This window comes from Mycoplana azooxidifex (genome assembly GCF_014196765.1).
Taxonomy (GTDB): Bacteria; Pseudomonadota; Alphaproteobacteria; order Rhizobiales; family Rhizobiaceae; genus Mycoplana; species Mycoplana azooxidifex.
Genome location: NZ_JACIEE010000017.1, coordinates 1 through 42,650, shown reverse-complemented (window position 1 = coordinate 42,650; position 42,650 = coordinate 1). Strand labels below are relative to the sequence as shown.

The window sequence follows — 42,650 nt, the reverse complement described above, 5'->3', positions numbered from 1 at the left end:
GCGTTGCCACCGGTTGCTCACACCGCGCCAACTGGCGTATCAAAAAACGCCGAAACTCTAATCGCCTTTGGATGAAAGTTCAGTGGCAGGTCACTGACCATATTAGGAAATAATTAGCAACACGCGGAACCATCCACTCGGCTCCCGGTTACTGTCCGTGTCTCAAACGCGGGTGTGCGATGTATCTCTCCAGTTCCTTTTCCCCATCAGTTCCTGCGCGAAATGCGCCGCTGATTTGCTTTTCCCACTTACGCTGGGATTTTGTTCTGCAGCGCCCCCAACATCTTATGAAGCGGTTCTCCAGAGATCGCGAGGTGTTCTTTTTTGAAGAATTCATTCCGACTGAACATCATCTCCCCTATCTCGAGATTCACGTTTTCGAGGGAACGACGGTCAAGGCCGTACGGCCGCGAATTCCAAGAGGGTGGGAGACAAACCAGCGAGTTAAAGCGCTTCGATCGCTTCTTGACGAGCTGCTGAAGTTGAGCCACGCCGCAAGCCCCGTGCTGTGGTTTTACACGCCGATGATGTACGAATTTACAGGTCATGTGGAGGCATCTGCCATCATATATGACTGCATGGACGAACTGGCGAACTTCAAGTTCGCAATGCCTAGATTAAAGGAAAACGAGGCGCGCCTCATCGCCCGGGCCGATGCCGTGTTCACAGGTGGGCACAGCCTCTATGAGGCCAAGCGCCATTTGCACCAGAACATTCATTCATTTCCATCTAGCGTAGACGCGGCACATTTCAAGACTGCAAGGTATTGTTGCACGGAGCCGCCTGATCAAAGGTCGATTCCAGGCCCCAAGTTGGGGTACTATGGCGTCATCGACGAGCGTATTGATCTGGATTTAATAGACGCTGTAGCCCGGGCCCGGCCCAACATGTCATTCGTTTTCATCGGGCCGGTAGCAAAGATCAATCCTGAAATCCTGCCTAAAGCACCCAATATTTATTACCTTGGGCAGAAACACTATGACGAACTGCCCGCCTACGTTTCAGGGTGGAACGTCGCCCTTATGCCGTTTGCGCTCAATGAGGCAACGAAGTTTATCAGCCCGACCAAGACGCCGGAATACCTCGCAGCCGGACGCCCCGTCGTCAGCACGGCGATTAGGGATGTGGTGCGTCAATATGGCGATGTGGACGGTGTGTTTCTGGCAGATGCCTGTGACTTCGCCCCTGCATGCGATCGAGCGCTGGCCCTCAAGAACTCTGGAAGCGACTGGCTTGCGTTGGCCGATTTGGCTCTAGCGAAATCCTCATGGGACAAGACATTCCAAGGCATGAACACGCTCTTGGATGAGGTCGTCACCCGGCGGTTCGCTTCCGAGCGATCGCCGAAGCAGTGCCATTGTCCCAGCAAAGGCAAGGGGACTTCTGCGGCATATGATTACCTGATCGTCGGGGCCGGATTCGCTGGGTCGGTGCTCGCGGAACGGCTTGCTTCCGGCCGCAACAAACGCGTGCTTCTTTGCGACCGGCGACCGCATATCGCAGGTAACACCTATGATTTCTACAATAAAGCCGGCATTCTCGTACACCAATACGGGCCGCATATCTTCCATACCAACAGCCAGCGCGTCTTCGAATACTTGTCGCGGTTTACTGTCTGGCGTCCCTACGAACACCGTGTCCTGGCGGATGTAAACGCACGACTCCTACCCATTCCCATTAACAGAACGACGATCAATAACCTCTACGGGCTCAATCTGAGCGACGAAGCGGAAGCCGCAATCTTTCTCGCCAGCCGCGCCGAACCCTGCAGAACGATCGTGACGTCGAAGGATGTGGTGTTGGCCCAGGTCGGCAGTGATCTTTATCGTACTTTTTTCGAGGGTTATACGCGCAAGCAATGGGGTCTCGACCCCTCTGAGCTGGACAGATCCGTAACGGCGCGAGTTCCGACCCGCACCAGCGTCGACGACAGGTATTTTCTCGATACCTATCAGGCGATGCCGCGCGACGGATATACCGCAATGTTCGAGAAAATGCTGGATCACGACAACATCACCGTTATGACCGGCACCGAGTATGCGGATATTCGCAGCGAAAACGTTGCGGCGCACACAATTTTCAGCGGCCCGATAGATGAATACTTCGAGTATTGCTTCGGTCGCTTGCCCTACCGTAGCCTCAATTTTCAGCATGAGACGCATGATATGGAGCGCATGCTCCCGGTCGGGGTTGTCAACTATCCCTCGGAGGCCGTGCCATATACTCGGATAACAGAGTACAAGCACCTGACCGGCCAAATCCATCCGAAAACGAGCATATCCTTTGAATTTGCTTGCGCCGACGGCGATCCCTACTATCCGATCCCGCGCCCCGAAAACCAAGCGCTTTACAAACAATACGAGTCGCTCGCTCGCGATCTCACCGATGTCACGTTTGTTGGACGGCTGGGAACCTACAAATATTACAACATGGATCAGGTTGTAGGCCAGGCATTGGCGACCTACCGGCAACTGACAAGGACTGGTTTGAGAGATGCCATCTCAGCCAGCACGCGATGATCAAACCACATGTCCGGATAGTGCTTGCCACAGACAGCCTGGATCCTTCAGGGATGGGAGAGCATATGCTCATCCTCGGACAGGCGCTCTCGTCGGAATTTGAAGTTACGTTAGCAGCGGTGAGGGGCACATATGACCTCCTCGATCGCGCCACACGCCGGGGGTTAGAGGTAAAACGGATCGACGACGACGTCTCGTTCGAGGCTTGGTTGCGTGCCAGCGCCTGCTCCCTTCTCCACATTCATGCTGGCATCGGCTGGGAGGGACATGGGATAGCCCGTGCCGGCGTAGCGTCCGGCATACCGGTGGTTCGCACGGATCATCTGCCCTATCTTCTTACTGAGAGGAAGCAGAGGGAAACCTACGCGATGGAATGCGCGGCACTCGCTCATCATATCGTCGTATCGGAATCCTCGCGGCGCAGTTTCGAACTCAATGGTGTCGCGGCCGACCGCATTTCGGTTGTTCGCAATGGGATCTTCGGTCTCGAGGGAGGTATACGGCCCTGCAACTTCAAAAAAATGCTCGGGCTCGACGGGCGGCGCACACTGGTGACGGTGGCCCGTTTTACCAAGCAGAAGGACCATGCCTCTCTCATCTTGGCGATGCCGGAGGTCGTCGCCGAGCACCCTTCGGTTATTTTGCTGCTTGTCGGCCAGGGTGAGGAAATGGAGGCAATCCAGCGCCTCGTTAAAACACTGTCGCTGGGTTCGCATGTTCAGTTTTTGGGACAGTGCATCGAAATCTGCGAATTGATCGCGTGTGCCGATTTGTTTGTCCTACCGTCGCGGTTTGAAGGGCTTCCCCTGGCCCTACTCGAGGCCATGTCTCTAGGACTCCCGATAGTTGCGACCCGGATCGGCGGCACCATCGAAGCGCTAGGATTTGACCACCCGTTTCTGGCCGAATGCGGAGATCCCACCTCCTTGGCACGGATGATGATTGCCGCACTCGACGATCCGAAACGAGCAAGAGAGGTTGGCGAGGCGGGCCGCAGACGATTCCAAACCGAGTTTACGGCTGAACGAATGGCTCAGGAGACGGCTTCGGTGTACCGACGCGTTCTTCGCCACCATTCGGGAACTAACAAAGGGGACCGATTGATGGGCAAGACACGGATGGGATTCATCGGAGTTGGTGGCATTGCTGGCCGTCATCTTGATATCTTGGGGGGCTTCCACGACGTGGCACTCGTCGGATTCGCGGACCCAGACATTGGTCAGGCCGAACTTGCCGTTTCGCAGTTCGGCGGAAAGGCTTTCGACAGCCACCGCGAGATGCTGGAGAACGTGGCGTTGGATGCGGTCTATATTTGCATACCGCCGTTCGCCCATGGCGATGCCGAACGGGATCTCATATCCCGCAACATTCCCTTCTTCATCGAGAAGCCCATCACGCTCGAGCTGTCTCTTGCCGAGCAAATAAATGCTGCCGTTGGGGCCGCAAATTTGATCACTGCCGTCGGATATCATTGGCGCTATCTGGACACGGTGGAGGAGGCGCGCTCGCTCCTCGCCGATAACCCAGCCCAGCTGCTCTCGGGCTACTGGCTCGATCAGACGCCGCCGCCGACGTGGTGGTGGAAAACCGAAAACTCAGGCGGGCAGGTTGTTGAGCAAACGACGCACATCATTGATCTGGCGCGATACCTCGTAGGCGAGGTCACAGACGTATATGGCCGCACCAGCTTTAGGGAACGCCCCGAGTTTCCGGGTTTCGATGTACCGGCTGTGACGACCGCGAACCTCACATTCCAGTCCGGTGTCATTGCAAGCATATCATCAACATGTCTCCTCGGCTGGAGCCACAAGGTTGGACTGAACATTTTCGCCGATCGTCTGGCGATCGAAGTCACGGATCATGACATTATGGTCGATGTGGGCTCAGGGCGGCCGGTACGGCAGGCCAAGGGAGATCCTGTTTGGCGGGAAGACCGTGATTTCGTTGACGCCGTTCGCGGCGACGACAACCATATTCGCTGCACTTATTCAGACGCACTGGCGACGCACCGGCTCGCGCTCGCCGTCGTGTCTTCGGCGGAAAGCGGCGTGCCGGTAAAGCTGGATCCGCCTGTGATCGTCCAGAATGCGATCGCGCCATTGCGGCATGAAGAAAATTCAGAGGGCCCTTTCGGCCCGCCACTGAACCATCGCACAATCCGCTCGCTCGGCGTCGAAGGTCCCGGAAAGGCCCTCCTCTATGAGTATGAAGAGGGGCCGCCACCCGACGGGCATGTCAGACTCGAAACCCTCTATACCGGCTTTTCGGCAGGCACGGAACTCACCTTCCTGAAACACACTAACCCCTTTTTCCATTCCCGCTTTGATGATGGCCGTGGCGTCTTTCTCGAAAACGAACCGCAGCTGCAGTATCCCGTGCCGTTTCTTGGCTACATGGAGGTGGCGCAGGTCTCGGAATCGCGGGCCCCCGACATTGCAGTCGGCGATGTCGTCGCGACCACCTATGCGCACAAAAGCGGCCATACAGCCGACCCGTTCCACGACATGCTTGTACCGCTGCCCGCCGGGATCGATCCCATTCTCGGCGTCTTCGTGGCACAGATGGGTCCAATCGCCGCCAATGGAATTCTGCATGCCGATGCGGATGCTCTCGGCAGCTCTGTGCCCTATCTCGGTGCTGGTGTCGCAGGGTGCCACGTGGTTGTCCTTGGTGCCGGTACAGTCGGACTGATCACGGCCCTTTTTGCGCAGAAGCTCGGTGCCGCGAGCGTCGTTGTCTCCGATCCCTCCGCGTACCGGCGCAAGAAAGTGCAGGCTATGGGCCTGACGGCAATGAGCGAGGACGAAGTATGGCAGCATGCGAAAGCGCGGTGGCACAATGGCGGCAGAGACCGCGGAGCCGATATCGTCTTTCAGACGCGGGCACATGCACACAGCCTGCAAATGGCGCTCAAGGCACTGCGACCGCAGGGCACTGTCATCGATCTCGCCTTTTACCAAGGCGGCGCTGAGGCACTAAGGCTCGGGGAGGAATTCCACCATAACGGCCTCACCGTACGGTGCGCGCAGATCGACCGCGTGCCACGCGGATTGACACCCCTTTGGAACAGGCGCCGGCTTGCCGACGAGACGGTCCTTCTCTTAAAGAGCCACGGTGAGGTCATTCGCGAGCACATGATCACCCATGTTGTTCCCTTCAACGACGGGCCAGCCTTCCTCGCTGATCTTTTGCAGAACCGGCCGGAGTTCCTCCAGATCGTCTTTCAGGTTCAGCAATGAGCTCTCGCGGACCGCCCGTGCGTATTCTGTTCGTATTCGCCTGGCTGGTTGTCGGCGGCGAGGAGACGGAGGTCCGTCTCCTGGCAGGCAATCTCGATCGCGCGCGTTATCGCATCGATGTTGTCGCATGCTTCCGTAGTCCCAACATGCCGCTTCTGACGCATGATCAGTTGACCGCACTCGGCGTCGATGTGGATACGACGCCGTACGAGCTGTCATTGGAAGACACCATTGATTACCTGGCATGCAAGATACCAGGCTACGACGTCGTGATCTCATGCCAGAATGTTGCCGACATCTATCCGGCACTGGACCGCATTCACCTGCGTCCGCCTCTGATCGAGCATGGCGGACTTGTCTGTGAGGCGCTGGCCGGACCTAAGCATTTTACCAGTCGCTATATTGGCGTCTGCCGCTCCATCCGAGATGCTGCCGCATCGATAATGTTGGGACGAGAGCAAGACGCGCTTGAAATTCCGTCAATGGTCGATCTGTCGGAGTTCGACGCTAGTCAGCGTCTCGCGATGCGCGCGTCGCTTGGTGTGGCGGAAGACAGCGTTCTCATTGGTTGGGCGGGGCGCCTTGATCCCAAGAAAAATGTTGAAGATTTCATCGAAGCGGCTGCGCTCGTGCATGCACACGAAAAGAGCACGCGTTTTGTGATTGCCGGGGGACCGGACGCGTTTATGCCTGATTACGCTTTGCGATTGCACGCGCTTGCCAAGAAGTTCGGACTGGGCGGCGCCCTGATCTTCCTGGGCGACCGAAAGGACGTACCGGCGCTTTTGTCTGCGTTCGATATCTTCGCGTGGTTGTCGAAGGGCGAAGGCATGCCGCATGTGATCGCAGAGGCAGGAGCAGCCGCCTTGCCTGTGATTGCGACACCCGACAACGGTGCTAGGCAACAGATCGAGGACGAGGTTTCGGGCCTATTCGTGCCCTATAGCGATCCAGTTTCTGTTGCTCGCGCGATGAACAGGCTGACTTCGTCGCCAGATTTGCGCAAGAGACTTGGTCAGACCCTCCGGTCGCAAGTCGAGAGAAGCTTCAGCGTGGCAGCGGTGTTGCCTCAATGGGAACGGGTCATTCGGGAGGTCATCGCCGAGAGAAGGAAGGCGGAGCCCACGGGAATATTCAAGTCCTTCTTTCAGGGCGGTTTCGAATGTTCGACCCACCGTCTACAACCGCGCGAGGGCGAGGTCTCGGGCAAACGTCTTGACATGATCGCCGCGACTCGACACGACATCAATGCCGCGGCCGACTATGCCCAGCTTGCCAGCCATGCCATCCGCACCGTTCGCGACGGTGTGCGGTGGCATTTGATCGAGGCGGTTCCCGAAAAATATGATTGGGCAAGCTTCCTGCCGATGCTCACGGCCGCACGGGAGACTGGAACGCAAGTGATCTGGGATCTGCTCCATTACGGCTGGCCCGACGACATTGATATCTGGTCGCCAGAATTCGTGACCCGTTTCGCCGCGTTTGCAGGAGCGACGGCATCCGTCGTGCGCCAAGCTAGCGATGTGGTACCGTTCTATGTGCCGGTCAACGAAATTTCGTTCTTCGCATGGGCCGGAGGCGACGTGGGCTATCTCAATCCCTTCACTCGCGGACGTGGCTTTGAGTTGAAAGTTCAACTGGCGCGGGCCTCGATCGCAGCAATGAAAGCTGTTCTTGCCGTCGATTCCCGAGCGCGATTTGTTCATTGCGATCCCGTGATAAACGTTGTGGCTGACCCATCCCGTCCATGGGACCGACAGGTCTCGCAAGGTCATTGTCACTCACAATATCAAGGCTGGGACCTGCTTGCAGGGCGCATGTGGCCGCAGATCGGTGGTTCTAAACGATATCTCGATATTGTCGGCGTCAACTACTATCACAACAACCAGTGGGTTCATGGCGCCACTGCGATCGATGTAGATCACCCACTCCATAAACCACTCCGAACAATCCTGTACGAGACCTATGCTCGTTATGGCAGGCCCATGCTTATTGCCGAAACGGGAATTGAGGCGGAAAAACGTGGGCCGTGGATGAGGTATATCTACGATGAAGTAAATGCAGCGGCGGACGCTGGAGTGCCCATCGAGGCGATCTGCCTGTATCCGATCGTAAACCATCCGGGATGGGACGATGATCGACCCTGTGAAAACGGTCTGCTATCAGCGGTTCCATCAGAGGAAGGACGCAGCGTGTACGAGCCCCTGGCGCGGGTGCTAGGCGAGATCTCGCAAGGTGGGCTTACGTACTCGAAATAGACGCGTCGGCTTCTTTCATGGAATGCGCCTGGATGACGCTGTTCTATGAGGCTTCAGGCCACGAAAGCCCACGGTTTCGTGCTGCGCTGGAAAGCTATTTCGAAGACGAGCCGGATGAGCGTACCCTGGAGCTTCTGTCGCGACAAAGGCCGTCTCAAAATAGATAGCGTCCGGTTCCGGCTCCGCCCGGCCTTCGGTCGTTCAAGCGCAGCTGGAACCTTTGAGATTCCCGGGCGGTTTCGTCTCCGGACAATCACCGCTCCCCGAGGCTACTCGTGAAGATCGCCACCTACAACGTCAATGGCATCAATGGTCGCCTTCCCAACCTCCTGCGGTGGCTGGAAGACGATGCCCCCGATGTCGTTTGCCTGCAGGAACTAAAATCGCCCGACGAGCGCTTCCCGCGGCGCGAACTTCAGCGGGTCGGATACGAGGCGGTCTGGCACGGACAGAAGAGCTGGAATGGCGTCGCGATCCTCGCCAGGGACAGGATGCCTGTCCTTACGCGACGCGGCCTGCCGGGCGATCCAGACGACGCGCATAGCCGCTATATCGAGGCCGCCATCGACGGCATGCTGGTCGGCTGCCTCTATCTTCCCAACGGCAACCCGGCCCCCGGCGCGAAGTTCGACTATAAGCTGCGCTGGTTCCAGCGCCTCCAGGCCTACGCCGCCGAGCTGATCGAACTCGGCATACCCGCCCTGCTGGTCGGCGACTACAACGTTATGCCCACGGACCTCGATGTCTATGCACCAGAACGTTGGCGTGACGATGCGCTGTTTCGCCCGGAAGTCAGGAAAGCCTACGCCGATCTCCTCGCCCAAGGCTGGACCGATGCCGTCCGCCACCTCCATCCGAAGGAACGCATCTACACCTTCTGGAAATATTGGCGCAATTCCTTCGAGCGCGATGCGGGCCTGCGCATCGACCATCTTCTGCTCAGCCCCACCGTGGCCCCTTGGCTGAGGTCCGCCAGCGTTCGCCGCGGGCCGCGAAGCTGGGACCACACCAGCGACCACGCGCCTGTGATGATCGAGATCGAGCCGCCCGCGGATTGAGGTCAGACCGGCGCCTGCTGCATCGCCCGACGCTCGCGCGCCCTCGCAGTTCGCCGCGCGGCGCGTAATTCTTCGAGGGTCGGCAGCCACCAGCCGCGCTGGCGCTCGTCGTCGCCGGGTTCAGTTCGCGAGGGCCAGGTCTGCACCAATTCATCCAGCGACGGCATTCGCCATGATCCCCAGACATGATCGTCGGCGATGCCGGGATAGAGGTCGGCAATCTCTTCGTGCTCGACCAGCTCGCCGGTGATGTCGGCTACGACGATAATCCCGTGCGGTGTCGTCGCGATCGGCCGGTCCAACGGGGGCAGATCATCGGCGGGAAGTGGGATGCGACGACGCTTGCGCTCGGCCGTCCGGCGGCGGGACGTCCTTTCCTCCTCGGTCCCCTTGCGCGCCGCAGCGCGCTTGCGCCTTTCTTCGGGTTCGCACCGCTGTGCTTCCATCTCGATGGCCTGCCAGTGGTCGACAAGATCGTCATAGGAGGAGAAAGGCACCCGCCAGGCCTTGTGGTGGCCGTCCCAGCGGGCGAAGGGCACCTGCCGGATTTCCTCGACCAGTTTGCGGGAATAGGGCGTCGTGATGCGGAGCCCGTCCTTATCGACGCCGAGGTAGGGGCTGAGGATCGGCTCGAAGGCAAAAGCATCCCTGCCCTTCGCCTCTGCGTAGGGATCGGCACGGGATTCTTCCTTGGCCAGCCAGCGATCAATACGCCGGCGCGCCGTCTTGCCGGGAACGACCCAGGCCTTTCGCCAGTCGCTCCAGCGGGCGCGCGGAAAGGTCTCGCGAAACCGCTGCACTGTCATGCGGTCAAATGGAAACGAGACAGAGGCACGCTCGCCGCCATCCTCGGCCCCATCGGCACTCTCGACATCCTCCGTCATAACGTCACCACTCGCGAGGCGACCCGCTCCTCGGTGTTTCGTGCGCCGATCACCGCGGTCGCCTTCGCTGGGCTCGGACTCATTATCCGCCTTCTTGCGCTGGTCGGCGGACAAGAGCCGGCTGACATCTACGCTCTTCCTGAACTGGCCTTTCTCGTCGCGCCGAACATTGGCGGTTCCGGTATCGAGTTCACGTTCGGGCATGACATTGCCCCTCTCGGTTGCGGTCCCGGAAGAACGCACCGGCCGCATAAAAGATGCAGCGAATCAAGGGCATATTCGAGACTCGCAAAAAGGGAGACGAGAAGCACCTAAGTTATTGATTTCCGATTCTATTCGACTCGAAACAAATTCCTTTCTGATTCGCTTGACTCGTTTTGGTTGCGTCGAGTCGGGAGTGTTCAAGATGGCCGGTCATCGTGCTCAGTGGAAGGGTTTCATCAAGTTCGGCGAGGTGAGCTGCGGCGTCGGCCTCTATACGGCCGCCAGCACTTCTGAGCGCATTTCGTTTCATACGATCAATAAAAAGACAGGCAACCGCGTCAACCGCGTGTTCGTCGACAGCGACACCGGCAAGGAGGTCGAGCGCGAGGACCAGACCAAGGGCTTCGAGATCGAGAACGGCCAGTACATCATGATCGATCCGGAAGAGGTGGCGGCGACCATTCCTGACAGCAACAAGACGCTGCAAATCGAAGCCTTCATCTCCTGCTCCGACGTTGATGACGTCTATTTCGACAAGCCCTACTATCTCGTGCCGACCGACCGGGTTTCTTCGGACGCCTTTACCGCGCTGCGTGATGCGATGGAGAAGTCGAAGGTCGCCGCAGTCGCCCGCACCGTCCTGTTCCGGCGCATGCGCACCGTGTTGATCCGCACCCATGGCAAGGGCCTGATCGCCACCACGATGCAGTACGACTACGAGGTCCGCTCTTCGGAGAAGGCGTTTGAGGAAGTGCCGAAGCTGCGGATCAAGGGCGAGATGCTGGATCTCGCCAAGCACATCATCGCCACCAAGAAAGGAACCTTCGATCCCGCCGCGTTCGACGATCGCTACGAGACGGCGGTCGCTGAACTGGTGAAGGCGAAGATCGAAGGCAAGGCCCTGCCGAAGCGCAAGGCGGTCAAGGTCTCCAAGCCCGACGATCTGCTTGCCGCGCTGCGCGAAAGCGCCAAGATGCTGAAGGCCAGCGGAGACAAGCCGAAGCGCGCCGCTGTCAACGCCAACAAGGGCGCCGGGCGCAAGCCCGCGGCGCGTGCAACGGCATCGAAGGCGCGCGGCTCGACGGCAGCACAGCGCAAAGCCGGTTGAGGAGAACGATCATGGCGCCGCGTCCCTATTGGAAAGGCTATCTGAAGCTCTCCCTCGTCACCTGCCCGGTCTCCATGTCACCGGCGACCTCGGAGAGCGACAAGGTCCGCTTCCACACCTTGAACAGGGAGACTGGAAATCGTGTCGTCTCGCAATATGTCGATGCCGTCACGCGCAAGCCGGTGAAGGATGAGGACGAGGTCAAGGGTTATGCCCGCGGCGAGAACGACTATGTCCTGCTCACCGACGACGAACTGGACGCCGTCGCGCTCGATACGGTGAAGACTATCGACATCGACAAGTTCGTCCCGCGCGACAGCATAGAATGGATCTATCTCGAAAAGCCGCATTATCTCGTGCCGGACGATCCGGTCGGCCACGAGGCTTTCGCCGTCATTCGTGACGCCATGGCGTCCGACAAGGTATTCGGCGTATCACGGCTCGTCATCGGCCGGCGCGAGCGCGCTGTCGTGCTCGAACCGCGGGGCGAAGGGATCGTCCTCTGGACGCTGCGCTTCGGCGACGAGGTCCGGCCGGAAGAGTCCTACTTCGAGGACATCGACACCAAATCGGACCCCGACCTCATTCCCCTCGTTCAGAAATTCATCAAGCAGTACACCAAAACCTGGTCGGCGGATATGGTTTCAGACCCCGTACAGGACGCGCTGCTCGACATCATCGCGAAAAAGAAGAAGGCTCTGAAACCCTCGAAAAAGGGCAAGGCCAACGATGACGGCGCGGCCACCGAGAGCAATGTCATCGACATCATGGACGCTTTGCGCAAGAGCCTGGCCGCCGGTGGAAAAGGCAAGCGCGCCTGAAATCTTCACGGACGTCACCTATGTTCGAACTCTCCGCATGTGATGGATATCGATGAAACAGAAGCGCCGATCTGCCATACCGTTGTACGATGAGTCCGGCGAGACACTGCAGTCTCGCCCGGTTCGCAAACGCGATCCTGAGCAGCCAAGCCTTCCTTTCGATCCGATGCCCCAGCGCGTCGAGCCCTGTCTCGCCCTTCTTCGTCCGACACCACCGGAAGGGCCGGAATGGCTCTACGAGATCAAATGGGACGGGCATCGCCTGGCAATCCACATCGAGCCCAACGCGGTGCGGATCATCACCGCGGTGGCCATGACTGGACACATAGGTTTCTCAAGATTGCCGAAGCTGCCAGAAGCTCGGCGTCGGGACCGCCATCCTCGACGGTGAGGCGGTGGTTCTCAGCAAGCAGGGCTACGCGGATTTCGGGGCGCTGCAGCGCTCGCTCGGCGGCCGCGGCGGCAAGCGCGCCTCAACGGAGGCCGTCTTTTTCGCTTTCGATCTCCTCTACTTCGATGGCCACGATTTGACGAAGACGGAGCTTTTGGTTCGACGGCATCTGCTTTCGGATTTCCTGGAGGGCGCAGTCGGCGCGGTACAGCTTTCGAAGGAGGCGCGCGGCGTCGGCCGAACTTGCTCGCGAATGCCTGCTCGATGGGCCTTGAAGGCATTATCGCCAAGCACCGCGAGCGGCCAAACCGGTCGGGACGAGCGGGTGATTGGGTCAAGATCAAATGCGTCCAGAGTGAGAGCTTCATGATCGTCGGCTACGAGCAATCTTCTGCAGCGCGTGGCGGGATCGATAGCCTGCTTCTCGCTGCCCGCAAGGGAGACGGTTGGGTCTCGGTCGGGTCGGTCGGGACCGGGTTCAAGACGGCGGATGCCGAATACCTGCGCAAGACGCTCGACAAGCTGAAGACGAAGAAACCGGTCGTGCCGCTCAAGGGTAAGAACTACGTCTTCGCCCTGCCCACCCTGATCGCCGAGATCGAATTCCGCGGCTGGACCGACGATGGCAACCTGCGTCACGCCTCCTACAAGGGCCTGCGCGAAGTGCAGGACAATGCCGCGGTGTTCGATATGGATACTTTGGCCGGCAAGTGATGGTCTTTATCGATCGAGATCTGCGTGCTTGAGACCGAAATGATCCAACACCAGCTTCAGATTGCGGCGGTTGGATTTGAAATAGACGTCGAACACGTCGCCGAGCAAAGACACGCTGCCTGCAGCCGTATCGAAGCCGACATTGACCAGCATCTTCACAAGCTTGTCGTTCGGCACGCCGAGACGCCGAGCCTCATTTGACGATGACAAGGCTGATAGCCGCGGCCGCGAAATCACCGACGCCAGGGACGAGGCTGAGGACCGAGTCCGCACCCCGCGAAATCCGCGTTCCGGGAACCCGAAGCGCCGTGTCCATCAGCCGCGCCAGACCGCGGATCCGCCGCAGGCGCGCCAGGTGCTCGATGGGAATAGAAGCTTTTTTCATTCTTTCCATGTGACCTCTGAACCCTGCCGTTTAATTGTCATGCAGCAGCCCTGTGTTTGGTGAGCCGTTTGATCGCATGCTCCAGCGGGCGCTGGCCATCGCAGTAGTCCTCCCATGCGCTCGTCTTCGCCAGAAGCGCCGGCACGGTGCGGATCGTGAACCGCTTCGGATCGAGATCGGATTTGACCTGTGTCCAAGTGAGCGGCATCGACACGGTGGCGCCGGGCCTCGCCCGCGGTGACAAGGGGGCGACGGCAGTCGCCATTCGGTCGTTGCGCAGATAGTCAAGGAAGATGCGCCCTCCCCGCAGGCTCTTGGTCATCTTGATGAGGTAGGCGTCAGGATTGTCCCGGGCCATCTCCGCGCAGACGTCATGGGCAAAGCCCTTGGCCTCGGACCAGCAGAGCGGCTTGCGGGCATTGACCGCAAGCGGCGTCACGACATGCAGCCCCTTGCCGCCTGTCGTCTTACAAAAACTGATAAGGCCGAGGTCGTCCAGTCGGTCGCGCATCTCGCGCGCGGCCGCCACCACCGACGCGAACGGCACGTCCGGGCCGGGGTCGAGGTCGAACACCAGCCGGCCCGGCACTTCGGGTTTTCCCGGTTCGCAGTTCCACGGATGCAGCTCGATGCCGCCGATCTGCGCGATGGCGATGAGGCCTTCGATCCGTTCAACTTCCAGGTATGGCTTCTTGTCGCCGAAGACCTTGACCAGTTCCAGAAGGTTCGAGGTACCCGGCATGGCGTGGCGCTGGAAGAATTGTTCACCGCCGATCCCATCCGGCGCGCGGATGATCGAGCACGGTCGGCCCTTCACATGCTCGATGAGCCAGGAACCAACCGCCTCATGATACCGGGCCAGATCCTCCTTGGTAACCGGCTTATTGTCACCCGCGTCTGGCCAAAGCGGCTTGTCCGGATTGGAGATGAAAACGCCCATGACCTCCGCTTTGGCTCCCTTGCGGCGCGCGGGTTTTCTGTTGGTTTCCGGCGCGGGCTCGGGCGTCTCCGTCTTCGCTGGCGGGGCCGGCTTCTCGGCTTCGACCTCTGCTGCCGGCTTGTCTTCCCGAAGTCCCTTGAAGGCGGCCTGGCGGACGAGACCATCAGCGGTCCATCCGGCGAATTCGATCTCGGCGACCAACTCGGGCCTCAGCCAGAAGACTTCCTTCTCTTTTTTCGGTGCGCCGATCCCTGTGAAGGGCGATTTTGTGGTTTCGAGCGCCTTCAGCTTGGGCAGAAGCGTTTCGACCTTCTTCGCGCCATAGCCCGTGCCGACCCGGCCGACATAGACGAAGTGGTCGCCACGATTGACGCCGACGAGGAGGGAGCGGAACTTTCCGTTCGTCTTGGCATAGGCGCCGATGACAACCTCATGCCCCGCTCGGCATTTCGATTTCGCCCAGGTTTCGGTCCGCCCGGATCGATAGGGCGCATCCGCCTGTTTCGAGACGATGCCTTCGAGCGAGAGCTTGCAGGCGGAGCGTAGAACCGCATCGCCGCCCGTCTCGAAATGCTCGACGAAACGCAGATGCGGATCCTTGGTCGCAAGCAGCTCCTGCAACCGAGCTTTTCGGTCGACCAGGTGCTTTTCGCGCAAGTCCTGTCCGCCATAGAACAGGAGGTCGAACGGGAAATAGACCAGATTGCCGGTGTTGCGCTCCGATAGCGCTGCCTGCAAAGCGGCGAAGTCCGGGGCGCCGTTGTCGTCGAGGGCGCAAATCTCCCCGTCGATGATGCAATCGGGAAGTGATGCGGCGGCCTCGGCTATCTCCGGATACTTGGCGGTCCAGTCCAGGCCCTTGCGGGTTTTGAGCGTCACCCCGCCGTCGGCGACCCGCATCTGAATTCGATATCCGTCGAACTTGATCTCGTGCAGCCACTTGTCGCCGGCTGGTGGGCGTTCAACCGTCTCGCAGAGCTGCGGGGGAATAAAGTCGGGCAGATCGGCTGCCGTCGATGTCGCTACATCCTTGCGGGCCTTCTTCTTTTGCTCGTCAGCCGCAAGGCCGTGCTTGCTGTCCCACACAGCATCGACCTCGACGTCGCCGCTTGCCGTCATGAACGCTACCGGCTTCCGCCCCTTGCCGGCGGCTATCTGCTCCATCGTCCGGCCGGACGCGACCGACGTCATGTTCTCGTCCAGAATGGCCGCGCCGTTCTCCTCGACGGAATGGTCGTCGTGGTGCTTGATTAGCAACCAGTTTGTCCGCTTGCCGCCGTCGCGATCGTTGCGCATCCTGACGAGCACGAAGCCGCCCTGCAGGCGCTTGCCGTGGAGTACGAACTTGATGTCACCCTTCTTCAAAGCCTCTTCCGGGGACTTGTTGCCCTCAGGCTCCCAATAACCGCGATCCCACAGCATGACAGTGCCGGCGCCATATTTCGCCACCGATTGGTCAATCTTTGGTCATCGACTTGATGACGGCATTGCAAAGCGGCCGTGGCGACACAACATTTGGTGGAGTAGCCTGAATCTTTTGTTGGGGGTTGGAGATGGGCAGCTTTGCTTCCAAGGGCACGTTCGAACCCGCCGAACTTGATGCGTTGAAGGGCATTTTCGACGAGCTGACGACACAGTCTTGGTGCGGAAGCCATATGTGCGCGGGTCGAAATCAGATGCGAGGTTGGCCAGATGCGTGCCAACCGCTCCAAGAGGCACCCAGCCGTCCTCGCTCTCCATCTGCGCGATCACCTTGCGGATAATCGGCACGGCGGCCGACGGCTGTTGCAAGGGCTTCGCGCTCGGAGCGAACACCTCGTTTGCAGGCGCAGAGGTCAGGAGATTCTCCGTGTAGACGAACCGCCGGCAGGCTTGGCGGAAACTCTCAGGGGTCTTTTGTTCGCCGAAGCCGAACACATCCACACCCTGCTCCCGGATACGCGCGGCGAGACGGGTAAAATAGCTGTCGGACGATACCAGGCAGAACCCGTCGAAACGGCCGCTATGAAGCAGGTCCATTGCGTCGACCACCAGGGTAATATCGGACGCATTCTTGCCCGGCGTGTAAGCGAACTGTTGCTGCGGAATGATCGCATGCTTGGACAGGATTTCAGCCCAACCCTTCGATCGCGCGCTAGAAAAGTCGCCGTAGATACGCCGGACACTGGCTTCACCGATCTTGGCGATCTCCTCGACCAGACCGTCGGCGATCTTGGCAGAGGCGTTGTCGGCATCGATCAGCACAGCCAGGCGGGGCGAGCGAGGTTCAGATGGCATGGAGCCTCCTATCAGAGGAACGCAACGTGGAAATATTGGCCTGTAGCGAGAGGTCGATGCAGGACAAGTAAACTTGCGACCCGCGCGGAACATAACTGCGGCGAGAGGGTTTCTACAACGACATTCACAAATAGTTGATTGGAACGAAGATGCCTGCTGAAAAAACTCTGAACGACCTCTTCCTCGATACCCTCAAGGATATCTATTTCGCCGAAAAGCAGATCCTGAAGGCTCTGCCTAAAATGGCGCGAGCGGCCCAGTCGGAAGAAGGCAAGGCCGGCTTCCTGCAGCACCGCGACGAAACGCAGGGCCAGATCGAGCGCCTTGAGCAGGTGTTCGAACTGCTTGGCAAGTCGCCGCGCGGCAAGACCTGCGAAGCCATCCAGGGCATCCTCGCCGAAGGCGAAGAAATCATGGAAGAATACAAGGGCACCGCCGCCCTCGATGCAGGCCTCATTTCGTCGGCGCAGGCCGTCGAGCATTATGAGATCGCCCGCTATGGCACGCTGAAGTCCTGGGCAAAGCAGCTCGGCCTCAAGGACGCCATCCCGCTGCTGGACGCCAATCTCCAGGAGGAGATTGCCACCGACCAGAAGCTGACTGCGCTTGGCGAGGCCTCCGCGAACCCCAAGGGGTTGCAGCAGAAGAAAGCCAGCTAAGCCATCACCGATACCAATCAGGCCGCCCCTTAGAGGCGGCCTTTTTGTTTTCCAGCTGCTTCCCCATTCAATCCGAGCAGTTGCTCGAGGAGCGAACCAATGGCCAAGAAATCACCCGTCAGGTCACCGGCATCCCAGACCGTCACTGCCACGATTCACGACCAGAAAATGCAGCGCGGCGAAGGTGGCGAACTGCATCAGATCGCCGAGGGCGATGCGCCTCTGCTGACGACGGCACAGGGCGGCCCCGTTTCCGACGACCAGAACTCGCTTCGGGTCGGTCCACGCGGCCCTCTTGTCATGGACGACTTTCATTTCCGCGAGAAGATATTCCACTTCGACCACGAGCGCATTCCCGAGCGGGTGGTTCATGCCCGCGGCTATGGTGCGCACGGTTACTTCGAGACCTATGAATCCCTTGCCGCCTACACCAAGGCCGACCTCTTCCAGCGTTCCGGGGAACGGACTGAAGCCTTCGTCCGATTCTCGACCGTCGCCGGCAACAAGGGTTCCGCCGACCTTGCCCGCGACGTCCGCGGTTTCGCGGTCAAGCTTTACACCCAGGAGGGCAACTGGGATCTCGTCGGCAACAACATCCCGGTGTTCTTCATCCAGGACGCCATCAAGTTCCCTGATCTGGTCCACGCCGCCAAGCAGGAGCCCGACCGGGCTTTTCCGCAAGCGCAGACGGCGCATGACAATTTCTGGGACTTCATCAGCCTGACACCGGAAAGCATGAACATGGTCATGTGGATCATGTCGGACCGGACCATCCCCCGTTCCTTCCGTTTCATGGAAGGTTTTGGCGTGCACACCTTCCGCCTCGTGAATGCGAAGGACGAGTCGACCTTCGTAAAGTTTCACTGGAAGCCGAAGCTGGGCCTTCAGTCGGTCGCATGGAACGAGGCGGTTAAGATCAATGGCGCCGATCCGGATTTCCATCGCCGCGATCTCTGGCAATCGATCCAGTCGGGGAATTTTCCGGAATGGGAACTGCAGGTGCAGCTGTTCGACCAGGAATTTGCCGACAGCTTCGACTTCGACGTGCTCGACCCGACAAAGATCATTCCCGAGGAAGTCCTTGCCCCGATGGCCATCGGCCGGCTGGTCCTCGACCGCATGCCCGATAATTTCTTCGCCGAGACCGAGCAGGTGGCATTCATGACGCAGAACGTTCCGCCGGGCATCGATTTCAGCAACGACCCGCTACTGCAGGGCCGAAACTTCTCCTATCTCGACACGCAGCTGAAGCGCCTGGGCGGCCCGAACTTCACCCACCTGCCGATCAACGCGCCAAAGTGTCCTTTCGCGCATTTCCAGCAGGATGGGCATATGGCGATGCGCAATCCGTCTGGCCGGGTGAATTACCAGCCTAATTCCTTCAACGAAGGTCCACGGGAATCGCCGACCCGCGGCCACCGTCCCTTACCCGCCGAAGAACAGGGCACCAAGGCGCGCCTGCGCCCCGAAAGCTTCGCCGACCACTACAGCCAGGCCCGCCAGTTCTACATCAGCCAGACACCGCCGGAACAACGCCATATCGCCGCTGCCCTGACATTCGAGCTGAGCAAGGTGGAAACGGCGGTCATCCGCGAACGCATGGTCTCCCATCTCCTCAACATCGATGAGACGCTGGCAAACACCGTTGCACAGAAGCTCGGCTTTCAATCGATGCCGAAGGCTGCGGATGCCGCCATGCCGACCCGCCAGGATCTGGAACCGTCTCCGGCGCTCAGCATCGTCGAACGCGGCCCCAAACGCTTCGAAGGCCGCAAGCTCGGCATCCTCATCACCGATGGTGTCGATGCCAAGCTGCTGAACGGCCTCACGGCGGCCATTACCAAGGAAAAGGCTGTCTTCGAGCTGATCGCGCCAAAGGTCGGCGGCGTGACGGCCTCGGATGGAAGCTGGGTCGAAGTTCATCATATGATCGACGGCGGGCCTTCTGTCCTCTTCGACGCGGTGGCGCTGCTGACCTCTGCGGAAGGGATAGACGATCTCGTCAAGGAGGCGACGGCGCGCGACTTCGTGGCCGATGCCTTCCAGCATTGCAAGTTCATCGGTTACGACCAGTCTGCCCTGCCGCTTCTGGAAAAGGCTGGCATCGCGGATGCTCTCGATGAGGGCGTGCTTGCGCTGCCCGGCGAAGAGGGCCTTTCCGACTTCGTCTCTGAGCTTGGCAAGCTGCGCGTCTGGGGCCGGGAGCCGTCTGTCAAACTCGGCAAGGCATAAGTGCCTCAATAACCCGGCTGAGCGGTCGCGGCAGCTATGCCGCGACCGCAGCCTCAATCTAATATCTGCCCGTCAGTCGGCTGAACAGCACCGCGAGCCGTATGACGAGGCCCTCTCGCTTCCATTCACGGGAAATCTCGCCGCCAAGTTGGCTTCGCACTGTCGCCCGCCCGAGCAAGGTCCCGAAGCCATCTCCGTCCTCGGTTTGAGCGACGGATGGTCCACCGCTCTCGCTCCAGGTCAGGACGAACATGTCAGCGTCGTGCATGCAGGTAATCTCGACACACCCGTCCACCGTCGAAAGGCTGCCGTATTTGGCTGCGTTGGTGGCGAACTCATGCAACAGAAGAGCAAAACTGGTGACCACGCTTCCAGAAATTGTGACGTCGGGGCCGGACAGATTGACCCGCGTCGGCTGGTGCTCGACACGCCCATCATAGGGCGCGATAATTGTTCGGACCAGGGTATGAAGTGTCGTCTCTTGCTCGGTGCGGGAGCCGGCGTCGGTTGTGGCCGCGATCGTGAGGGCATGCGCTTGTGCCAGCGCCTTGAGCCGCGAGCCGACGTCCGATACCAGCTCCTCGGCTGTTATCGCAGACCGCGCGCTCAGGGACACGACGCTGTTGGCCAGCGTGAACAGGTTCTTTACCCGATGATCCATTTCCCGGATCAGCATGTGCTGCTGCGCCTCGGCACGGCGGCGTTCGGTGATGTCTCGGGCGATCTTGGAGGCGCCGACGACGAGGCCTTGGCGGTTCCGGATCGGAGAGACTGACAAGGAAATCTCGATCAGGCTTCCATCCTTGCGCCGGCGGACGGTCTCATAGTGGTCGATTTGCTCGCCCGCCCGGATGCGCGCCAGGATGTTCGGTTCCTCATCATGCCGGTCCAGAGGAATGAGCGTGGCGATTGGCTTGCCGATGATCTCGGCGGCGGTGTAGCCGAACAGTTTTTCCGCGCCCCTGTTCCAACTGACAATCGTGCCATCGAGATCCTTGGCCAGAATGGCATCGTCCGAGGACTCGACGATGGCGGCGAAACGCTGGGCCTCCTCGAACACCTGCGAACGATGGCCTACATCGACCAGCATGTTGACCGCGCCGATCATCTGGCCATGGATATCAAAGAGCGGCGTTGGAAATGCCAAGGCAAAAACACGGCTGCCGTCGGGCCGTTCGACCACGATCTCATGATCCCGGTTCGGGCGTTTTTCTCTAAGGGCGATCGCCATCGGGCATTCCGCGAAGGCAAGCGGCCGGCCATCTGGCCAGAAAATCTTCCACGAACCACAGAATTCGGTTTCGCCGATCTCCGGTCTCTGGCCCCACAACGTTGCTGCGGCTTCATTGAAAAAGGTGATCCGGCCAGCTTCGTCCGTCATGTAAACCGCTTCGGGCAGCGCTCTCAAGACGTCAGCGGCGGAGACACTCGTTTGCGTGGCTGAGTTGAGAGCGGTGACCGCGTCGGTGATCTCCGGCTGATCGGAAACGGCATTGCTCCGCGATGGTAAGGACGAACTCATGCAACACTCCGGTGTCGGGCGGCACGGCGCAGACACGCCTTAGCCATTTCGTTGCCGCGTTCTCGGAATTCGCATGATCTGGCCACTCCGATAGCGGCCCGTGTATTTGTCTGGGTATGCGGAACAGACATGGTAGCCCGGATTGAGCGAATAATACAGCAAGAAGCGTGCCTTGGAATGCGCTGCGACGTGTTACGATTCGCTCACGTGACGACGTTTCTGGTAACGCCTAGATAACGCTTTCGAGACCTGAAGAAGGCGTCGAGCGCGGAACAAATGCCGCACCTCCGAGTTCAGCAATCACGAACTTGTGAACTTTGAAGGATCCTCCCCATGACCACACCGCTTTCAACCAACCTCCCAGGCGATACCGTCTATGACATCGCGCCGTCACCCGCCCTCAACAAGGTTTCGTGGGGAGCCGTTTTCGCCGGCGTCGCAATCGCCCTCAGCACGCAGTTCTTGCTCAACCTTCTGGGCGTCGGTATTGGCGCTGCGGTACTTGATCCTGCGACCTATGACAATCCGGAAGCGAGCACCTTCTCTATCGCGGGCGGTATCTGGTTCGTTGTTGCGGGCATCATCGCGTCCTTCGTCGGTGGCTATGTGGCCAGCCGTCTCTCCGGTCGCCCAAGTAACTCCACTGGCGGCTATCACGGCGTAACGTCGTGGGCCGTTACGACATTGGTCGTTCTCTATCTGCTTACCACGTCGGTGGGTGCGCTGGTCGGAGGCGCATTCAGCGGTCTTTCCAGCATCGTCAGTGGGGTTGGCGCAACCGCTTCAACCGCAGTGACCGCGGCGGCGCCGGCACTTGCAAATTCGACCAATCCGATGGGCGGTATCGAGGCGCAGATTCGGTCGACAACCGGCAACGATCCCCAGGCTCTGCAAAATGCCGCGGTATCTGCGATGCAGGCCGTGGTGATGGGCGACGAAGCCAGCGCCGATGACGCCCGCAATCGAGCTGCCGACGCCATCTCGAAAGCGCAGGGCATTCCGCTTGGCCAGGCCCGAACCCAGGTTGATCAGTACGAGAAGACCTATCGCGACAACGTGGCAGCTGCCAAACAGAAGACAATTGATGCTGCACAGGCTGCGACGGCGGCGGTCTCGGCGGGTGCCATCCTCGGCTTCCTGGCCTTGGTTCTTGGCGCCGTCGCCGCATGGCTCGGTGGTGTCTACGGTACCAAGCGCGCCCTCCTTGTCGACGTTTCTGATCGTCGTACGATCTAAAATGGACAAAGCCGCCGGGACGCACCCGGCGGCTTTTCACCAATCCGGGAGCAAGTATCATGGAAGTCATCAGCAAGCAGGTTCGCGAAGAGAAATCCTCTCTTACCGTCGAATTCGTCGGCGAAGGCGGCGACGTTGTGTCGGTTCAGTTGAAAAAGGACGAGGACGGCATCCTTACGCCTCTCAATGCCGAGGAGAAGGCAAAGGCGATCATGGTCCAGATCGCGACGTTCGACACCGACGGAGCTGATGTAGCGCATACCAGTGAAGCGTCCCGCAGTACCGAGGAACCAGCCATTGTACAGGCGCAAGCCTCAGAACAAGGCACTCTTGATGGCACGAACGTCGAGCCGGTTTCGCCGGCAGTGATTTCGCTCCAGAGCGCGCGTGCGGCCCAGGATACGGGCACGCTTGAGGAGCAGCTCGATGAAGGTCTGGAATCGTCTTTTCCAGCCAGTGATCCCGTGTCGGCGACAGTCAGCTCCATCCCCGGCGGACGCACCGACCACCCGGATGCGAAAAGCGAATGATCACTCGGGCGCCGCTTCGCACTTCTGCCGCGTCTCGTCTATTTTTCGCAAGGAGGCGTCATGTCGCGGATTGAACCCGCGTCCTGTTTTTGTGGCGCGATCACGGCCGAAGCGGTCGGCGAACCCTTCTGGATCAACTGGGATCACGGCGACGATTGCCGCAAGGCAATCGAAGGCTTGCCGGCAGAGGTCTATCTTTCCATCGGGTTCATGGACGCACCGGAAAGATTCCGACCTGCAGCGCATGGCTATTGGGAACAACGTTTGCCATGTGTCGAGATGAACGACGGCCTTCCGCGGGAAGAACGATATACGCGACCACGGCAGCCTGGCCTTGGATTTCCGCGAGATCGGTAGACCAGTTGCTCAAGATCTGTTCAGGACAGAAAGTGCAACAATGAGTTGGCCAATTCGGTCGGAGCTTCCTCGGCAACATGATGACCGCTCTCGATGCTATGTCCCGCGACCCGCGATAGCCAGGGCCGCCAAACCTGAAGCGGATCGCCGTACAATTCCTCCGTGTCAACCTTTGACGACCAAAGGCACAGGGTTGGGCACTGGACCCGCCTGCCGGCGTTGCGGTCTTCGAGATCATGCTGACGATCGACGGTTAGACCCGCTCGGTAGTCCTCGATCATGACGTGGATTATGGCTGGATCGTGGATCACCTCGACCAGATCGTCGTAGGCTTCCTGCCCCATCTGCCCTGGATCGAGCGTTCCGTACCACGCTAACGGATCGGCTAGGATTGCGCGCTCGGGTTTTCCAGGCACGGCAAAAAAGAACCAGTGCCACCAGAGACGCGCAAATTTCTCGTCGGCGCGCTCAAGGACCTCGTGATAGGAACACCGTCTATTACCACGAGCCTGGAGACGACGTCCGGTCGATCCATCGCCATCCGGAAGGCGACGTAGCTGCCGCGGTTATGGCCGATCACGGCAAACGTCTCATGTCCAAGATGGGCCATCACTTCAACACAGGCATGGGCCTTTTGGCGCTTGGAGGAGGATCGATGATCCGGAGCATCGGCAGGCTGGAATGAGCGACCGATTCCCGGCAGATCGGGGCAGACCACTGTGAAATGCGAAGACAACAGGTCCGCGACGCGACCCCATGTCATGTGCGTCCGGGATGACCGTGAAGGAGGAGCACGGGTGGGCCGGAGCCACAGTGTCGCACCCGCATATCACCCGATGCCACTGGAAGCATCTCCAATTTAAATCCTTCAAACATCGGTCACCGCACGCTCAAGGTCCAAAGTGGCGGGCGGCTGCCTCCCCGCGCAGCTGCCAGCGGATCTGGATGACGAGGGACCGGCGAACTTCCTCGTTTTCGTATTCAAGTCACGACGATCATTTCTTCGCCGTTCCAGGAGCAGCCATCTTGGCGTGTTGCTCGGCCAGCATTCCCGCCGGCGTGACGTTAGCCATCACCGTCTGGAGCTTGTTCTTCCAGCCTGCAACGACGTCGCCCTCGTTCTTCATCAAAGCGTCGAACCCAACCTTGGCAACATCGATGGGATTGTCCTTTTCCGACTGACCCACTTCGGTGTCGAGCATGTCCGCCCGCTCGAAGAACCGGGTTTCCGTTGCGCCCGGCATCAGGCAGGTCACGGTGACGCCGGAATCCTTTAGTTCATGCCGCAAGGCAAACGAGAAAGAGTTCAGGAACTCCTTTGTCCCGTTGTAGACCGCCTGATAGGTGCCGGGAATGAAGCCTGCGATCGATCCCGTGATCAGGATCTTGCCCGCACCACGGGCGCGCATCTCGTTGCCGATGGAGTGGATGAGGGCAACGGTCCCGGTCACGTTGGTATCTATGACATGCAGCGCCTCATCGAGGTTCTGATCAAGGAAACCCTTGCCAAGCCCTCTGCCAGCGTTGGCCAACAGGATGTCGACCGGTCGCCCCTTGTCAGCGATGAACCGCGCGAAGTCCGCAGCGCCTTCCTTGGTGGAAAGATCGACCTGCATCGCATCGACCGATACGCCGATCGAACGCAGGATCTCGGCAGCGACGTCGATATCGCCTTCGTCGGCGGCGATCACGAGGTCGTAGCCCTTTTCAGCTGCGATCTTTGCAAGCTCCAGGCCGATGCCTGACGATGCCCCCGTGACGACGGCGAGCTGATTAAGTGCGTTTCCCATGATCGTTTCCTTCTAGTCTACGGCTTGAGAACGACTTTGACGCAGCCGTCCTTCTTTTCGAGGAATGTCTTGTAGAGGTCCGGACCGTCTTCCAGACTGCCCGTATGAGTGATGATGAACGAAGGGTCGATCTCGCCGTTCTGAATGCGATCCATCAGGATCGGCAGATAGTGTTGAACCGGGGTCTGGGCCATCCTGAATGTCAGGCCCCGGTTGATCGCCGAACCCATAGGGATTTTGTCTAGGAAACCGCCGTAGACGCCTACGATCGAGACCGTGCCGAAATTGCGACAACAGTGGATCGCCTGACGCAAGACATGGGGTCGGTCGGTTCCCATGAAGGTCGCGACCTTGATGCGATCGATGCGGGCATCCCAGCTTGCCGATGGATCGGACTCGGTTCCGACCGCGTCAATGCAGGCATCCGCACCGCGGCCGTTCGTCAGCTCCATGATCCGGTCGTAGATGTCCTTGTCCATGTAGTCGAGGGTGATCGCCCCCGATTGTTCAGCAAGCGCCAGCCGTTCCGGAACGGTGTCGACGGAGATGACCCGTTCGGCTCCGAGAATGAACGCGGACTTGATGGCCATCTGCCCGACGGGACCGCAGCCCCATATGGCGATCGTATCGCCCGGCTGAATGTTGCAGAAATCGGCGGCCATGTAGCCCGTCGGGAAAATGTCAGACAGGAACAGCACTTGCTCGTCGCTCAGACCGTCCGGCACCTTGATCGGTCCGACATCGGCGTAAGGCACGCGGAGATATTCGGCCTGACCGCCGCTGTAGCCGCCGAGAAGATGGGTGTAGCCGAACAGGCCGGCCGGCGAGTTACCCCACATCTGTTTGACTTTTTCCGGCTTGGGGTTGGACCGTTCGCAACCGGAAAAGAAGCCGCGTTTGCAGAAGAAGCATTCGCCACAGGCGATCGTGAAGGGCACGACCACCCTGTCGCCGACCTTCCACTTCTTGTTGTCCTTGCCGACTTCGACGACCTCGCCCATGGTTTCGTGGCCCATGATATCGCCCCTGTGCATGTCCGGCATGATCCCATTGTAGAGATGCAGGTCGGAGCCGCAGATTGCACACGCCGTCACCTTGATGATGGCGTCACGCCCGTCTTCGATCGTTGGGTCGGGAACGCTCTCGCAGCGAATGTCGTGCTTGCCGTGCCAGGTCAGTGCTTTCATGTCGCGTCTCCTATTTCGATGCCAGCTTTCGCTCGAGCGTGCCAACGATCTGGCCCTCGGCGAGCACGTGGCCTTCCATAGCCTTCAGCACAGCATCACGTTTCGCGCCGGGCTCAAGGCCAAGCGTTTCGGCGTCCAGCGCGAACACCTGGAAATGATAATGATGAGCGGGATCGCCGACCGGCGGCTTCGGACCGGTATAGCCAAGCGAACCCATGCTGTTGGCGCCCTGCTTCATGTCCTTCGGCTCCTGCAGGACCGGTGCGCCAGGAATTCCTTCACGCAGCTTTGTGGTTCCCGCCGGGACGTCATAGGCGACCCAGTGCGTGAACGGCTTTGGCTTAGCGGCGTCGGGATCGTCGCAGATGATCACAAACGACTTGGTACCCTCAGGTGCGCCGCTCCACTCGATCGCCGGCGATGCATTGTCGCCATCAGCAACGTATTGCAGCGGGATCGGGCCGTCCTTGTCGAAAGCGGATTTCACGGAGATTGCATCGCGACCTTTGGCATCGACCAGATCGATCGCGATCTTGGATGCCGGCAAGTCGGTGACGACATTGGGAATGGTGCCGGCCTCCGCGGCCTGTGTCGTTGCGCCGGCGCTGTAGGAGACCTTGTAGACCACTCCGTTGCTGTCGTCGGCGAAGAACAGAGACCCATCGTTGCCGACTGCCACGCCCGTCGGGCGTCCTAGATAGCCGTACTTGCCGTTTTCCTGCTGCAGCAGGAAGCCTTCGAGAAATTTCTCGAACGCGACGGGTTTGCCATTTTCAAAATTGATGCGGACGATCTCGTAGCCGCTAGGCGGACGGCGGTTCCACGAGCCGCGCATGGCGATGAAGGCATCGCCATGATAGTCCGCCGGGAAAGCCTCGCCATAGTAGAATGCCATCTGCATCGGCGCGCTGTGGGCGGTGTAGCCGAGGACCGGCTCGGTCGATTGCCTGGCCCAATCCTCCAGCGTGACGCCTTCTGGCGGATCCATACGGGGGTTCAGCCCGCTCATGCCATAGACATAGGGCCAGCCATATTTCCTGCCCTGCTCTATCCGGTTCAGTTCCTCGACCTGGACCTCGTCGCCGAGCCAGTCGATGCCGTGATCCATACCGTAAAGCGCACCGGTGGTCGGTTCCCAGTCGAAACCGATGGTGTTGCGCAGGCCGCTGGCGAAGATCGACCGCGATGCTCCATCCTTGCTTGCCCGCAGGACCGTGGCGTTTTCCGGATTGTCGTCCTGGCATTCGTTGCAGGTGCTACCCGAGCCGATGTAGAGCATGCCGTCGGGGCCAATGCCGAGCGTGCGGTTGGCATGCTGTCCCGCATCCGGCAGATCGTTGATGATGCGTTTCAGCGGGCCGAACGTTCCGTCTTCCTTGACGTCGGCGGTGTAGACATCATGGATCGTCACCAGGAAAACAGTATTCCCGTCGAAGGTAATGCCATGTATGCCGGGGCGGCTCGCAACCGTAACGGTGCCATCCGCCTTGCCGTCGCCGTCATCATCCTTGAGCATGATGACATCACCGACAGACCTGCGCGTGGCGTAGACAATGCCCTTGTCGGAGACCGCTAGCATGCGCGGATTGATTAGGTCGCGAGCGAAGACCTCGACCTTGAAGCCTTCGGGCGCCTTGATCAGCGCCGTGAGCTTGGCGTCGTCCTTCACCTGAAGCTTTTCCGGCTCCAGGATCGAGCCCTGGATGACGACATCGGAGGCTCGGCCCACCTCTCCCTTGACCTGTGCGAACGATATCGACGGCAGCGACAAGGCCAAGGCGGAAGCGGATAATAAAAGCGCGGACAGACGGATGTTCATGGGACCTCCCGGACCACTGGAATAAAAAGGAAAGCCCGGTCGATGACACCGGGCTTCGTCGCGGATCATCGGGTCAGTGGGCGGCCACCAGATGCATCACGTGCATCTTGTGCATTTCCAGCTTGGGCAGCGTATTTGCCGCAAACGCCTTGACGGCCTCGTCGTCACCGCCCTTGGCATAGGTGGCAAAAAGCGTGACCGCCTCCATATGCGCCGTCGTCTGCATCTCGATATAGAGCGGCTGGAAATCCTGTTCGGACGCGCCCTTCAGAAGATCCAGCATGGCGGCGTGTTTGGGCGACAGCTTGGGCGGCGTGTCGTCCAGCTTGGCGGCCTTTTTCAACTCGTCGGCCACCATGGTGTGATTTTGATCATCGCGGCCGCGAATTCTTTGACATCGGCGCCCTTTGCCTTTTCCTCGGCCAATTTGCTGGATTCGATCTCGAACGCGTTCGAACTAGTGACGACCTTGACGAAGGAAGCCTTGTCGACATTCATCGGGGCGTCAGCCTTGTCGGCGGTCGCCGGCATGGCGGCAAGGCTCGGCGTGGTCATCAGGAAGAGCGACAGAAGCGAGGCGGATATCATCTTGTCCATGAGAGCTCTCCTTACTTGGCTTTGGCAAAGGCTGCGGTGAGGTCGGCGACGGCGAGATCAAGTGCCTGCTTGGCCTCTGGGACGACCTTGCCCATGCCGAAGAATTCGTGGGTGACGCCGTTGAAATTCTTCAGGTCGACCCCAACACCGGCATCCTTCAGCTTGCCGGCATAGATTTCGCCGTCGGAGCGCAACGGATCGATCTGCGCCAGGATGACGGTGGCAGGCGCGACACCGGCCAGATCGGAACGACCGTTGAGGTTGATCCGAGGGTCCTTAGTTTCTTCCATGGACGAGACCGAATTCTTCACGAACCATTCCATATCGGCCTTGCCGAGCGGTTTGGCGTTGGCGTTTTCCTTGTAGGACGGCGTGTCCATGTCATTGCCGGCAACGGGATAGACCAGAAGCTGGTGGACAGGCTGCTTGGTCTTCATCTCTTTCGCCATCAGCGCGACATTGGCGGCCAGATTGCCGCCGGCGCTTTCGCCGGCGACCGCGATCTTGTCGGAATTGCCGTTCAGTTCGTGGATGTTCTCGACCACCCATTCGTATGCCGCCCAGGCGTCGTCGTGGGCTGCGGGAAACTTGTGCTCGGGTGCGTGCCGGTATTCGACCGAAACGACGATGGCATTGGCGCCGAGGGACAACGCGCGCGGTGCGCCATCGTAAACATTGATGTCGGCCACAACCCAGCCGCCACCATGATAATAAACGACCACCGGGAAAGGTCCCGTGCCGCCGGGAATATAGACGCGGGCGGCTAGCGTACCGGCCTTGGTTGGAATGGAGATGTCCTTCGTCGTGACCTGGGCTTCCGGGTTCGACGAAATCCGCTTCTCCCACTGGACGGCGTGGGCGGCATCCGCCGGGCTTGCCTGGGTGCGGGCATCGGGCACGCTCAGCGTCGAAAATGGCTTTGCATCCAGCGCGCCGAGCTTGTCGAGAACGGCCTGCATCTCGGCGGTCGGCTTGGCCATCTCCTGCGCCAGGGCCGAAGACGCTGATGCCAACGAGATGAGCACGGCCACCGTCAAAGGCGCGGTGCGCCTGAAATTCTTGAAAAACATTGTAAAAATCTCCGGTTTTGTTGCGTATCAAACCGAAGCTGAGCGATAATGTTCCGTGTAATAGGGGATTAACGAAACATATCTTGGAAGCAAGACTGGAGCCGCAGCCGTAGTGTCTCGCATTTAGCCAATTCTTAACAGCAGTTAGCAGTCGAAAGCACACTTTCGCGCGTCACTCATACCTGTCATTTCCAGATAGCCCTGCCCTTTGACACTCCCCTCGAAGGCGATCGGTCCTTCCCAGTAAGGGGTCATGGTCTTCATCCAGGCCTGGTCGTTCAACGGACTGGTCGTCACGTCGAAGCCCCCGCTCCGATATGCGGACGCGCCAGGCGACGGTCCTGCCGCCCGGTTCGCTGAAGATTTCGCCCGTCCGGTCGGCGCGGGTCGAAAACCGGGACGGTTGCAGTAACCGGGTTGGTGATGAACTTCGTGGCGTAACCGCCACCGCCGCCACCGGCGCCGCAAGATGCCGCCCCGCCAGAGTTGGACGACCCAGCGCCTGAGCCCCCGGCCGCCTGCACCTCGATGATGACGGCGCGACATCCCGCCGTGGGGGTGTAGGTCCCGCCCACGGTAAACAGGATCGGGGAGCTGCGTTGGGCATACCCGACCGTCAGATTGTCCTTGGCCTGATTTTTCTGGCCGATGGTCAGGCTTTGCGCCGCATCGAACCGCAGGCGTTTGATCACCATTATCGCGAGCTCGTCGATCGCGCCCTGTGCGGTCAGCATGGTTAGGATATCGGCAGCATCCGGATCGAATGGGATGTCCTCCGCAAGGAGCTTGCCGGCAAGGTGAGCCTTCGTGATGAGGCCGAGAATGACGGCGAGCGCCGACTGGGCCGCCGCACCGTCAGCGATGATGGGTATGGAATTGCCAGAAGCCGGATCGATGATTGGAAGCTCGTCCAAGCGGACGACCGGGACCTCTTGTCCTGCGATGATGATGGATCCCATGGTCACGCTCCTGCTGAAAAGTGCATGGTGATGGATTGCATCATGTCGTACATGAACCACCGCGTTGAGGCGGGATTGGTTCCCTGCATCTGGACTCGGGCGAAAAAGTCATGGCTTTCCGGCTGACTGTCGGCGTTCCGTCGCGAGGGATCCAGTTCGCCGACGTATAGCCACGACTAGCGGGCGGCACGACTCCCAGCGTCGGGGCCAACAATGGCAATGATGGGGGGCAGTTCGTCGTTCGCAGAGGGAACCGTTACCGTCACAGCGGCGGAGCGGGTGGAGTGCACCTGTCGACCACATCCGCTGCTGTGATTGCAAGCGCCGTTGCCTTGGTGGAACCGCCAGCGGCGGAAACGTCGATATCCGCGGGGACTATGGCGGCCAAGGAATTGTGGCCGGCGGCGCTACGGCGTTCGGCGGCGGCGGGGCAAACTCCCGGTTCGGCGTAGGCGGCAACGCTCAGCTTGCCTCCGGTACGGGGAACACCAACACAGGTACGTCGGGCTCCGGCTTTGGCTCCGGATCCGGGTCCGCCCGCAACGGTAGCGCCGGGGCTGGTGCTGCCGGTGTTGCCGGCCAAAACGGCGTTGTCATCATTACGGAGCTATTCTGATGCGTCAGGCAATCATCGAAAATGGCATCGTCGTCAACATCGTGCTCGTCTCGGTCGGCGAGGCATGCCCAGACGAGGTGGCGATCGGGTGGACCTTTGACGGCACGTATTACGCGCCGCCGGTCGTCAGCGGACCTGCCCCCGAACCGCTCCCGTCACTGACAGCGCGTCAGTTCCGCCTCGGTCTGGTCTATGGCGGCATCCTCCCATCGCAGATCGATGCGGCCATCAGCGCTATCGAGGACGAAGCCGCCCGCGCCGTCGCGCAGATCGAATGGCAGCACGCAGCACAGTTCGAGCGGTCGCATCCCCTCATTGAACAGGTGGGCTCGGCGCTCGGGCTGACCTCCGTCATGATCGACGAAATGTGGGTGTCTGCCCCCTCGCTCTGACGCAAAGTCGGCAAGGCGGATCTTGCTGAAATCTAAGGAGTACGGACAGAGAAAGCCCCGCTCGGGGAGAACGGGGCCCATTCTCACGCTTCTGTCGCATGGCGATCGTCAAGCATTACCGCCTGCAACATTCGGCGCCTGATCACAGTACCCTGCTTCATTGCAGGCTCTACAAGCCGTCGGTTGTCCAAACAGTCAGGGCGGTTAGACCCTCTCGGAGCGGTTGAAAATTTAAAAGGGCTGACGGAGAAAAGCCCCGCCGAGGGGGCCGGGGCGGGGCTCATTCTCCGCGGACCTGTCGTGCCTCATGTTTTCCGACAATGGAAGCTTCGACATTTCAGCGCATTCTAATGTTACCGTATCGGGCATCGCAGTTCCACACCTCTGCGGTTGTCCGGTGTCTAGGGGTGGTTCAGGCGGCCAGGGGCTACTTCAGTTAACGCCCGATCAGATGAGGACGACCACCAGCAGCACGACCAGCACGGCAATTCCGAAGATCGATAGCTCGACAAACCCGTCGTACATCGCGGCTTACTCCAAGGGATAGCCTCATTAAACCCCCTTTCGCAGCCGAGGTCCCAACCCGGTGGACCAATCATCAGAGAATGGTTGGTATCCGCAAGAAAAAGAGCCCCGCGAGGGCGCGGGGCACGGGCACAGTGTCGATGTGGCAAGCGACAGATTCAAGTTGCCGCACGTCAGTGCCGGTTTCAAAACCTACATCGATCGCAATCGCTACTCCACTAGCGACAGCACGGACGTGCCGCGGTTCTCAAACAATCCAGCAACAGGTTGCGCAAGCCGGGACTTGCACCGCAACACGTCCGCTTAGGATCAGAGATACACCCAGAACAATCGCAGCGCCACCTGCGCGCGGTTGAGCCAAGGCATCCGGTTCCATCGAAGGACATCTATAATGAACACGACCGTGCTTGATCTGCAGCGGCGCTTGATCGCGCTCGGCTTCCCGCTTCCGAGGTTCGGCGCTGACGGCGATCCTGGCGGCGAAACCGTTGCTGCCATGGGTAAGGCGCTAGACGAGTTGGTGACGCGTCGTGGCAGCATGAGCCCGTGCCGGCGCCGGCAAAGCCGATCACCGCTTCCATCATTCCGTCCGACTGGATGCCAGCAGCGAAGATGCAGTGGGTCATCGTGCACTGGACGGCCGGAACTCATACGGCCAGCGAGAATGACCGATCGCACTATCACATTCTGATTGAGGGCTCTGGAAAGCCTGTGCGCGGCATCCCTTCGATCAAACTCAACGAGGTGGTGAAAGTGGGGAGCCCCTATGCGGGGCATACCCTGAACTGCAATACCGGTGCCATCGGCGTTTCCATGTGCTGCATGGGCGGGGCAGTCGAAAGCCCGTTCTCAGCCGCAAAGTATCCGATGACGCGAACAGGGGACACGATGACCTCGGCCGTCGCCGATCTCTGCCGTCGCTACTCGATCCCCGCCACGGATACCACCGTCCTCAGCCATGCGGAGGTGCAGAACAACCTCGGCATCCAACAGCGCGGCAAGTGGGATTTCACTCGCCTCGCATTCGACCCGACTGCCGTGGGGGGCAAAGCCTGCGGCGACAAGATGCGTGCAGAAGTGCGCGCGAAGTTCTCCTAACCTCGAAAGGACACCTCGCATGAACAAGATCTCGAAAGCCATTGCTGCCCCCGCAGGCGGTGCCGCTACCGGAACCATCGGCCTGCCGTTCATGCCGGAAGGCACGCCTGGTTATCTCGCGCTCTATGCCATCACGACGCTGCTGCCGGCCGTGCTGACTTACCTCGCGCCTGCGAACAAGCCCTGATCGGGCGGTTCGACCACCGCGAGCAGTTTCTCGCGATTGCGGATGCCCTGCTGGTAAAGGCTGAGCAGCTGCTTGGCCAGCGCGAATGCTGCCTCGCTCTCAGCTTCGATTTGCCGTTGCCGGCATATCTCGTCGAACGCGTCCCCCAGCATCGAGAGACCTGCAGGATCGATGTAACTTTCCTTCGGTAGGTGACGATGGATCATGTCGTTTCTCCCTCTTCGGGGCGTCAGCCCATGGCGCCCCAAAAACGATACAAAGATGGAAATATTCGTGCCGCGGGCGTCAATATCCCCTGAATTTCAGGAGCAGAGATGTCGCCAACCAAAAATGACGCCTATGTCTCCGCCAACTTGGCGAGCTTGCAGGGATGCGGGGTGTGCAGCAATCCCTGCAGCGGGCGGAGGAAAATGGCCGTCGCTCGGAAGACAAGTCGGCCGAGAGTCGTTCGGTCGTGCGCCGCCGCATGGACGAGATCGTGTCTCGGGTTGGGCACCTCGAGACGGGCATGTCCGAAATGAAGGTAGATGTGTCGGAGATGAAGCCGGTCACCGACGACGTGAAACGCTGGAAGCTAATGGGATCGGCGCCCTCGGCGTGATCGGCATCGGGGGATGGTGCTCGGCGTCACCTTCGCCGATGCGCTCCGCCGGATTGGCATGGTGATCACTGGGAGAGGATGAGGAGCGAGCGCCTCTCACCAATAGCTTCAATTCGGGGAAACGCGGTGGCATTGCCACCGCGCTCCGTGCTCAAACTCACTTTATCGTTCTGACAGTGGTTTCAGGGGCCGCCTTGACTATCGCCAGCGTCACGACCTCCTTGCGGGCCACCCTGCTGACCGCCACCTTGCTGGCCGCCACCTTGGTCACCTTGACCAGGTGTTTGACCAGATTGCAATTGATCTCTTTGATCCTGGTTCTGCATCGCGGGTCTCCTTTCTGGATACTTACTACCCAAGAGAAGGACCGGTGTTCCCTCGAATTTGTAAAATTAGGTGACCTGCGCTTCCGTCAGTAATCTAGTTCTTGGGCAAGTATTTTTCGAACCCGATTGACCCGGCTCTTGATCGTGCCCGTCGCACATTTCATCTCGAGCGCCGCAGCCTCGTAAGAGCGCCCCTCGATCAAGATCAGTTCGCATACCGTTCGTTTGCTACCCGTAAGCCGTTCAACAGCTCGCGCCAGTTCCTTGCCCTGGAGAGACCATTCTTGCGTCGGTTGGGAAGGAATAGAAATAGCCGCACAATCCTCGACGTGCCCTGGCTGCTCCCGCGCTGCCAGCCTGTAGCGGGTAAAAAAGGTGTTGCGAAGAATGGTAAACAGCCACGCCTTTAAACAGGTGCCCGGCGTGAACGACGCGATGCTCGCCAGCGCTTTTAAAAGCGTTTCCTGCACGAGGTCATCAACGTCGTTGTCGTTGTGGACGAATGTCCTTGCGAAGCGACGCAGCGCTGGAATGGCTCCAACAATTTCGATACGCATTTGTTCAGTTTGATCGGGAGACATGGATAACCCTCCAGCTATCTCACCGAATGGTCGGACCATACCTTTGTTCCAGTCCTATCCGAGAAATCTGACTGGTCAGCCGCTGTCCTCTACCCGCCTGTTGGTTTCCGCGCAGAACTGAGCCGGTTAGGCGCATAATTTCCATTGAGAATTGAGCATGGGGGATGCGGACGAAAACTTGGACCACCAGGAGGTAATTCATGTATTCCCATGCAGACAGCAATTCGCGCGGTCGAACTTTATATGAAGCTCGGCAAGCGGGTTAAGGCGACGATCCGCCAATTGGGTTATCCGACCAAGAATGCGCTGAAGAACTGGTACCGCGAATACGAGGAGCATCGAGACCTGCGCGTTCGTTGTGTGGCTCGCGCGCCGAAGTTTTCTGAGGCCCAGAAGCAAGCGGCGCTTGAGCACTACCGCACTCACGATCGCTGTATCTCTGCGACGATGAGGGCGTTGGGTTATCCCGGTCGTGGAACTTTGACGGCATGGGTTCGAGACGCGTTTCCGGAGACGAGGACTTCGCTGGTCGGTCGATCCTGGCGTCCGGCGTATCCGGAGGCGTTGAAGCAGGTCGCTGTCATCGGGCTTTGCAGCGGCGAGGAAAGTGCCCAACAAGTAGCCGACCGGCTGAGCGTGTGCCGGCCGACGCTGTACAACTGGAGAGATCTGTTACTCGGTCATGAGGCTGCCTCATCCATGAAACGCCGCAACACCTCTGCGCCAGCGCCCGAGCGCGAGGAACTCGAGCGACAGCTTGAAGCCCTCCAACGCGATGTCCGCCAATTGCAGCTTGAGCATGATCTGCTGAAGAAGGCCAATGAACTCCAAAAAAAGGCCTGGGCGTCGATCTGCAACTCCTGAGTAATCGGGAGAAGACACAGCTGGTTGACGCCCTCAAAGATACCTATCGATTGCCAGAACTGCTTGCGCAGTTGGGGATTGCGCGAAGCTCCTACTTCTACCAACGCGCCCGAGTGAACTTGGAAGACAAGTATGTCACCATCCGCCGCGAACTGACGGAAATCTTCGAAAGCAACCATCGCTGCTACGGCTATCGTAGACTGCAGGCCTCGCTGGCCAGGCAGAGTGTGACAATCTCGGAAAAGGTTGTGCAGCGACTGATGAAACAGGAGCGTTTGGTCGTCGCCAGACCGCGGCGACGACGTTTTGGCTCGTACTTGGGGGAAATCAGTCCTGCGCCTGAGAACCTGATCAACCGCGACTTCCATGCGAAAACACCGAACGAGAAATGGCTCACGGATATCACCGAATTCCAAATCCCAGCCGGCAAGGTGTATCTGTCGCCTATCATAGATTGCTTCGATGGCATGGTGATCAGTTGGTCGATTGGAACGCAACCAGATGCGGGGCTAGTCAATACGATGCTGGACGCTGCCATTGAGACGGTTACCGACGGCGAGGGCACCACACTCGTCCATTCTAAAGTAGCCGCCTTCGACGGGCGGCTGCTTTTAGTCGACTGGGGCCTGGCCTCAACTGGCGCTGCCGACGACGATCCGAGCGAGATTGCTAGCTATTGCCAGGCAGGAGCACAGTTCGGCTTCAACATGCTTTAGACCATGCACTTCACCTACCCGTTGATGACGGCGGTTAAATTGGTCAGTGCCCGCAACGGCCGTGCCACTGGACGCGTACTGGCAACAGGAATGGGCGTACTCTGACAACCGTACGCCTACCGCAGACCGCCGCTCGCGACCGCCCACGGCTTCAAGGTAGCCGAACCAAGGGAACTTTAGAGAGCCGGGGAAATTATTGGTACGAAATTCACAAATTGGTGGAGGTTCCCGTGACCAACATACGTTCCAGCGGCTTCGACAACCCCGCGCAACTTCGTGAGCATTTGGACGAGCTCGAGGACGCTCAGAACGAACGGCGAGATATTCTTAGCACAGACATAGAAGATCAAATTGCGCGCCTTCGAACCGAAGTCCGAGAGTTACGAAAGCTTGTGGTCCAGACGAGGACGAGGTTGCCGCTCGTTTCGGAAGAGACGCGCAACACTCGCTTTTGGCTGCATATAGCGGGGTCAGTCGCAGCGACTTTGGTTCTTAGCGCGGCTGTATGTTACCTTAGGCTTGGGCCTGCAGGTGCTGGCACAGTACCTTTGCTCGTGTCAAAAATAGACGGAGGCCGTTAAATGCCGCGTTACAGCTTCGTTACGAAGGACGAGGATGGTGCGACGCCGGCGGTCCACGCTTCGGTCTCAGAGCACGCTGTGACGGACTCGAGCTATCCGGTTGCGGAGGTCTCGCAGCGTCTCGGCGTCAGCCAGCATTCTTTGTATGAATGGAAGAAGAAGTTTGCTGCGTCGAACGCCAAGGGCAACGACGAGGCCGAGGAGATCAGGCGGCTGAAGAAGGAACTGGCTCGCGTCACCGAGGAGCGAGATATCCTAAAAAACGATCACGTGCTTCGGCCCGCCTGCGCGCGGTAGAAACAGGCCGTGCTACAGTTGCCGCCGGAGGGGAGTTGCCGACTGCTTATTGGAGACGTTCGACCCCGTTAAAAAACGTGGCACATGGGCTGTTGCGGACTTGAGAGTGGTGACGCTGCCTTGGTGGCGATCCCGGCTAGGAAAATGATGAACTTGCGCGGCCCAGCCCCTTCCGATCCATATCTCAATGCCGCGTGAATTTTCCCCAATAGTACCGAAGTAAAATTCCCCACTTATGCCGACGTGGACGCCAAGGAGAACTGAGGATTTTTCGGCGGTCGGCCGCGAGGCTTTTGCGGCGGTGCGAATGCCGGCGGAGCAATGAGGGCTTTGGAGCGGACGTGCTCCGGCATCTATGGCGGGCTGGTCGCCGACTTATCGCCAGATTTCAAATAGGGCTGGCGCTGAAAAAGGATAGCGCCTTGCTTTAGGTAGCCGGATCTGCGATTGCAGCCTCCAGGTCGCATGGACGTCCCCACCCGAATCCCCTCGCGAAAGCCATGGCGAGCGAGGCCGCTCCGATACTGTGACCTTTGACGGCGTGGTGCCGGAATCATTGATAAATTTAGTCGAATCGTGGGGTGGCCTGCGATCTGCCCAGTCCCCGGCGATGCAGACTCTTAAATCACGCCGCCCCCTCGCCGCCTGTCACCGTCTGCAGGCGGGGTGAACATGACAGTCCCGGTTCGCGAGCCACATCTGGGACAACGAAGTCGACGGGCCAGCATCCCATCGGGACGTCCCGGCCGCGCGTGGCGACTAACGTGGGCAAATCCAACTCGTAGCTCCATGAACAGCGGCGGATTGATTTTAGGCCCTCGCGGTTCCCGTATGCGCAGCGCGCCGTCAGTCGCCACCCCCGGTCATGAGCTTCGCCTATTGTCTCCGTCATGATCCGGCCCTATACCATGAACAAACACGGAACAATATCACTAAGCGGCGAATGACGCACTAAACTACGCTTACCGAGCCTTCGGTCCCCGGACGCGAGAAGCAGTGAGGTACAACGAAATGGCGACACGGGCAGGCAGTGCCGATCTGCCATTGCATGGCGGTCGGGTTCCAAGATGGCTTGGAGACCGAATGACCCGTTTGGGAGCGGTCATCACCCAAGCGATCGTCCATCACTATGGTCGGGATGAGTATCTGCGCAGGTTAGCCAATCCATTTTGGTTTCAGTCGTTCGGTGCGGTAATGGGGATGGACTGGCATTCATCCGGCATCACCACCAGCGTCATCGGCGCGCTGAGACGAGGCCTGCAGCCTCTTTCCGGGGAATTAGGCATCCATATTTGCGGCGGCCGTGGTTCCCAATCGCGGAGGACGCCGCACGAGCTCGTCTCAATAGCTAACCGCGTAGGGCTCGACGGAGATCACCTTTCCACCACCAGTCGGCTTGTCGCGAAGGTCGATAGTGCTGCGGTCCAGGACGGATTTGATCTCTACTTACATGGGTTTGTCGTGACGAACGACGGCAAGTGGGTCGTCGTGCAGCAAGGGATGAATGGCGAGAAGCGCCAAGCACGCCGCTATCATTGGTTCTCCGAGGGCCTGACCAATTTCCTTGATTCACCGCATGCTGCCATCGAGGGCAGAACCCAAGGGCAGATTGTCAATTTGGCTGACGCACGCGCCAACCTGTCCCGTAAGGGTCAGCTCGAACTGCTCACGTCACTGGGACCGGACAAAATCGTTCGCGAACTTGCGTTGTTGGAGAAAGAGCCGCCAAACACTGCAGAGGGGCAGGCGCAGTTCGAATTGCCGCATCTGCTCATGCCGTCTCACCATGACGTCCGCCCGGCCGACGTCAACATGCGCCGTCTGCATGGCAATCTGGCTGCCGCCGCCGACCGTGGTCCGGTGGATTTCGAGAACCTTCTGCTAACGCCCGGAGTCGGGGCCAGGACCGTGCAGGCATTGGCGATGGTTGCAGAAGTCGTACATGGCGCTCCCTATCGGTTTGCCGATCCTGCCCGTTTCTCGCTCGCGCACGGGGGGAAGGATCGGCATCCATTTCCTGTCCCGCTGAAAGTCTACGATGAGACGATCGGCGTCATGAAATCTGCCGTCCAGAAGGCCAGACTGGGTCTGGATGAAGAACTGCAGGCGTTGAAGCGGTTGGACGAGCAGAGTCGCCGTATCGAGCGGTATGTGACTGGACCCGATCTGAAGGAGATTGTGGCCGGAGAATTCCGACGATCCAGTCAGTTCGGTGGCCGCAGCGTGTTCGGCTGGGAACCAGATGCCGCGGAGGAAGACCAAATTTAAAATGAATATCGCCACTCTATCAAACAGTACTTGGAGTTTTCCGTACTGATGCATGAAGACTTCTGTTGACGAGACGGGGTCGTGGTCGCTGCCGATCGTCTTGGGGCAATCCTGCTCGTTGTGTCGGTGGCGTGATCGTAGAAACGAAGCCTATCGACAGGACGATGACGCGTCTCACGTCTGCCGCTGCAACATGCCACCGGACCACATGGACATGCGGCTCTTCCACGCCTGGGTGGCCGGCCTTGTAGTAGATGTCGACATGGTCAACATTGCCGCCGGGCGCAGAAAGATTATCGAATGACTTGTCCGGATTGAGATCCTTTGTGGGCAACATCTAGATCGTGCTGACAAGCTTTCCATCATGATCATATGCGAGGAACGGTCCGGCCGGCAGTGTCGCCGGGCCAACGAAGAGCAGACCCATGCCAGGGAGGAAGTCGGGCAACTTCACCAGCTTGCTGACCTGCTGAGAAGGGGCGGCTGGCGGCGATTTCACAAAGAGAGCCACAACGCCTCAAAGCAGGCCTCTAACCCGGACGTGAACTCTACTGGTTTCGCGTCCGGGTCAGCCCCATCGTCGATTCAATCAGAAAGCGCTGCAGACGGTGCCAAACGCACTTCGTTTGCGCTCGCGCGCATCGGCTTATAGGCAACCATGGTGACGTTCAAAAACCTGTCAGAAGAAGATATTACTCTTGACCTTGCGACAAAGGGAAAGCACTCGGCGCTGTCCAGGATCGCTGTCAAACTTGCGCGAAGAACCGGGCTTGATGATCGGGCGGTTCTTCGGGGCATTTGCAGACGGGAGCGGCTCGGCTCTACCGCCATAGGTCGTGGAATCGCCGTCCCGCACGCTTTGCTGCGCTCAATCTCGTCGCCTGTCGCCTCGTTTACGCGACTAGCTCCTTTGATAGATTTCAACAGTCCCGACAGTGATCCCGTCGATCTCGTCTTCACACTGCTTTGGCCGCACTCTGAGGTTCGCACCTTGTTGCCGGCGCTTTCGCGACTATTCCGTATGGTGCGCGCGCCGCTGATCCGTGACGGGCTCCGGCTGGCCCGATCTCCCGAGGAGGTGATGGCGATTTTGGTGAGCGAGGCAGGGCCGATCAACGATATCCCCTCGCGGACCAACGCCACGTACTCGGTGGCTAAGGCGAACTAAGAGGACGCGGAAAATGAAAAAGCACATCCAGATCTCACAAAGCCTTCGATCGTGATGGGCGAGACGGATCACCAGCGATTGAATAAACTTGCGTTCGCCGCGGCTGGTCGCCTTCCCGATGTTTCCGATGGTCTCTTGCTTGAACTCGAACGCGCACGCGTAAGTTTCGGACGCTGCGGCGCCTCGGAATGTCGTCCGAATGGGATCGACGGTTGAGTATGAAGCTGACACCGGTGATTGGCGAACAGTGACGCTCGTGTTCCCGAAAGAAGCAGATATTTCCGAAGGCAGGATATCCGTCCTGACCCCCATCGGAACTGCCCTTCTCTTGTCCGCCGGTCAGACAATGGGTTGGAGCGGACGGGATGATAGGCGGCACAAGCTGGCGGTGTTGGCGGTTACTCAACATCGGGCGGAAAGGGCATCGACATCGCGTTCCAAGTGGTGCGTCTCCTCGCAGATCCGAATGAACAGGTCACGCTGAACGGCGGCTTTATCCCGCATTGCGTCCCTTCATGCTAGTCGCTGCGAGCGACTGCTTGCCACCCATCGCGGTCCTTCCGGATCGTGGGAGGTGGGGCGGCTTCGGGCTCGAAGCGGACATTGGTGGCATTTGCTACATATTTCCGGATATTGCATTGTGTAATATCTCCAGTGGCCAGGCCCCAGGTTTCCCCTACTCCTAGGACGGGTACCATCCGTGCGCAGTTCGGCCGCATCGATATTGATTCGAACATAGCGTGCGAACATAGGCCAATCGTCTGCGCTGACCTAGATTCAGAACCCGCGCGTCGTCGTTAGTGAAGTTTGGAGTTGCAAGTCCAGGCGACAATGTGACGCCGATATGCAGCAAACAAATCCGCCAAGTAGCTAGCGCCCCTAGCTCCGACCGGAGCAATCCGGGGAACCTGAAGGCTTCCCTTCTTTCTCACAACGGAACCAACGTCCGCGCAGACGGTTCTAACGCTGTCCCATCCAGGAGAGCCCGATGACTACGATGACGATGGAAGAGCTTTCGAAACAGATCGGCGAGATCGATTTCTGCATGCTCAACACCAACGGCGGATCTGGAAGGATTACCAGTCGGCCGATGAGCAACAATGGTGAAGTCGAATACGACGGTGACTCCTGGTTCTTCTCCTACGAGGATACAAAGAAAGTGAGCGATATTGGACGAGACAGCGGGGTCGCGTTGACGTTCACCGCGCCGCCGAGTCTGTTTGGTAAACCCGGGATCTTCATTGCCGTGGATGGCGAAGCGCGTCTCATCCGCGACAAATCGCAATTTGAGAAGCACTGGGTCAAAGAGCTAGATCGGTGGTTTCCCGATGGAATCGACACGCCCGGAATCCTTCTCATCAAGGTCTGCGCGCGTGCAATCGAATACTGGGACGGCGAAGAAAACGGACGTATCGTGCCCCCCGGCACAGATAGCGCGGAGAAAGGCGCCGTATAGGCAGATAAACGATTGATCGAGAGGGGGCTGGCGCGAGTTAGACGAGGCCGTGAGCATATTCGTCCGAGCCAAGAAAATGGCTTGAAACTGAGGAGTAGGCAGAAGATGGCCGAAGGTCACCACGCCCGACCGGGAAACTGTAGAGGACCGCTCCCAAGGCGTGCAGATCGAAAAGCTCCGGGCACTCGTGGACTATTGGCGGGCGGACTATGACTGGC

General features: G+C 59.3%; 31 protein-coding genes and 11 pseudogenes. 27 read left to right on the top strand and 15 right to left on the bottom strand.

Going from position 1 to position 42,650, the window contains the following annotated elements; translation table 11 throughout:
- The first annotated feature begins 287 nt into the window (after positions 1 to 287).
- The 4 genes from glf (at position 288) to xth (ending at position 9,074) form a co-directional block, all read left to right on the top strand.
- The gene (gene glf, locus GGQ64_RS26860) at positions 288 to 2,519 is read left to right on the top strand and encodes a UDP-galactopyranose mutase (RefSeq protein ID WP_246422970.1); all 2,232 of its coding nucleotides are present in this window, start codon (positions 288 to 290) and stop codon (positions 2,517 to 2,519) included.
- Positions 2,520 to 2,572: 53 nt separating this feature from the next.
- Positions 2,573 to 5,758, top strand: a complete 3,186-nt coding sequence (locus tag GGQ64_RS26855) for a glycosyltransferase (RefSeq protein WP_246422967.1) — start codon at positions 2,573 to 2,575, stop codon at positions 5,756 to 5,758.
- Positions 5,755 to 8,016 carry a glycosyltransferase family 4 protein gene (locus GGQ64_RS26850; RefSeq protein WP_183808373.1) on the top strand — a complete coding sequence of 754 codons (2,262 nt, stop codon included), beginning with the start codon at positions 5,755 to 5,757 and terminating at the stop codon, positions 8,014 to 8,016. Before GGQ64_RS26855 ends, GGQ64_RS26850 begins: the two co-directional genes overlap by 4 nt.
- A 275-nt stretch (positions 8,017 to 8,291) precedes the next feature.
- Positions 8,292 to 9,074, top strand: a complete 783-nt coding sequence (gene xth / locus GGQ64_RS26845; RefSeq protein ID WP_183808372.1) for an exodeoxyribonuclease III — start codon at positions 8,292 to 8,294, stop codon at positions 9,072 to 9,074.
- A 2-nt stretch (positions 9,075 to 9,076) separates the two neighbouring features.
- Here the strand turns inward: xth and GGQ64_RS26840 are convergent, their stop codons facing one another.
- A complete protein-coding gene (locus tag GGQ64_RS26840; RefSeq protein ID WP_183808376.1) occupies positions 9,077 to 9,958 on the bottom strand; it encodes a hypothetical protein in 882 nt (293 codons plus the stop codon).
- A gap of 406 nt (positions 9,959 to 10,364) precedes the next feature.
- On the opposite strand from GGQ64_RS26840, the gene ku (GGQ64_RS26835) reads away from it, so the two are divergent.
- From ku (GGQ64_RS26835) to ligD (GGQ64_RS26825), 3 genes and pseudogenes are all read left to right on the top strand, one after another.
- Complete coding sequence (ku, locus tag GGQ64_RS26835) at positions 10,365 to 11,270, top strand: non-homologous end joining protein Ku (protein ID WP_183808375.1); 906 nt, start codon at positions 10,365 to 10,367, stop codon at positions 11,268 to 11,270.
- An 11-nt stretch (positions 11,271 to 11,281) separates the two neighbouring features.
- Positions 11,282 to 12,091 (top strand): non-homologous end joining protein Ku, encoded by an 810-nt coding sequence (gene ku / locus GGQ64_RS26830; RefSeq protein ID WP_183808371.1) that lies wholly within the window; start codon positions 11,282 to 11,284, stop codon positions 12,089 to 12,091.
- A 52-nt stretch (positions 12,092 to 12,143) separates the two neighbouring features.
- A pseudogene (gene ligD / locus GGQ64_RS26825) lies at positions 12,144 to 13,196 on the top strand (non-homologous end-joining DNA ligase).
- A gap of 6 nt (positions 13,197 to 13,202) precedes the next feature.
- On the opposite strand, the pseudogene GGQ64_RS26820 reads toward ligD (GGQ64_RS26825), so the two are convergent.
- The 3 genes and pseudogenes from GGQ64_RS26820 to GGQ64_RS26810 all read right to left on the bottom strand — a co-directional run bounded on the left by GGQ64_RS26820 (position 13,203) and on the right by GGQ64_RS26810 (position 16,798).
- Positions 13,203 to 13,581 (bottom strand): annotated as a pseudogene (locus tag GGQ64_RS26820) (DUF4112 domain-containing protein).
- 37 nt (positions 13,582 to 13,618) lie between these two features.
- A pseudogene (ligD, locus tag GGQ64_RS26815) lies at positions 13,619 to 15,964 on the bottom strand (DNA ligase D); the annotation flags it as partial.
- A 24-nt stretch (positions 15,965 to 15,988) separates the two neighbouring features.
- The gene (locus tag GGQ64_RS26810; RefSeq protein ID WP_183808370.1) at positions 15,989 to 16,798 is read right to left on the bottom strand and encodes an NYN domain-containing protein; all 810 of its coding nucleotides are present in this window, start codon (positions 16,796 to 16,798) and stop codon (positions 15,989 to 15,991) included.
- Positions 16,799 to 16,947: 149 nt separating this feature from the next.
- Here GGQ64_RS26810 and GGQ64_RS26805 point away from each other — a divergent pair, with 149 nt between their 5' ends.
- Both GGQ64_RS26805 and katE read left to right on the top strand, forming a co-directional pair.
- On the top strand, positions 16,948 to 17,457 hold the full coding sequence (locus GGQ64_RS26805; protein ID WP_183808369.1) for a YciE/YciF ferroxidase family protein: 510 nt from the start codon (positions 16,948 to 16,950) through the stop codon (positions 17,455 to 17,457).
- 99 nt (positions 17,458 to 17,556) lie between these two features.
- Entirely contained in the window at positions 17,557 to 19,689 is a 2,133-nt protein-coding gene (katE, locus tag GGQ64_RS26800) for a catalase (RefSeq protein ID WP_183808368.1), read from the top strand.
- Between the two features lie 58 nt (positions 19,690 to 19,747).
- On the opposite strand, the gene GGQ64_RS26795 is transcribed toward katE, so the two are convergent.
- Positions 19,748 to 21,211, bottom strand: a complete 1,464-nt coding sequence (locus GGQ64_RS26795; protein ID WP_183808367.1) for a PAS domain S-box protein — start codon at positions 21,209 to 21,211, stop codon at positions 19,748 to 19,750.
- 333 nt (positions 21,212 to 21,544) lie between these two features.
- Here GGQ64_RS26795 and GGQ64_RS26790 point away from each other — a divergent pair, with 333 nt between their 5' ends.
- Genes GGQ64_RS26790 through GGQ64_RS26780 form a run of 3 tightly spaced genes read left to right on the top strand, consistent with a single transcriptional unit; the run spans position 21,545 to position 23,334 of the window.
- Positions 21,545 to 22,447 carry a PhnA-like protein gene (locus GGQ64_RS26790; RefSeq protein ID WP_183808366.1) on the top strand — a complete coding sequence of 301 codons (903 nt, stop codon included), beginning with the start codon at positions 21,545 to 21,547 and terminating at the stop codon, positions 22,445 to 22,447.
- A 59-nt stretch (positions 22,448 to 22,506) separates the two neighbouring features.
- Positions 22,507 to 22,977 carry a hypothetical protein gene (locus GGQ64_RS26785; protein ID WP_183808365.1) on the top strand — a complete coding sequence of 157 codons (471 nt, stop codon included), beginning with the start codon at positions 22,507 to 22,509 and terminating at the stop codon, positions 22,975 to 22,977.
- A gap of 60 nt (positions 22,978 to 23,037) precedes the next feature.
- Entirely contained in the window at positions 23,038 to 23,334 is a 297-nt protein-coding gene (locus GGQ64_RS26780; RefSeq protein ID WP_183808364.1) for a GFA family protein, read from the top strand.
- A gap of 20 nt (positions 23,335 to 23,354) precedes the next feature.
- Here the strand turns inward: GGQ64_RS26780 and GGQ64_RS26775 are convergent.
- The 7 genes and pseudogenes from GGQ64_RS26775 to GGQ64_RS26740 form a co-directional block, all read right to left on the bottom strand.
- Positions 23,355 to 24,210 (bottom strand): annotated as a pseudogene (locus GGQ64_RS26775) (alpha/beta fold hydrolase).
- Between the two features lie 119 nt (positions 24,211 to 24,329).
- Positions 24,330 to 25,124: an SDR family NAD(P)-dependent oxidoreductase gene (locus GGQ64_RS26770; protein WP_183808363.1), complete on the bottom strand. Its 795-nt coding sequence runs from the start codon at positions 25,122 to 25,124 to the stop codon at positions 24,330 to 24,332.
- A 17-nt stretch (positions 25,125 to 25,141) separates the two neighbouring features.
- Positions 25,142 to 26,311, bottom strand: coding sequence for a zinc-dependent alcohol dehydrogenase (locus tag GGQ64_RS26765; RefSeq protein WP_183808362.1), 1,170 nt, complete (start codon positions 26,309 to 26,311; stop codon positions 25,142 to 25,144).
- Between the two features lie 10 nt (positions 26,312 to 26,321).
- Positions 26,322 to 28,199 carry a YbhB/YbcL family Raf kinase inhibitor-like protein gene (locus tag GGQ64_RS26760; RefSeq protein WP_183808361.1) on the bottom strand — a complete coding sequence of 626 codons (1,878 nt, stop codon included), beginning with the start codon at positions 28,197 to 28,199 and terminating at the stop codon, positions 26,322 to 26,324.
- A gap of 4 nt (positions 28,200 to 28,203) precedes the next feature.
- Positions 28,204 to 28,628 (bottom strand): annotated as a pseudogene (locus GGQ64_RS26755) (DUF4142 domain-containing protein).
- A gap of 110 nt (positions 28,629 to 28,738) precedes the next feature.
- Positions 28,739 to 29,797 (bottom strand): alpha/beta hydrolase, encoded by a 1,059-nt coding sequence (locus tag GGQ64_RS26745; protein WP_183808358.1) that lies wholly within the window; start codon positions 29,795 to 29,797, stop codon positions 28,739 to 28,741.
- A 144-nt stretch (positions 29,798 to 29,941) separates the two neighbouring features.
- Positions 29,942 to 30,343 carry a lipocalin family protein gene (locus tag GGQ64_RS26740; protein WP_183808357.1) on the bottom strand — a complete coding sequence of 134 codons (402 nt, stop codon included), beginning with the start codon at positions 30,341 to 30,343 and terminating at the stop codon, positions 29,942 to 29,944.
- Positions 30,344 to 30,396: 53 nt separating this feature from the next.
- Here GGQ64_RS26740 and GGQ64_RS26735 point away from each other — a divergent pair, with 53 nt between their 5' ends.
- The 5 genes from GGQ64_RS26735 to GGQ64_RS26715 all read left to right on the top strand — a co-directional run bounded on the left by GGQ64_RS26735 (position 30,397) and on the right by GGQ64_RS26715 (position 33,574).
- Positions 30,397 to 30,537, top strand: coding sequence for a hypothetical protein (locus GGQ64_RS26735; RefSeq protein WP_183808356.1), 141 nt, complete (start codon positions 30,397 to 30,399; stop codon positions 30,535 to 30,537).
- 57 nt (positions 30,538 to 30,594) lie between these two features.
- Positions 30,595 to 30,882 (top strand): hypothetical protein, encoded by a 288-nt coding sequence (locus tag GGQ64_RS26730; protein WP_183808355.1) that lies wholly within the window; start codon positions 30,595 to 30,597, stop codon positions 30,880 to 30,882.
- A gap of 489 nt (positions 30,883 to 31,371) precedes the next feature.
- Positions 31,372 to 31,764 carry a hypothetical protein gene (locus tag GGQ64_RS26725; protein WP_183808354.1) on the top strand — a complete coding sequence of 131 codons (393 nt, stop codon included), beginning with the start codon at positions 31,372 to 31,374 and terminating at the stop codon, positions 31,762 to 31,764.
- Positions 31,765 to 32,835: 1,071 nt separating this feature from the next.
- Positions 32,836 to 33,387, top strand: coding sequence for a peptidoglycan recognition protein family protein (locus GGQ64_RS26720; RefSeq protein ID WP_343059591.1), 552 nt, complete (start codon positions 32,836 to 32,838; stop codon positions 33,385 to 33,387).
- A 19-nt stretch (positions 33,388 to 33,406) separates the two neighbouring features.
- Positions 33,407 to 33,574 carry a hypothetical protein gene (locus GGQ64_RS26715; RefSeq protein WP_183808353.1) on the top strand — a complete coding sequence of 56 codons (168 nt, stop codon included), beginning with the start codon at positions 33,407 to 33,409 and terminating at the stop codon, positions 33,572 to 33,574.
- On the opposite strand, the gene GGQ64_RS26710 is transcribed toward GGQ64_RS26715, so the two are convergent.
- Positions 33,547 to 33,780, bottom strand: coding sequence for a hypothetical protein (locus GGQ64_RS26710; protein WP_183808352.1), 234 nt, complete (start codon positions 33,778 to 33,780; stop codon positions 33,547 to 33,549). The genes GGQ64_RS26715 and GGQ64_RS26710 overlap by 28 nt on opposite strands.
- 164 nt (positions 33,781 to 33,944) lie before the next feature.
- Here GGQ64_RS26710 and GGQ64_RS26705 point away from each other — a divergent pair.
- Positions 33,945 to 34,257: pseudogene (locus GGQ64_RS26705) on the top strand (DUF1515 family protein).
- A gap of 330 nt (positions 34,258 to 34,587) precedes the next feature.
- Here GGQ64_RS26705 and GGQ64_RS26700 read toward each other — a convergent pair.
- The gene (locus GGQ64_RS26700; protein WP_183808351.1) at positions 34,588 to 35,082 is read right to left on the bottom strand and encodes a sigma-70 family RNA polymerase sigma factor; all 495 of its coding nucleotides are present in this window, start codon (positions 35,080 to 35,082) and stop codon (positions 34,588 to 34,590) included.
- Between the two features lie 200 nt (positions 35,083 to 35,282).
- Here GGQ64_RS26700 and GGQ64_RS26695 point away from each other — a divergent pair.
- From GGQ64_RS26695 to GGQ64_RS26690, 3 pseudogenes are all read left to right on the top strand, one after another.
- Positions 35,283 to 36,527: pseudogene (locus tag GGQ64_RS26695) on the top strand (IS3 family transposase); the annotation flags it as partial.
- 38 nt (positions 36,528 to 36,565) lie between these two features.
- Positions 36,566 to 36,755, top strand: a pseudogene (locus tag GGQ64_RS27990) (divalent metal cation transporter); the annotation flags it as partial.
- A gap of 566 nt (positions 36,756 to 37,321) precedes the next feature.
- Positions 37,322 to 37,504, top strand: a pseudogene (locus GGQ64_RS26690) (transposase); the annotation flags it as partial.
- A 269-nt stretch (positions 37,505 to 37,773) separates the two neighbouring features.
- Here GGQ64_RS26690 and GGQ64_RS27670 read toward each other — a convergent pair.
- Positions 37,774 to 37,893: pseudogene (locus GGQ64_RS27670) on the bottom strand (AAA family ATPase); the annotation flags it as partial.
- A gap of 658 nt (positions 37,894 to 38,551) precedes the next feature.
- Between GGQ64_RS27670 and GGQ64_RS26685 the strand changes: the two are divergent.
- From GGQ64_RS26685 to GGQ64_RS26665, 6 genes and pseudogenes are all read left to right on the top strand, one after another.
- Positions 38,552 to 39,808: a DUF763 domain-containing protein gene (locus GGQ64_RS26685; RefSeq protein WP_183808349.1), complete on the top strand. Its 1,257-nt coding sequence runs from the start codon at positions 38,552 to 38,554 to the stop codon at positions 39,806 to 39,808.
- A 658-nt stretch (positions 39,809 to 40,466) separates the two neighbouring features.
- Positions 40,467 to 40,976 carry a PTS sugar transporter subunit IIA gene (locus GGQ64_RS26680; RefSeq protein WP_183808348.1) on the top strand — a complete coding sequence of 170 codons (510 nt, stop codon included), beginning with the start codon at positions 40,467 to 40,469 and terminating at the stop codon, positions 40,974 to 40,976.
- A gap of 54 nt (positions 40,977 to 41,030) precedes the next feature.
- The gene (locus tag GGQ64_RS28275; RefSeq protein ID WP_343059589.1) at positions 41,031 to 41,192 is read left to right on the top strand and encodes a GreA/GreB family elongation factor; all 162 of its coding nucleotides are present in this window, start codon (positions 41,031 to 41,033) and stop codon (positions 41,190 to 41,192) included.
- Positions 41,176 to 41,460 carry a GreA/GreB family elongation factor gene (locus tag GGQ64_RS26675; RefSeq protein ID WP_343059588.1) on the top strand — a complete coding sequence of 95 codons (285 nt, stop codon included), beginning with the start codon at positions 41,176 to 41,178 and terminating at the stop codon, positions 41,458 to 41,460. The genes GGQ64_RS28275 and GGQ64_RS26675 overlap by 17 nt, the downstream gene beginning before the upstream one ends.
- Before the next feature lie 504 nt (positions 41,461 to 41,964).
- Positions 41,965 to 42,432: a pyridoxamine 5'-phosphate oxidase family protein gene (locus GGQ64_RS26670; RefSeq protein ID WP_183808347.1), complete on the top strand. Its 468-nt coding sequence runs from the start codon at positions 41,965 to 41,967 to the stop codon at positions 42,430 to 42,432.
- Positions 42,433 to 42,556: 124 nt separating this feature from the next.
- Positions 42,557 to 42,650 (top strand): annotated as a pseudogene (locus GGQ64_RS26665) (epoxide hydrolase N-terminal domain-containing protein); the annotation flags it as partial.

What these genes read in the sequence shown, in the direction of transcription:
- GGQ64_RS26675 (WP_343059588.1), top strand. Translation starts at nt 41,176, where the DNA reads ATGGGATCGACGGTTGAGTATGAAGCTGACACCGGTGATTGGCGAACA.
- GGQ64_RS26780 (WP_183808364.1), top strand. Translation starts at nt 23,038, where the DNA reads ATGTCGCGGATTGAACCCGCGTCCTGTTTTTGTGGCGCGATCACGGCC.
- GGQ64_RS26715 (WP_183808353.1), top strand. Translation starts at nt 33,407, where the DNA reads ATGAACAAGATCTCGAAAGCCATTGCTGCCCCCGCAGGCGGTGCCGCT.
- GGQ64_RS28275 (WP_343059589.1), top strand. Translation starts at nt 41,031, where the DNA reads ATGGGCGAGACGGATCACCAGCGATTGAATAAACTTGCGTTCGCCGCG.
- GGQ64_RS26760 (WP_183808361.1), bottom strand. Translation starts at nt 28,199, where the DNA reads ATGATCCGCGACGAAGCCCGGTGTCATCGACCGGGCTTTCCTTTTTAT.
- GGQ64_RS26770 (WP_183808363.1), bottom strand. Translation starts at nt 25,124, where the DNA reads ATGGGAAACGCACTTAATCAGCTCGCCGTCGTCACGGGGGCATCGTCA.
- GGQ64_RS26790 (WP_183808366.1), top strand. Translation starts at nt 21,545, where the DNA reads ATGACCACACCGCTTTCAACCAACCTCCCAGGCGATACCGTCTATGAC.
- GGQ64_RS26700 (WP_183808351.1), bottom strand. Translation starts at nt 35,082, where the DNA reads ATGTCTCCCGATCAAACTGAACAAATGCGTATCGAAATTGTTGGAGCC.
- GGQ64_RS26745 (WP_183808358.1), bottom strand. Translation starts at nt 29,797, where the DNA reads ATGTTTTTCAAGAATTTCAGGCGCACCGCGCCTTTGACGGTGGCCGTG.
- GGQ64_RS26765 (WP_183808362.1), bottom strand. Translation starts at nt 26,311, where the DNA reads ATGAAAGCACTGACCTGGCACGGCAAGCACGACATTCGCTGCGAGAGC.
- GGQ64_RS26725 (WP_183808354.1), top strand. Translation starts at nt 31,372, where the DNA reads ATGCGTCAGGCAATCATCGAAAATGGCATCGTCGTCAACATCGTGCTC.
- GGQ64_RS26785 (WP_183808365.1), top strand. Translation starts at nt 22,507, where the DNA reads ATGGAAGTCATCAGCAAGCAGGTTCGCGAAGAGAAATCCTCTCTTACC.
- glf (WP_246422970.1), top strand. Translation starts at nt 288, where the DNA reads ATGAAGCGGTTCTCCAGAGATCGCGAGGTGTTCTTTTTTGAAGAATTC.
- GGQ64_RS26795 (WP_183808367.1), bottom strand. Translation starts at nt 21,211, where the DNA reads ATGAGTTCGTCCTTACCATCGCGGAGCAATGCCGTTTCCGATCAGCCG.
- GGQ64_RS26685 (WP_183808349.1), top strand. Translation starts at nt 38,552, where the DNA reads ATGGCGACACGGGCAGGCAGTGCCGATCTGCCATTGCATGGCGGTCGG.
- GGQ64_RS26680 (WP_183808348.1), top strand. Translation starts at nt 40,467, where the DNA reads ATGGTGACGTTCAAAAACCTGTCAGAAGAAGATATTACTCTTGACCTT.
- GGQ64_RS26855 (WP_246422967.1), top strand. Translation starts at nt 2,573, where the DNA reads ATGGGAGAGCATATGCTCATCCTCGGACAGGCGCTCTCGTCGGAATTT.
- GGQ64_RS26740 (WP_183808357.1), bottom strand. Translation starts at nt 30,343, where the DNA reads ATGTCGCGCCGTCATCATCGAGGTGCAGGCGGCCGGGGGCTCAGGCGC.
- GGQ64_RS26670 (WP_183808347.1), top strand. Translation starts at nt 41,965, where the DNA reads ATGACTACGATGACGATGGAAGAGCTTTCGAAACAGATCGGCGAGATC.
- ku (WP_183808375.1), top strand. Translation starts at nt 10,365, where the DNA reads ATGGCCGGTCATCGTGCTCAGTGGAAGGGTTTCATCAAGTTCGGCGAG.
- GGQ64_RS26810 (WP_183808370.1), bottom strand. Translation starts at nt 16,798, where the DNA reads ATGCCATCTGAACCTCGCTCGCCCCGCCTGGCTGTGCTGATCGATGCC.
- GGQ64_RS26850 (WP_183808373.1), top strand. Translation starts at nt 5,755, where the DNA reads ATGAGCTCTCGCGGACCGCCCGTGCGTATTCTGTTCGTATTCGCCTGG.
- GGQ64_RS26710 (WP_183808352.1), bottom strand. Translation starts at nt 33,780, where the DNA reads ATGATCCATCGTCACCTACCGAAGGAAAGTTACATCGATCCTGCAGGT.
- GGQ64_RS26840 (WP_183808376.1), bottom strand. Translation starts at nt 9,958, where the DNA reads ATGACGGAGGATGTCGAGAGTGCCGATGGGGCCGAGGATGGCGGCGAG.
- katE (WP_183808368.1), top strand. Translation starts at nt 17,557, where the DNA reads ATGGCCAAGAAATCACCCGTCAGGTCACCGGCATCCCAGACCGTCACT.
- ku (WP_183808371.1), top strand. Translation starts at nt 11,282, where the DNA reads ATGGCGCCGCGTCCCTATTGGAAAGGCTATCTGAAGCTCTCCCTCGTC.
- GGQ64_RS26805 (WP_183808369.1), top strand. Translation starts at nt 16,948, where the DNA reads ATGCCTGCTGAAAAAACTCTGAACGACCTCTTCCTCGATACCCTCAAG.